This is a genomic window from Iningainema tapete BLCC-T55, from assembly GCF_014698965.1.
Lineage (GTDB): Bacteria > Cyanobacteriota > Cyanobacteriia > Cyanobacteriales > Nostocaceae > Iningainema > Iningainema tapete.
Window position 1 is genome coordinate 15784 of sequence record NZ_JACXAE010000034.1, and the last position, 57671, is coordinate 73454.

General features: G+C 41.4%; 55 protein-coding genes and 1 pseudogene (1 of these 56 running past the window's edge). 42 read left to right on the forward strand and 14 right to left on the reverse strand.

The genetic code is table 11. From position 1 onward, the window contains the following. Both ICL16_RS07890 and ICL16_RS07895 read right to left on the reverse strand, forming a co-directional pair. Window positions 1–2626, reverse strand: a 2626-nt coding sequence (locus ICL16_RS07890; protein WP_190826303.1) for a HEAT repeat domain-containing protein, incomplete at its 3' end; no start/stop codon positions are given. Window positions 2627–2779: 153 nt separating this feature from the next. Then, window positions 2780–3223 (reverse strand): hypothetical protein, encoded by a 444-nt coding sequence (locus ICL16_RS07895; protein ID WP_190826304.1) that lies wholly within the window; start codon window positions 3221–3223, stop codon window positions 2780–2782. 960 nt (window positions 3224–4183) lie between these two features. Between ICL16_RS07895 and ICL16_RS07900 the strand changes: the two genes are divergently transcribed. The 30 genes from ICL16_RS07900 (at window position 4184) to ICL16_RS46690 (ending at window position 29654) form a co-directional block, all read left to right on the forward strand. Next, a complete protein-coding gene (locus tag ICL16_RS07900; RefSeq protein WP_190826305.1) occupies window positions 4184–6910 on the forward strand; it encodes a DEAD/DEAH box helicase in 2727 nt (908 codons plus the stop codon). Between the two features lie 111 nt (window positions 6911–7021). Further along, complete coding sequence (locus ICL16_RS07905) at window positions 7022–7768, forward strand: hypothetical protein (RefSeq protein WP_190826306.1); 747 nt, start codon at window positions 7022–7024, stop codon at window positions 7766–7768. A gap of 379 nt (window positions 7769–8147) precedes the next feature. Further along, a complete protein-coding gene (locus ICL16_RS45435) occupies window positions 8148–8444 on the forward strand; it encodes a hypothetical protein (RefSeq protein WP_238360659.1) in 297 nt (98 codons plus the stop codon). A 104-nt stretch (window positions 8445–8548) separates the two neighbouring features. Then, on the forward strand, window positions 8549–8899 hold the full coding sequence (locus ICL16_RS45440; RefSeq protein ID WP_190826307.1) for a hypothetical protein: 351 nt from the start codon (window positions 8549–8551) through the stop codon (window positions 8897–8899). 756 nt (window positions 8900–9655) lie between these two features. Beyond that, window positions 9656–10231, forward strand: coding sequence for a hypothetical protein (locus ICL16_RS07925; protein WP_190826309.1), 576 nt, complete (start codon window positions 9656–9658; stop codon window positions 10229–10231). A gap of 257 nt (window positions 10232–10488) precedes the next feature. Continuing rightward, the gene (locus ICL16_RS07930) at window positions 10489–10707 is read left to right on the forward strand and encodes a hypothetical protein (RefSeq protein ID WP_190826310.1); all 219 of its coding nucleotides are present in this window, start codon (window positions 10489–10491) and stop codon (window positions 10705–10707) included. Window positions 10708–10769: 62 nt separating this feature from the next. Next, window positions 10770–11747 (forward strand): bifunctional DNA primase/polymerase, encoded by a 978-nt coding sequence (locus tag ICL16_RS07935; RefSeq protein WP_190826311.1) that lies wholly within the window; start codon window positions 10770–10772, stop codon window positions 11745–11747. Between the two features lie 2 nt (window positions 11748–11749). Beyond that, entirely contained in the window at window positions 11750–12235 is a 486-nt protein-coding gene (locus tag ICL16_RS07940; protein WP_190826312.1) for a hypothetical protein, read from the forward strand. 8 nt (window positions 12236–12243) lie between these two features. Next, window positions 12244–12681, forward strand: a complete 438-nt coding sequence (locus tag ICL16_RS07945; protein ID WP_190826313.1) for a hypothetical protein — start codon at window positions 12244–12246, stop codon at window positions 12679–12681. A gap of 176 nt (window positions 12682–12857) precedes the next feature. Further along, on the forward strand, window positions 12858–13448 hold the full coding sequence (locus tag ICL16_RS07950) for a hypothetical protein (protein ID WP_238360660.1): 591 nt from the start codon (window positions 12858–12860) through the stop codon (window positions 13446–13448). Further along, complete coding sequence (locus tag ICL16_RS07955) at window positions 13445–14215, forward strand: hypothetical protein (RefSeq protein WP_190826315.1); 771 nt, start codon at window positions 13445–13447, stop codon at window positions 14213–14215. The genes ICL16_RS07950 and ICL16_RS07955 overlap by 4 nt, the downstream gene beginning before the upstream one ends. Window positions 14216–14218: 3 nt before the next feature. Next, entirely contained in the window at window positions 14219–14815 is a 597-nt protein-coding gene (locus tag ICL16_RS07960; protein ID WP_190826316.1) for a Mov34/MPN/PAD-1 family protein, read from the forward strand. Next, window positions 14803–15642: a ThiF family adenylyltransferase gene (locus tag ICL16_RS07965; protein ID WP_190826317.1), complete on the forward strand. Its 840-nt coding sequence runs from the start codon at window positions 14803–14805 to the stop codon at window positions 15640–15642. Before ICL16_RS07960 ends, ICL16_RS07965 begins: the two co-directional genes overlap by 13 nt. Window positions 15643–15696: 54 nt before the next feature. Beyond that, a complete protein-coding gene (locus tag ICL16_RS07970; protein ID WP_190826318.1) occupies window positions 15697–16386 on the forward strand; it encodes a hypothetical protein in 690 nt (229 codons plus the stop codon). Next, window positions 16383–16724 carry a hypothetical protein gene (locus ICL16_RS07975; RefSeq protein WP_190826319.1) on the forward strand — a complete coding sequence of 114 codons (342 nt, stop codon included), beginning with the start codon at window positions 16383–16385 and terminating at the stop codon, window positions 16722–16724. Before ICL16_RS07970 ends, ICL16_RS07975 begins: the two co-directional genes overlap by 4 nt. Next, window positions 16687–17733 carry a DNA methyltransferase family protein gene (locus ICL16_RS07980; protein ID WP_238360661.1) on the forward strand — a complete coding sequence of 349 codons (1047 nt, stop codon included), beginning with the start codon at window positions 16687–16689 and terminating at the stop codon, window positions 17731–17733. Before ICL16_RS07975 ends, ICL16_RS07980 begins: the two co-directional genes overlap by 38 nt. A gap of 61 nt (window positions 17734–17794) precedes the next feature. Then, window positions 17795–18010, forward strand: coding sequence for a hypothetical protein (locus ICL16_RS07985; protein WP_190826320.1), 216 nt, complete (start codon window positions 17795–17797; stop codon window positions 18008–18010). A gap of 7 nt (window positions 18011–18017) precedes the next feature. After that, window positions 18018–18293 (forward strand): hypothetical protein, encoded by a 276-nt coding sequence (locus ICL16_RS07990; protein ID WP_190826321.1) that lies wholly within the window; start codon window positions 18018–18020, stop codon window positions 18291–18293. Between the two features lie 116 nt (window positions 18294–18409). Next, on the forward strand, window positions 18410–19426 hold the full coding sequence (locus ICL16_RS07995) for a DUF5895 domain-containing protein (protein ID WP_238360662.1): 1017 nt from the start codon (window positions 18410–18412) through the stop codon (window positions 19424–19426). Window positions 19427–19485: 59 nt separating this feature from the next. Continuing rightward, complete coding sequence (gene dnaN, locus ICL16_RS08000) at window positions 19486–20886, forward strand: DNA polymerase III subunit beta (RefSeq protein ID WP_190826322.1); 1401 nt, start codon at window positions 19486–19488, stop codon at window positions 20884–20886. Window positions 20887–20973: 87 nt separating this feature from the next. After that, on the forward strand, window positions 20974–22260 hold the full coding sequence (gene dnaX, locus ICL16_RS08005) for a DNA polymerase III subunit gamma/tau (RefSeq protein WP_190826323.1): 1287 nt from the start codon (window positions 20974–20976) through the stop codon (window positions 22258–22260). Between the two features lie 347 nt (window positions 22261–22607). Then, entirely contained in the window at window positions 22608–23528 is a 921-nt protein-coding gene (locus tag ICL16_RS08010; RefSeq protein ID WP_190826324.1) for a hypothetical protein, read from the forward strand. A gap of 21 nt (window positions 23529–23549) precedes the next feature. Next, window positions 23550–25367 (forward strand): 3'-5' exonuclease, encoded by a 1818-nt coding sequence (locus ICL16_RS08015; protein ID WP_190826325.1) that lies wholly within the window; start codon window positions 23550–23552, stop codon window positions 25365–25367. 72 nt (window positions 25368–25439) lie between these two features. Then, on the forward strand, window positions 25440–26195 hold the full coding sequence (locus ICL16_RS08020; RefSeq protein WP_190826326.1) for a hypothetical protein: 756 nt from the start codon (window positions 25440–25442) through the stop codon (window positions 26193–26195). A gap of 143 nt (window positions 26196–26338) precedes the next feature. Then, a complete protein-coding gene (locus ICL16_RS08025) occupies window positions 26339–26590 on the forward strand; it encodes a hypothetical protein (protein WP_190826327.1) in 252 nt (83 codons plus the stop codon). Between the two features lie 166 nt (window positions 26591–26756). Further along, window positions 26757–26885, forward strand: coding sequence for a hypothetical protein (locus ICL16_RS46685; RefSeq protein ID WP_273038526.1), 129 nt, complete (start codon window positions 26757–26759; stop codon window positions 26883–26885). Window positions 26886–26893: 8 nt separating this feature from the next. Next, window positions 26894–27931 carry a DNA polymerase III subunit delta gene (gene holA / locus ICL16_RS08030; protein ID WP_190826328.1) on the forward strand — a complete coding sequence of 346 codons (1038 nt, stop codon included), beginning with the start codon at window positions 26894–26896 and terminating at the stop codon, window positions 27929–27931. Between the two features lie 5 nt (window positions 27932–27936). After that, on the forward strand, window positions 27937–28779 hold the full coding sequence (locus ICL16_RS08035; protein WP_190826329.1) for a DNA polymerase III subunit delta': 843 nt from the start codon (window positions 27937–27939) through the stop codon (window positions 28777–28779). A gap of 70 nt (window positions 28780–28849) precedes the next feature. Further along, complete coding sequence (locus tag ICL16_RS08040; RefSeq protein WP_190826330.1) at window positions 28850–29536, forward strand: hypothetical protein; 687 nt, start codon at window positions 28850–28852, stop codon at window positions 29534–29536. After that, window positions 29529–29654: a hypothetical protein gene (locus ICL16_RS46690; RefSeq protein WP_273038528.1), complete on the forward strand. Its 126-nt coding sequence runs from the start codon at window positions 29529–29531 to the stop codon at window positions 29652–29654. The genes ICL16_RS08040 and ICL16_RS46690 overlap by 8 nt, the downstream gene beginning before the upstream one ends. 220 nt (window positions 29655–29874) lie before the next feature. Here the strand turns inward: ICL16_RS46690 and ICL16_RS08045 are convergent, their stop codons facing one another. Further along, the gene (locus tag ICL16_RS08045; RefSeq protein WP_190826331.1) at window positions 29875–31095 is read right to left on the reverse strand and encodes a hypothetical protein; all 1221 of its coding nucleotides are present in this window, start codon (window positions 31093–31095) and stop codon (window positions 29875–29877) included. A gap of 112 nt (window positions 31096–31207) precedes the next feature. On the opposite strand from ICL16_RS08045, the gene ICL16_RS08050 reads away from it, so the two are divergent. The 3 genes from ICL16_RS08050 to ICL16_RS08060 all read left to right on the forward strand — a co-directional run bounded on the left by ICL16_RS08050 (window position 31208) and on the right by ICL16_RS08060 (window position 32570). After that, window positions 31208–31543 (forward strand): hypothetical protein, encoded by a 336-nt coding sequence (locus ICL16_RS08050; RefSeq protein ID WP_190826332.1) that lies wholly within the window; start codon window positions 31208–31210, stop codon window positions 31541–31543. Between the two features lie 117 nt (window positions 31544–31660). Then, window positions 31661–32074 carry a single-stranded DNA-binding protein gene (ssb, locus tag ICL16_RS08055; protein WP_238360663.1) on the forward strand — a complete coding sequence of 138 codons (414 nt, stop codon included), beginning with the start codon at window positions 31661–31663 and terminating at the stop codon, window positions 32072–32074. A 70-nt stretch (window positions 32075–32144) separates the two neighbouring features. Beyond that, complete coding sequence (locus tag ICL16_RS08060) at window positions 32145–32570, forward strand: hypothetical protein (protein WP_190826333.1); 426 nt, start codon at window positions 32145–32147, stop codon at window positions 32568–32570. Window positions 32571–32841: 271 nt separating this feature from the next. Here the strand turns inward: ICL16_RS08060 and ICL16_RS08065 are convergent, their stop codons facing one another. Together ICL16_RS08065 and ICL16_RS08070 are read right to left on the reverse strand one after the other, a co-directional pair. Then, window positions 32842–34005, reverse strand: coding sequence for a ParB/RepB/Spo0J family partition protein (locus tag ICL16_RS08065; protein WP_190826334.1), 1164 nt, complete (start codon window positions 34003–34005; stop codon window positions 32842–32844). A 5-nt stretch (window positions 34006–34010) separates the two neighbouring features. Then, window positions 34011–34868 carry a ParA family protein gene (locus ICL16_RS08070; RefSeq protein WP_190826335.1) on the reverse strand — a complete coding sequence of 286 codons (858 nt, stop codon included), beginning with the start codon at window positions 34866–34868 and terminating at the stop codon, window positions 34011–34013. Window positions 34869–35448: 580 nt separating this feature from the next. On the opposite strand from ICL16_RS08070, the gene ICL16_RS46695 reads away from it, so the two are divergent. Further along, window positions 35449–35580, forward strand: coding sequence for a hypothetical protein (locus ICL16_RS46695; protein WP_273038532.1), 132 nt, complete (start codon window positions 35449–35451; stop codon window positions 35578–35580). 462 nt (window positions 35581–36042) lie between these two features. Here the strand turns inward: ICL16_RS46695 and ICL16_RS08075 are convergent. Further along, window positions 36043–36333 (reverse strand): annotated as a pseudogene (locus tag ICL16_RS08075) (glycosyltransferase family 4 protein); the annotation flags it as partial. Between the two features lie 496 nt (window positions 36334–36829). Between ICL16_RS08075 and ICL16_RS08080 the strand changes: the two are divergent. The 3 genes from ICL16_RS08080 to ICL16_RS08090 all read left to right on the forward strand — a co-directional run bounded on the left by ICL16_RS08080 (window position 36830) and on the right by ICL16_RS08090 (window position 39020). Further along, window positions 36830–37783, forward strand: coding sequence for a ParM/StbA family protein (locus ICL16_RS08080; RefSeq protein ID WP_190826336.1), 954 nt, complete (start codon window positions 36830–36832; stop codon window positions 37781–37783). Between the two features lie 28 nt (window positions 37784–37811). Next, window positions 37812–38114: a hypothetical protein gene (locus tag ICL16_RS08085; protein ID WP_190826337.1), complete on the forward strand. Its 303-nt coding sequence runs from the start codon at window positions 37812–37814 to the stop codon at window positions 38112–38114. A 375-nt stretch (window positions 38115–38489) separates the two neighbouring features. Further along, window positions 38490–39020, forward strand: a complete 531-nt coding sequence (locus ICL16_RS08090) for a hypothetical protein (RefSeq protein WP_190826338.1) — start codon at window positions 38490–38492, stop codon at window positions 39018–39020. Window positions 39021–39062: 42 nt separating this feature from the next. Here the strand turns inward: ICL16_RS08090 and ICL16_RS08095 are convergent, their stop codons facing one another. Beyond that, window positions 39063–40307, reverse strand: coding sequence for a ParM/StbA family protein (locus tag ICL16_RS08095; RefSeq protein ID WP_190826339.1), 1245 nt, complete (start codon window positions 40305–40307; stop codon window positions 39063–39065). Between the two features lie 132 nt (window positions 40308–40439). Here ICL16_RS08095 and ICL16_RS08100 point away from each other — a divergent pair, with 132 nt between their 5' ends. Next, the gene (locus tag ICL16_RS08100; RefSeq protein ID WP_190826340.1) at window positions 40440–40727 is read left to right on the forward strand and encodes a hypothetical protein; all 288 of its coding nucleotides are present in this window, start codon (window positions 40440–40442) and stop codon (window positions 40725–40727) included. A 108-nt stretch (window positions 40728–40835) separates the two neighbouring features. On the opposite strand, the gene ICL16_RS08105 is transcribed toward ICL16_RS08100, so the two are convergent. Further along, window positions 40836–41354: a hypothetical protein gene (locus tag ICL16_RS08105; RefSeq protein WP_190826341.1), complete on the reverse strand. Its 519-nt coding sequence runs from the start codon at window positions 41352–41354 to the stop codon at window positions 40836–40838. Window positions 41355–41638: 284 nt separating this feature from the next. Further along, window positions 41639–41785 carry a hypothetical protein gene (locus ICL16_RS08110; RefSeq protein ID WP_190826342.1) on the reverse strand — a complete coding sequence of 49 codons (147 nt, stop codon included), beginning with the start codon at window positions 41783–41785 and terminating at the stop codon, window positions 41639–41641. 846 nt (window positions 41786–42631) lie between these two features. Here ICL16_RS08110 and ICL16_RS08115 point away from each other — a divergent pair. The 3 genes from ICL16_RS08115 (at window position 42632) to ICL16_RS08125 (ending at window position 45712) form a co-directional block, all read left to right on the forward strand. Further along, the gene (locus tag ICL16_RS08115; RefSeq protein ID WP_190826343.1) at window positions 42632–42982 is read left to right on the forward strand and encodes a plasmid mobilization protein; all 351 of its coding nucleotides are present in this window, start codon (window positions 42632–42634) and stop codon (window positions 42980–42982) included. A gap of 86 nt (window positions 42983–43068) precedes the next feature. Further along, window positions 43069–44790 carry a relaxase/mobilization nuclease domain-containing protein gene (locus ICL16_RS08120; RefSeq protein ID WP_238360664.1) on the forward strand — a complete coding sequence of 574 codons (1722 nt, stop codon included), beginning with the start codon at window positions 43069–43071 and terminating at the stop codon, window positions 44788–44790. A 49-nt stretch (window positions 44791–44839) separates the two neighbouring features. Next, window positions 44840–45712 carry a hypothetical protein gene (locus ICL16_RS08125; protein ID WP_190826345.1) on the forward strand — a complete coding sequence of 291 codons (873 nt, stop codon included), beginning with the start codon at window positions 44840–44842 and terminating at the stop codon, window positions 45710–45712. 295 nt (window positions 45713–46007) lie between these two features. Here the strand turns inward: ICL16_RS08125 and ICL16_RS08130 are convergent, their stop codons facing one another. From ICL16_RS08130 to ICL16_RS08150, 5 genes are all read right to left on the reverse strand, one after another. After that, complete coding sequence (locus tag ICL16_RS08130) at window positions 46008–46259, reverse strand: hypothetical protein (protein ID WP_190826346.1); 252 nt, start codon at window positions 46257–46259, stop codon at window positions 46008–46010. Between the two features lie 451 nt (window positions 46260–46710). After that, on the reverse strand, window positions 46711–46905 hold the full coding sequence (locus ICL16_RS08135; protein WP_190826347.1) for a hypothetical protein: 195 nt from the start codon (window positions 46903–46905) through the stop codon (window positions 46711–46713). Beyond that, window positions 46898–47548, reverse strand: a complete 651-nt coding sequence (locus tag ICL16_RS08140) for a ribbon-helix-helix domain-containing protein (protein WP_190826348.1) — start codon at window positions 47546–47548, stop codon at window positions 46898–46900. Before ICL16_RS08140 ends, ICL16_RS08135 begins: the two co-directional genes overlap by 8 nt. 83 nt (window positions 47549–47631) lie before the next feature. Further along, the gene (locus ICL16_RS08145; protein ID WP_190826349.1) at window positions 47632–47892 is read right to left on the reverse strand and encodes a hypothetical protein; all 261 of its coding nucleotides are present in this window, start codon (window positions 47890–47892) and stop codon (window positions 47632–47634) included. Between the two features lie 95 nt (window positions 47893–47987). Beyond that, window positions 47988–48359 (reverse strand): hypothetical protein, encoded by a 372-nt coding sequence (locus ICL16_RS08150; protein ID WP_190826350.1) that lies wholly within the window; start codon window positions 48357–48359, stop codon window positions 47988–47990. A 319-nt stretch (window positions 48360–48678) separates the two neighbouring features. Here ICL16_RS08150 and ICL16_RS45445 point away from each other — a divergent pair, with 319 nt between their 5' ends. Further along, on the forward strand, window positions 48679–57671 hold the 5' portion of the coding sequence (locus ICL16_RS45445; protein ID WP_238360665.1) for a YpsA SLOG family protein. Its footprint extends 934 nt past the window's final position; only the first 8993 of its 9927 coding nucleotides appear in the window; it begins with the start codon at window positions 48679–48681; its stop codon lies off the right edge, out of view.

The following is a 57671-nucleotide window of genomic DNA, read 5'->3' on the forward strand; positions in this document are numbered from 1 at the left end:
CGTTCCAGCTTAACTCGACTAAGGCGTTGATAGCATCTTGGTTGCCTGGATCGATTTTATTTAAAGTTTCTGCCGCACATACACAAGTAAGTTCATTTTGAGCGTTCCAGCTTAACTCGACTAAGGCGTTGATAGCATCTTGGTTGCCTGGATCGATTTTATTTAAAGTTTCTGCCGCATATACGCGAGTATATCCATATTCAGCGTTCCGGCTTAAATCAAATAAAACACTGATAGCATCTTGGTTGCCTGGGTCAATTTTATTTAAAGATTCTGCTGCACGCGGACAGGTAAATTCATCGTCCGTGTTCCAGATTAACTCAACTAAAGCCTTGATAGCATCTTGGTTGCCTGGGTCAATTTTGCCTAAAGATTCTGCTGCACGCTGACGGGTATCTTCATCGTCCGTGTTCCAGATTAACTCAACTAAAGCCTTGATAGCATCTTGGTTGCCAACGCCCATTTTACTCAAAAATTCTAACGATAAATAATAGATAAGCTTATCGGAAAAATCATAACTTCCCGCGCTCGACCAGATTAACTCAACTAAAACGTTAATTATGGATTTGTTGCCAGAGTTGATTGTATACAAAGCGGATGCCGCATTCGCACAGTCAGATTCATCTTGCAAGTTGCTTATTAACTCAACTAAACAATCGATAATATCTAAGCTGAAATGATGATTTATAACCAAATATTCTGTACCATAATTAAACCTATATTTATTTGAATTGTCAAGTATAAAGTCAAATAAAGGATCGTCATATTCTTGGTGTAAATTATAAATTTCTTTTCGTGGTAATTTATAATAATATTCATTTATTTGGGTGCGTATTAAGTCTTTTGAATAGAAAGAATCTTCACTTATTTGGGTCCAACTTAAGTTGTACATCATGAAAAGGTAAATAATATTTATGCTAGTTTGGTCAAGTCTATACAAATAAGTTAATGCTTCAATAAGGTTATGTTTATCTTTCGAGTTCTGGATAAACTCGACTAAGGCGTTGATAGCATCTTGGTTGCCTGGATCGATTTCATACAAAAATTCGGCTGCCCACAAACAAACGTTTTGAGCAGAAAAATTCTCTTTATATTTTACGTGTGCGTTCCGCAATGATTCAACCAGTAGAGGGATTGCTTTTTGTCTATCCGTTTGCAATAATAATGCTCTAGCGTTATTTGTAATCTTGTCGCAAACTAAATCGCCCCACAACTCTTTTTCAAAATCATTAAAATCCCTCAGGCTCCACTTCACGATTTGTTTGACTATTTCCAAGGCTCTAGAACAATTTTTAAACTCTAAAATTCCTATACCTGCCAAAGAATAAGCTTGATATTGATAAAAGCAACCGCAACCATCTTTAAACCCTATCAATGCATTGATAAAATCATCTTTACATTTACTTTTTACATCCTCACGTCCCAGCCATAGTAAAAGCACTTGCCTCCATTGCCGTTCAAAAATTCGATATCGTTCTGTTTTTATAAATTTATTTTTATGAGCGCGGGGCAAGAAAAAGTTCCAATCATCAATTGCCAAAGCGGCGAAATACTCCTGAAAGGTAGCATGGTAGAAAGCATAAAAAGGTTTGCCAGATTTATCCCTATCTACTTGATTTAGCCAACCCAGCTTTAAGCCAAGGTTAAATAAATCCTCCCCCATTACCTCGAAGGCAAAATCTCGCCTAATACGATATCTAATTTCGGAATCATCTATAGCCTTTAGTGCCAACTGACTTAGAGCTTTATTCAACGCAACTTGTTGCGCGTCAGTCGTAGGAAATTCTCTTTGTTTCCACTCATAGTGGTTGAGAGTAAATCTCTCGTAAAGTGCGGCTTGAGTTTCTGGTAAATTAGCACTAGAGTTCAAGCCCCAAACTTGACACATCAAAGCTAATCTAAGAGGGTTTTTTACTAAATCTAGTAAGCGCTCCCTTCCGGGTTCAATCAGCTTCCGCCATAGTTTTTCCCCTTTATCAAAATCTCCTTTATCAAGAGAAGATGCACGTTCAAACCATTGGGTAATAAAATCGTGTACCTGCTCACGGCTAAAAACCTGAGTTTTGTAATTTTGAAAATCAAGTAGATTTTTAGTGCTAGCGTCCCAGACATTTAACCGACAAGTTAGGACTACCCGTGCGCCCGGTAGTTCGTTGATGAAATCACTAACTTTATTTAGCGCTTCGGATGCAGATGTGTTGGGTATCTCATCTACACCATCTAACAGCAGCCACACTCGTTGTGTCTGTAATAATTCCCGTAATTGTTCAGGTGCAACTGATTCAACTAAATTACTCAGCCAACGGGTAAGTAAATATTTTTTTAAGGTGTCACCTGATAAATTGCTCAAGGGAATATAAATAGGTAATGCGTTACGCTCAATTAAGTAGCTACCTATTTTTTCTAGCAATGTAGACTTTCCGACTCCCGGTTCCCCTATGATTGCTATTTTACCCTTAACGTTTGAACCATCTCCTATGACTTTTGTGAGAAATGTATCGTGGTCATATATCTTTTCGATGACTTCTAGAGGTAGTTGGTAGAATTCCGTTCCTCTTTCCGGCGTTAATTCACCTTTTGCAAAAAACTCCGCACTGCGGCTAGATTGACGCTTGCGCTCAACCAACCCCAAAGGTACGTAAATGTCAAGTTCAACAGCACTTTCGGTCGCGTGCCGTCGGCTGCGATTATTCTGAAGTTGCTCAGAGAATTTACGGTAACAAACTTCGCACCAGTTGATGGGATTTGGCTTTGCCCGTTCCCCTTCGGGCGTAGTCAGTCAAATAGTAAAATTACTACCTCTTTGGTCAATGTTTTGGGTTTGAGCTGCATTAATAGCTTTTTGAATATTTTGGATAAAAGTCGAAGGGTATAAGTGTTGAGAGTTCTTCACAGCTTCTTCTATCTCTCCAAGGATTTTAGCCAAATTCGGTGGTGGATTAGTTTCTGCTAATGCTACTAATCCCTGCATGACTTGATTGACTTCAGGATTTGCTTGAGCAGCAGATTCTACTTCCAACACTGCCTTACCGTAATCGAGTGGTTGTTCTGGCGCTTTCTCAATAGCAACTACAGTATGGGGAGACTGTTTTTTTAGTGTTACAAGGAACTTGCCAGTTTTGTCCCATAAAGCTTCTCCTACCTTTTCGCCCGTTTTTTCCAATGCTTTAGTGGCAATTACGGAGCCAACAGCTATTGCAGCAGTAGTTAATAATGGTTCCACGAGCTACCTCCCTCTCTGTATTATCCTAGTTTATTATTACAACAGTTACAGCAATTTTCAGGTAAATAGACGACAGTGATTAAACCAACTAAAGGTATTAAAATTTCCTAATTGATAAAATGACTATAAAATGTATCAGGGGTAAAACAACGCACAAGGAATGATCTCTTAAGAAACACATTCCGTAGGGTTAGAAATAGGGATGAGTTCTAAGCCTTGAGCTTGAGCTTTTTTTTGAAGCTTTTTCAGCATCCGATCTCGATACTGTTGAGAATCAGCATCAATACCAGGGTCGGTGTAGGCATCTCCAGAGGTTCAAAGCCGGTAAAAAATGTGGGCGCTCTTTATGGGCAGTAGCAGTGATTGCCTTTGGTGCGCCCATACGGGAAATGCCACTAATCAGATACTGAGGGTTTGTCATTGATTGGCACTTGGAAGTAATGCCCATTGTGGCATTCATATTTTTGCAGCATTTCCCCAGTGCGTTTGCGTACTCGAATTCCGTACTTTTTCTTGATTCCAGCACCGCACTTATCACAAACTCGCAGTACGGAACTTGGTGATAGTTCCGCTTCACCAATATTTTGATCATGAATCGCAGGATTCCCCTCATCAAGCTGCCTGGGAGGTTGAGGTTTTCCTCTCAGGCAAATAATTCCCCCCTTAGTTCTTCTATTTGTTGTTGAAGTTCAAGCCGAAAAGTGGTGATCGCACTTTGAATCAATTCGTCCACCCACTTCTTGTCACCAGAGTCAAATATAGCTATAGAAGCTATTTTTTACATCTTTAATCACTGCATAAAGCTACGCTTGCACTCCTGACGGCATAACCCATCAATCATCGTCTCCTATTTAGAGGACGATGATTTTTTTAATTCAATATTAGTACAAGCCGTCGTAGTAATAACCACAACACAAGAAGACTGCCTTTCTGATTAAACATAGAACAAGCATTATTCACATGAAACCAAATCAACCTGAGTGGTTACAACCAAACAAACAAGTTTATTCCAAACAACACGGTGTTATTCACATCGCAGCCATCATTGATGAAAACCTTTACTTCAAGAAAGGCAATGTTAGCCAAATTATCTTTAATTGGCAACAAGAAGTCCAAGATGGAAAACTCTTACCCATTAACGAAGCACCATGTGGTAAAAGTATCCTCTATCAAGAGATAGCAGCTATCCTTGATGGAGCAGGAAAACTGCAAAGCTGTGATATAATACCAGCAAAAGAAGCGCAACTTTATCCTATACCCGATGATATTCACCCTGCGGTTAAAGATGCTCTAGTTAAATCAGGAATCACTCAGTTATATTCCCATCAAATCGAAGCGTGGTCAGCTTACAAGCAATCTTCAGATATCATCCTCCAAACTCCTACAAGCAGTGGTAAAAGCATATCTTTCCTGATTCCAGTTATGCACGAATGCCTTAAAGGGAAATCGGCTTTGGTGTTCTTTAACCTCAAAGCGCTTGCCAAGGATCAGGAGGATAAAATCCGCTTGTTTGTTAGCTATTTAGATGAAGAAATTCGTCCGCAAGTTATTAACATCAATGGGGATATACCGCCTCAACAACGCAAACAACTTTACAGCAATAAACCGTCAATTGTATGCGTCACACCTGATGTTTGGAACCACGAGTTAAACAATTTCCAATACGAGTCAAATTGGGGATTTAGAGAAACAATCAGAAATATCTCAATTATTGTCTGTGACGAAATGCACTTTTATTCGGGCATCTTTGGGGCGCATTTTGCATTGCTTAATCGCCGCACCCAACTAATGATGGAAATTGCTGGAAATGAACTATCAAATTTGAAGTATATCTTTGCTTCAGCAACAATCAGTAACAGCAGGGAAATAGCCCAAAAGCTATCTAATCGAGTAGGACCTCACAATCTTACTATTATTGACCAAAGTGGGGCGAAACGCCCAGAAATCACCTTTCTTAGCCTCAAACCACGAAACAATACTGTATACCAAACTGCCCAGATAGCAGCATTGCTTGTAAGCAGAGGCATTGTTGGAATTTGCTTCTGCGATAACCGCGCTCTGGTCAAAGTTTTAACCAATAGCATCCGTAAAGCCCTAACCGAGATGCAACTAGCCCACCTTGGAGAAACCATTTCTGCATTTTATGGAAGTATGAAGCCAAACCAGAGGAACAAAATTGTTACAGATATACAGTTAGGAAAGGTGAAATTCATAGTCTCAACCTCCGCCCTTGAAGCTGGTTTGGATATCGGCTCCATTGACGCAACCGTCGTACACAGCTATCCCGGTTCAATTCTCGCCTTTCGGCAACGGGCAGGAAGATCTGGCAGGCAAAAAGAAGGATTGTTGATATTTATACCATCCAAAAGGTCAATTATGGATGGATATTATGCCTTGCACCCGGAAAGACTGTTATCTGACCCTCCAGAAATAATCAATTTCAACCACAACTACGAAACCATCCTCTCACAGCACATTCTCGCCTGCTGCAAGGAAAATAAACCGACACTAGCTCAAATTAGCCGTCATTTTGGTAGTCTTGGTGAAGCGATCGCAAAACAGTTGATTGGGGAAAACAAAATAAGTTTCAGCTATAACCAGAAAATAGCTACCAATCGCAGTCAGGGTTACGTACACTCAAATATCAAAGTTAGGGGTAATACTGACAGAAACGTCGGGTATGTGAACCTTGACAGTGGGGAAGAATTCGAGGTAAGCAGTACCTCTACAGCATTGCGAGAAGTCTATCCAGGCGCGATTTATCCTGCTCAAGACTTCGATGGGAACCCCGCATGGTACAAATCCATTGAACTAAACCTGAGCGAAGGGAAAGCTTGTCTCAAGCCAATTGGCACTACCAGCCAGTTTACCCGCGCTTTGGGTTTCCTGGAGTTTGAAGAAATCAAGCTTGCTCTTGAGAATAAAATTGTCAGGTTACCTCAAGGTGCGATTAGGTTTACGCCAGTTGTTGCCCTAATCAAGCAAGAGATTTACGGCTATAACTTGTACAGACGAGAACTAAAATGGAGTTGCATTAACAACAAATGCAAAAATTATAATTCAAACTTGCACGTACATTTACAAACTTGTCCTGCGTGTAATAATCAACTCTTTGAAAAAGAAACTATCGAACTTGTGGAGGAATATAAGTATAAGGAAATACTCGCTCTCAGCTACAATACTTTCTGCATCAGAGTAGAAGTTAATCCAGAAGCAAAGAAACACTTTGCAGATGTAGTTAGTAATTTTATCAAAGAAATTCTCAAAAAACAGAAATACATCCCTCAAGAAGAGAAAGAACTATTCGACAATAATGAAACCGACACCTGTATTCATACTCTGGCACATCAACTAATTCTGAGCTTACCACTTGTCGAACATGGCGCAAACAGTCGAGATTTAGATTTCATGTTAGTAAAAACAGCTAATAAACCCTATACTATAGGCTACTTCTTCGACACCTGTGAACATGGCACGGGAATGTGTGATACCCTCATCAAATACTTAGAAACAGCTTTTATGAAAGCTAAGTTTCTAGTGGAAAACTGTCCCTGTAAGTACGGATGTTCCTCTTGTACAACTATTCATCGCTGTCCTGAAGATAACAAAGCGTTGTTTAAATCGATTGGATTATTCCTACTTGATGAAATAACCAAGTCATCGGAAACAATCACCATTAATCAATAAAGTCTAAAAATAGTCCTACCTAGTAATGGTGGGACTATTTTTTATTAGTAGCAAGGGAAAAACCACGTACATTGCTCACGCACTAGTTTCCGCAGTTCGTAAATAGCAGCTATGTACATTGAATTATTAGCCGATTCAAGTCAAAGCCCTAGCAAGTTTCAAATTCTTCATGCACCGACATATCTCCTGCTAGAAACAAACCTAAAATTAGGTGATTTTGTTGAATATGGTCGCATCGATTATATCATCAATTATGCTACTAATCAGGGATATGAAATCAAAATATTATATAGAGAAAACCAGACTGACAAGAAATATCCCTTACCAGCTATCAGCGATGAACTTACTGATTTGATGATTGATTACCCGTCAGATTTAAAAATGCGGACTAACGGGATGGTTTTCGAGCAGCGGGCATATCTAATGGCAAAGGTTCATCATGAGGTATGTCAAAATATCGAATCAGAGAAACTTCTCAAAGAAGCTGAATATTGGTTAGTAAATTATGCACGAGAAGTTATCGCCACTCAATGCGAATATCTACCAGATATTCTTAGCAAACTTGACCATTCAACTATTAGGTCAATGGCATTAGATACGCTAATGGTTTGGCAACCAAATTGGAAAAAAGCTATTTCTCAATATGCAGGAGAAAGATTTGAAGCAGGTAACAATGAGTTTGAAATTATCAACTATTACTATGACTGCAATAAAAAGGGTAGAGAGGGAGTAATGGTGCTGTGCCGAGTAACCAAAACATTGGACAAATATTCTGAATTTCCCATCTTCCCCCTCAATCAAAATTGTACTCTTGGGACTTACCAAGTCGAAAATGCTCTAAATCAAAGATTAGCTTAATTGCGCCGACACCATTTAAGTTTAAAAATCCCAAATATTAGTTACTTATTTGGTGGAGATGTTCTTTACTGGAGTTTGGACTAAAAGCTCAGACAGAAGCAAAGCACTGATAGAATAAGAGATAAAAAACAGACAGCAATACTGAGGTGAAGACTGATTGTTTTAGAGAAAAGCAGTCAGTATCACTTCTGACTGCTGTAAAGTCAATGAATGTAAACAAAAGCTCATTGACTCAGATGATCCTGACACAATTAGAAGAATTTCGGCAAGCAATCTACGATTGTCAATGGTATTGCTAGAGACTCAGTATTTGAGTTGATGGATGCAGTGAAGACGGCGCCCAACCATTCAATCATTTGTAGCGACTACCCAAAATCCAATGTTTAGGCGGGAATGGTCGAGTATTTATGCCGCACTGCATGACAGTCGTCCCAATAGAAGAAAACTGATGAATTTGCTGGTAGAGAAAGTAAAAACTGAAGAACAACCATTTCTAGCAGGAGATCATACCTTTTGGCCCAGACCAGACGCAAAGACGCTCAAAGAAAGGACTTTTAGTGGGGGGAAAGGAGTTAGTGCCAGTGTGGGACAAAGTTATAGTACCTTGGCATGGATACCAGAGTCAAATGGGAGTTGGGCATTACCGTTAAGGCACGGGCATGATTACCAGCTTTGAAACCCCAACGAGTAAGGCAGCGTTTCAACTCAAGCTTGTGACTCGGCAGGCGCGGAACTAGACCACTTGTTGCTTATGATAGAGGCTATGGCAACGCCAAATTTGTGAAGGCTACCGCTGGTATAGAAGCTGACTTATTACTCAGGTTAGCATCCAATAGATGCCTTTGGGGTAAACCCGAGGTCAAAAAAGGTCGAGGCGCACCACGTAAGCATGGTCATAAGTTTAAGCTGAATGACCCCACAACAAAGCCAGAGGCAGATGAGACTTTGATTGTTGAGGACCCAAAGGTTGGTCAGGTCAAACTGATGCTAGGAAGCGGATATCATTTTTTGGAATCCCCCAACCGAGACATGGAGATCATCCGTGTCGAGGTGATTAAACCAGCAGGGCGAAATCGGAAATTCAAACCCTTATGGCTCGCGCTTGGCTTGGTCAGACGATGCCCCCATTAGAGGACTTCTGGCATAAATACTTACGTCGCTTTGCGCTCGAACATTGGTGAGACAGCGCTGCAGGAGGGTTTCCCTCCGTAGGCGACTGCGAACCCGAAGGGTATCGCTTTGCTTCGCAAAGGCTACATTGGACACAGCCTCAATTAAGTTCGACTCAGGCAGCAGAGCGATGGAGTGACAGAAGTGCCTCTGTTAACTTGGCAATTGTGGCGCTTCGTGGGAAGCTTGCATCGACTCCCCATTGCCTTGGCAATCAACTCAGGATACACTGTCTCGGCGTGCACAAGCGTTTCCCCTAATTTTAGCCTCTATTGGTACTCCGGCTAAACCACCAAAAACCCGTGGAAAATCACGCTTGTCGCGCTCCCGGACATCAACCACCCCCACGTCCAACTTATCCTACTGTTAAAAAACACGCATCTAAAAAAGCTAAACCCGAAGAATCACTGCAATATTGCCGACTCCACTGCTGCTTAGTTTCGGCTAAAAACCTGATGATTCAACTTGACTCAGTTTCAAACTTGAAGTTGAGCCGCTTTGTCCTGCCAATGAGTGTTAATTGCAGGTCGAAACCGGATTAGTCCAAACTCCAGTCTTTACTCTCGGCTACTTTTGAGTCCAAACCAAAATTTTTGTCATGAATAACAACAAACCAATTGCTTAATAACAGGAATAGCAACACTTCACAGTCAAACTGCCTTTTTCCATACCCCCTCCTCCTCCCCTTCAGTCAATAAAATCCAAGCCACCATAAATATGAACATTGTCAAGATAAATTCACTTGCAGAAATAGACAATATTATTGCACTCTTGTTAGGTTGGGTTGAATCGGAAATAGAAGAAGAATGCAGTCAGTTTACTCCAGGGGCAACATGGATTTATGGAGGAGATTATTATGCCATAAAAGTAAAATTACTTTTCCCCGAAGAGGTAGTAAATGCAGGCGGTGAGTCAGAATGGACTTATGAACACGAAGACTGGTACGAAAATGGAGGCGCACCCTATTTTAGTTCCCAATGGAGTGATACAAATATTCTACTTGAAGAATGCGATCGCATGGGATTGCTGCTGGAGTGGTTCAGAAATAAAGACAACATCGGATGTCAAATACGAAAATACGAATTTGAAAAACCAGAATTATTGATTCCAGTTGTTGCTTACACTGGCACTAATTTTAGCATTCCTAAATCAATGAGTCTTGCAACCTGTATGGCATGGCTGTTGTGGCACGGCATCAAAATTGAGTTTGAATTCGATAAGCTCACAGATAAATATTGTATAACTGGCTCAGAAATATCAAGCCAAGATATCGGCAGTCCAAATGATACATAAAGCGCACGACTCCGCCGGAACATCGTTCGAGAACTAGTAACAACTAACCAACTTTACTACCAATTACTTAAACATAAGTAGGTCGGTATGAAAAATTGTCGTTAAAGTAAGGCAGAAAGCAGAGGGCAGAGGGCATTCGGGAAGAGAGTTTTAAGCCTGTTTACGTTTTTGTACTTGCCTCTAAATTATGATGCCGACTTACTTATCGCCACAATAACTAACACACCAATTCTTGAAAAAATGTTGGAATTATCCCTATGGAACAAGAAGTCAAATATTTGCTAGAAGGCATCTGTACCTTCTATTGGAACGCAGACTTTTATAAATTCTGCGAAGTCTGTAACTTCGACCCTGAACATGGCTACTCACATGAAAAGTGGCAACAGTGGCAACAGCTAATATCGTGTATCAAAGCGTTTGACCAAAATACCCTTACCAAGCTAGTTGAAGCAGGTCACCTGCAGAAGTCGTTGTAAACCACCACAGGTACTTACGCAAACGGTGCATGAGTCACTTAAACACATAAATATATGAACTCATGCACGCACACGCTCAAATTCGACAGTTGGTATCTTCCCTAGACACTTTACCCGAAGAATGGCAAGTTGTCCCCACGTTCGGTAAACGTCCTTTGGGAAAAGAATGGGAGAAGAACACCTACTCTCCTAGAAAACTACAAGCCGAACTTAGCCGCCGCCGCTTTAAAGTCTGGATCAATGACAGATACATCGTCCCCACAGGCATCGCCTTGGTATGCGGACCCAATCACCCCCAAGGGTATCTGGTAGCTATCGACTGCGACGGGGAAACCTCATGGCGAAAAATCCTGGAAATAAACGGGTTAAAGCCAGAGAAACTTGAGCAAATAACACCCGCCGATTCACGGGAACGCGCTCAAAAATACCTTCCTCCCACAGTTGCATTTACCTCTGGCAGGAAATACCGAAGCCAGCATTTGTACCTTATTCCTGGTTTGAGAACTTGGGAGGTAAAATCTCGTAAAGTCAAAACCGGACGAGACGAACACCTAGAGTTTCGGGGCAAAAATCTTGCGTCAATTCTTCCTCCCTCCTTCCATCCAGAGGGCAGGATGTACAAATGGCTCCCCGGTTGCAGCCCGTGCGATCGCCAATTAGAGATAGCTCCCGATTGGGTAATTGCCCAGATGCTCGTCAAACAGGAGAAAGCAAGAAAGTTCAACCTACCCCAGGAAAAATACGACCGCCGTTCCGGGGTAGATATTTATGCTTGTTTATACCCGGAAATCGAGAAAAACATTCAAACCGCGCTTGCACTTCTCGAAGTGATCCACCCCCGATTTGCAGATGATTACCATTCCTGGATTCAAATAGGGATGGCACTCAAGAGCGTTAGCCCTATTTTACTTGAAGCATGGGACACCTGGAGCCAGCTATCACCTAAATACAAAATAGGCGAATGCGCTTATAAATGGCAGTCGTTTCGCCTTACTGGCATCACGATCCGTACCTTATTCAGATTCGCCAACCTTTCTTAGTCATGAACAGTCAAATACAACCCAACGAAAATGTAACTAACCCAGAGGCTAGTTACAGAGATTTTAATTCAGATGCCCAGGATACCAACAATAAAGATGAAGCCTCAGATGAATCTATAAATACTGAAGCCATAAATCAAGATTCATCTAACGAGATAAGTCTGGATAATCAGAACATAAATCCTGTCCTAATTACCATTCAGGTAATACCAAATTCGGAAATAGCAATTATTTCAATTGGAATTAAGAATGCGACTCCAATTATTAAGACAATTAACAAGACTGAGTTAACATCTCATCCTATCATAAATGACTGTTTAGTGGAATTAGAAAAATATCTCCCAAAAATGTTAGCTATATGCAAGCAGAAGGAAAATCAGAACATATATCACGAACATCAGCAGTCGTCTCCATCAGTACAAAAGCGCGAATTACCTGAAAGCAAAAATAAAGCATCTAACTCTAGTAACCAACTGTCACTGTTTTAACAACTATTATGAAATATATTGCACACATTGAAGGACAGCAAATCCTACTAGATGAAACAATTGCCTCTGACGATAATACACTTAAAACAGCTATTAGCGTCTACTTTCCAGAGTATGCTAATGCCGAAATCGAACGACAAACAACTGATGACACGGTTTCAATTCGGCTGGTAAAGAAAGCAGGTACTAAGGGTAATCTAATTCAAGAAGTAACAATACAGCAGTTGCGAGAATCCCCCTTTGAAGTAAATCCTGCACTAAAGTTAGCGTGGCAGTTAAAACTTCTAGAAATAAAAAATCAAATTACTCTCTCAGGTTTAATCGCAATACAGCCTGAAATAGACCTCGCAATAAAATCGGCTCAAAGCTGGGAAACTTACACAGAAAAAGTAACCCAAAGCCTTAAGCAGCAACCCGCAGCCACAAGTAAATATCCCGTACTGTAATAACATGTGCTAAGCCGCACGATAGCGGCTTACTATTTATGCTTACCAACATACACTCATTCAAAATACCAATTACTTGTTTAACAGCGACTATCTACCTTGAAAATCTCTCCCAACGAGTAAATATCTTAAGTCTGTACCAAAAAATATTCCCAGAACATTGGTTAGAATCATCCATGACTATTGATCAACACTCGCATCGAGAAAGTGCTTACATTGATAGAGAAATTGAGTTTATTCGACTGGTTAATGAACATCTATTTCCAATCGAGTACATCGACGATATAGAGTTTAGTCCCGATCGTAGTAATATCCCAATATCACCACAAAAACCTGAGTGGTGGTACGAAGATTTTGAGGATATAGAATACTTTGAAAAGTTCCTCCTCTCACTTATGGGACAAGGGTACAATCTCGACGAATGGGAAGTACATTTTGGTTTTACTCCTGAATGTATAACACCAGCAGAAGATATCTATCCCGACTCGCTTACTAAACTATGCCGTTGCTACAAAAGCCCACTTCAACATCTAGTTACAGCCATACGAATTATCGATTACTCAACTGAGAATATCTGGTTAGATGTTACGTATGAGACAAGCGACTGGCTAGAGTGGACTTACGAAAATGTTATGTTTCTCGCTCAAAAGTGGCTTGAAGCTGTATTGATGATGGAAAACTCAAATGCACTTGCCCATCTTATAGAAACATCTCTGACTGCCCGAAAAACAATAGTTAAACTCTGGAACCAAGCATCAGAACTATGAATACTGATATCAATATATTGCCAATAATCGACTTAGAAAATATCTCTCAAAGTCTTCTTGCAAGTATTCCCCAGTCCGAGTTAATCGCGCAATTAATTATTCTCAAGGGGCAATTTATCTTAGTCGAACACGAAGGTAAAAAATGCAGTTACAAATTCCTTTCCCCCGAAGCGGTAGAAAAAGCTTTCACGAGTAAAACTGCTACATCTGGATGGCTTCCTAGTAACACGGTTTGGTGGGGGAGAACTCCAGCAGGGGAAGCAATAATTCAGTTTTACCCTCCCCAAAAGTACCAAATCCAACTTGTAGGAGAGGACATTGCCGTGGGCGGGGAACCCGACTTGAGGCAAGTGTCCGTTGAGGAAATAAAGATAATTACTGTCCCAATGCCGGCATTCCTATTTGCAGGATGTGGTAGTAAATATTACCTGTGGGCTGTTAAAGGAAAGGTATTTAAACCAGACGCTCAATTGTACAAGCCACCCCTACCTAACGTCCGCGACGACTCTAGCATCTGCTTTGGAGAAAACTCTCCCGGTGCGTGCAGTGCTAACACCATCATCCAAACCTGGGAGTTGTTTTGGAAATCGCCCTTTAACAGGGACTTGGCTCAAGGAAAGTCAAAAACCCATCCCAACGATATCTGCTGTTCCCTAGTCAGCTTACACGAGTCAAAAGCCAAGTCTTACCCTTCAAGCGACTTAGTTCCCCTTCAAAGCTGGAAATTTAAAACCCCATTCGACATTATCAACCAACTGTTCAGTTAGCCCATGAATCCTTTTATCGGTTATCACCTCGCCACAAGTCACAATCTTCTTTCCTACAGCCAAAAACTCCAAGAATACTGGCTTGCATCAAACGGTCTTTTCGTGCGATCGCACCGCCGCGAGTTAGAGGTTTGTCTGCAAATTGCCCTGACTCAGATTGCTGGACTACAACCCATTGAACCGTACTTCCGCCTGATAGTCCCAAAAGTCAAGAGCCAGATAATCACGGACATCATTAACACTGCTACTATCAACCAAGAGCAGGAAATCCTTTTCTACCTGGGTGTGGCAAATAACCAATGGTGGTTCCATACCCCGTTGCAGACAGCTTCCTCAACCCAAGTCGCATCCCTAGAAAGTTCACTCTCACAAACCTATACAGAAGCGCTAGTAGAAATACACAGTCATGGAAATCTAGCAGCTTACCCTTCAAGTACTGATAATGAGGAGGAAAGAGGGAAATTTCGAGTGTTCGCCATCATCGGTACGCTTGATGCCACTCCCACAATCTATACCCGTATCGGGATCTACAATCACTTCTTTCCAATCGACTCCAATTTAATATTTGAAATCCCGGCTCACATTATATGCTTGAACTAACTGCTTACCAACAGGCTTTACCAGTTCTACCCCAGCGCCACACTCGTATCAACTTTATCCTAGTCGGAGCAGGAGGTACAGGAGGGTATCTTGCAGAAGACTTATGCAGGATTATCCTACAACTTCAACAAACCGGGAAAGAGGTAAGCTTTACCATCGTCGATGGCGATACCGTCTCAACCGAAAACACTATCCGTCAAAATTACCAACCAGCAGAGGTTGGACTATTCAAGGCAGATACACTTGCCTTAAAATGCAGCGCCAGGTATGGGATTGAAATTACAGCTATTTGCGACTGGTTTGAAGAAGAGATTGTCCACGCCACCAGTTCGTGGAACAGCCTAACAGTAATTATTGGTTGTGTCGATAACGCCGCCGCCAGGGACAAAATACATTCGGTTTTGAAACTAAACAACGCTAAAGAACCAGCATCACTATTTTGGCTAGATTGTGGTAATACCAGTCACTCCGGACAAATAGTAGTTGGAACCCACTCCGATTTTGATATTCTGCGGGCTTGTGATAATCCAGATAATCCTAAATTCTGGTTGCATCTTCCCCAACCGACGCTAGTTCATCCCGAATTGTTAGTCCCCTTACCAGAAGAACTTACCAGCAACAACCTTTCCTGTGCCGAAATCCAAGCACGAAACTACCAATCCCTATTCATCAACCGGATGACAAGCGCGATCGCTGCTCAATACCTGCTAGAGTTAACCCTAACTGGAGGACTGAAAAAGTTCGCCAGCTACTTTGACTTGAAAGCAATGTCAACCCGCAGTCTATACACCAGCATAGACAACCTTAAAAAATATCACGCTCCATAAAGAAACCACCACTCTAAGCTAACGCAAACTGTCCTAAAAGTTTGGACAGTTTGTATGAATCGGTTTAACCATCAACTATTGGAAATTCTTGAGGAAAACCCAGAGTTTGCCGAAGCTAAATACTCACATTATATCAGAGGAAATTCGGAAATAGCTGGAAGTCAATTTAATCTAATCATGCAGCAGATTGGATTAGGACTTCCAGTAGAACCTTTCTTAAAAGCATATCCTCAGATTGCTAACTGGGTAGATAAAGTCAAACCATTTCTCAATCTTCCTGGTAGCAAACAATGGAACGCAGAATTACAATACTACTACCAGTCTAACATAATTTACAGTCAATATGACCTAGTAATTTACGCAGAAAATCAGGTAATTGGATTCGACTGGACTATCCAAAAACCTACAAAATTTGAAATGCTAGAGTCTAGATACCAAACGCAACTTAGGTTATTCCTCCTACAGCAGAAAACAACTTTGAACTACGATGCAATCTCACTCATCTACCTATTTGTAAATAGCGATGACTTTCCTATTTATCAGTTCACTTACTCTAAAGCCAGACATACTGCTTTTAAAGAAAGATTAGAAAGAACTCTTGCCCCATTTACAGAACAGGCAGGGAAAGAAACCGTAAGTGATAAAACACTCCTAGAAAAACATAATGAAAACCTCCAGAAACTATTCAGGCAAGAAATAACTGGTGAAGAATATCTTGCCACTATCCCAGAAGTTGAAATATGAACAAAGCATTAGAAATTACCAAAATAGAACTAACACCCGACGGTTGGACATTCAATCTCCTCTCCCGTCGGGTAGGAACAATCACTAATCCTTTAGGCGTTCGCAAAACCACTTATTTTGGTTTTGATGATGAAAATCAAGCGCAAAAGTTTCAACAATGGCTGAAGAGGAAAAATAAATGCAGCGATGCCGTTATTCGCCAGTCAGAACGCCTCAAAACTTTATTTGAGGTAAAAGCCTGGAATGTACCAACTGAACTAATTATTGAGTGCGCCCTCAAAGATTTAAAGGAACAGACTAATGCAACTATCCTTATTCAGTCTACCACAACAAGATAGTTTCGGCTTCGACATTTTCAACATTCCCGACACCAAAAAAGCCGAAAAGCTACGGGAACTTGCAGCCCAGATGCAATCAATTATTGATCAAAAGAAAAACCCAGCTATCGGGAATCAAAGGGCGACACACCGCCGGAAAACCATTGCCCAAGGAATTATCCAAGAAGGCATCGAACTAGAGACTATCCAATCTTGGATAAAGGCGATCGCACAAATGTGGGAAGCTGGAAATACCCCACCTGTGCTGCGCGGCTTCTACCAAAAATCACAGGTAGAAGCACTGTATAGAATTTCTCAGAGAAAAAACACAACCCAGGAAATACAAGCAATTTTCAATGAAGAGAATTATCAGAGTTGGCTAAAATCACTCAGTCGTGCAGGTTTACACACAGCAAGCGAAATTGTATCTGCAATAGAAGAGATTCAGCAGATAGTAAAACCTGAAGAAATCGATACCACCAAACAACAACTTAACAAGCTTGAGTTGGAAATCATTGGAATGAAATCTGGAGATTTCTTCCCTACTCCTGAATCAGTTTGTCAGCGGCTTATTGAACTTGCGGATATTCAACCAAACTGGCGCATTTTGGAACCGAGTGCTGGTAGCGGAAGCATAGCTTATTGTATTACTAATTACCCAAATGTTCAACTAGAAGTAGTTGAAATTAACCCGACATTGCGACAAATTCTTGAACTCAAAGGGTTTAATCTGGTAGGAAAAAACTTTCTAGAGTTTAACCCTAACCATTTATACAATGCCTGCATCATGAATCCCCCATTTTGTGAAATTGAAGAACACATCTATCACGCTTGGAAGTTGATATGTCGTAAAGGGATTCTCATCTCAATCGTACCAGAATCAGTCTTCTTTAACCGAAAGTATAAAGCTTTTAAGGAGTGGTTATATTCAAGAAACACTTACGATGAGAAATTGGAGAAAGAAGCATTTCTCCAGTCAAATAATCCAACTGGTGTAGCTACTAGAATCATCAAAATTATCAAGCCATAAAAGAAAAAAAGGCAGTCAGAATAATCTAACTGCCTTTTGTTATATAACTGAGGCATCAAACATGTACTACAAACGCATGGCATATTGCCAATTAGAAGACAAGTTCGTTACATATATATTTCCTGTATCGGGAGGGCATATTAGGTACAAAATTCTCAACCAATCGGAGATGAAAACAGCTATTTTTCAATGCAATAAAGCCGGATGGAAAGTCATCAATGCTACTAATTTAGTAAATAAAATGCTAGAACCAGTACTATTTAAATCTAGAAGATAAGGAAAATATGGCTATTCAAATAATCACTTCGTATAGGTTTATCCCTGGAAAAGAAAGCAAAATTACTACTTACGGTAGTCCAGATGAACAGACAGTTGCTATTCATAATAGTAGCAGTACTTCTGTATCTCTAACATTTACAACTGAAAGTACCTCGGTAGTCAAGCAACTGATTAAAAACTTAGCAGAAGTATACCAGACACTCGCCTATACCACTCCCGAAATTATTCAAGAGGAATGCAGTGAAGAATTTGAAAAATTACTAACAGATAGTGAAGATTGACTATTAAAGTTTATCAACACGTAAGTCGCCTAAAAACACTTGGCGACTTTAGTTTTTTACCACGGCTCAATGCTAAACGCAATTTCTGCATTGACGTTAAATCAATCGTGTAAGTTATGGCTATCAGAAACCAAGGTAAAACAACTGCCCTTCAAGAACAAACACAAGAAACTCAAAATCAGAGTCAAGATAACAGCGAACAAACACAAGAAATGCAAAATCCCAGTCAAGATAACAGCGAACAAAGAAAATCTGCACTCTCTAAATTCGCCAGCCCTGAATATAACGCCCCCATCAGCAATATCTGCATTTGTCAAATAATTAACCACATGGAGGCTGAAAAGGTTGGCTTATTTATCAAAGACAAGCAGTTAATAGGAATAGATTGGAAAGGAAGCGAACCTACCCACAAGCATACTTTCTCTTCAGGCACACCAGAAATGGGAGTACTGCTGCAATCTCCTCGCCTGCACATCCTTGACATATCTCCAAGATATATTGAGACACGAGATGAAGGAGAAATCATTGGCATCTACGAATCGCCTAACGGGTACGACATGTACCAAACCCTGGGTAAGGACAAAGTAGTGTTAAGACGGTTTTACTTCATCTATCTAGTTGATGAGAAGAATCAAAACCTGCACGCAAAGCCTATCGTCCTTTCTATCAAAGGAATCGCTTCTAGCAAATTCGGCGAAGCATACAAACAATTCCAGCGCGAGTTAGAAGTTGCATTTGCCAAATACATGGGATCGTCTGTTGCGGAGAAATGTACAGAATTTCACCGCTTGGGAATCTTCCAACCAACATTTATTCCATCCCACGAACCAAAGGATGCACCTAATCCAAAGGACAAATCCTGGGTTGCTGTAGTCGATTCTTACAAGTCACCAAAACCAGATGGTAGCGATTTTCTAGAATTCTTCTCAGAGGAGAAGGAAGCCGAGTTCGAGACGCTTATACAGGCTAATCCTGAATTCTCTCACAGAATTGGCAAAACCTCTGCTGTCGTCGCCGAACACCACCGCTTAGTAGGGGTTAGTCACGAGATGAATGCATTACCAAGCGCACCTGTACATCATACTGCTGCACTAGTTACCACCAACAGCAAGATGGAAAATTTGCCTTACTAAAAAACAGCTAGGGTGCTGAATATTAGCACCCTTTCAACCATTCATACTCACATTTGCATATGAAACTGACAGTCGAACAAAGCACGTTACAAGAACTAATCGAAACCACCAAGAATGCCGTTGCTGCCAAACCAACTGATGTAATTCTTGGCAACCTATTAATAACAGCATCCGCTGAAAGGAAGCTAACGGCGATTGGCACTAACCTTAATCTTTCGATAGAATCTACAATTGAAGCAAGCATTGAAAATGCCGGCAGTGCAGCCCTTCCCGCAAAATTACTAGTCGATACGGTTAGCAACCTTAAAGGGCAACTTACCATTGAAGTAAACAACCGCACCTGCGTAATACATCACTCTACGGGTAAATGTAGAATTCAAGGTGGCAATCCAGAGGAATTTCCCTCGCTACCAGAAAGTAGTAACGCAATAATAATTACCATTCCTTGTAAGAAATTACAAGCAGCAATGGATGCTACTCTCTACTGTAGTAGTAGCGACGAAACAAAACTGGTTTTGACTGGTGTCAACTTCCAGTTTCACAATACCTCTTGGCAGGCTGCGACTACCGATGGACACAGACTAGCGCTAGTATCAGGATCGTTAGATACCGGGTATCCAACTCCAATTGAATTTACCGTACCAGCCAAGAGTTTGGTAGAGTTAAATAAAATACTTGCCCAAACAGCAGAAAATAGTACTTGCGATATCCTGATAGAGGAGAAAACCGTCAGATTTGTCCTAGCTAATGCCAAAATCACTTCCCGACTGCTCGAAGGTGACTATCCTCACATCAATAATTTAATCCCCAAATCATTCGCACACAAATTTACCCTAGAACGCAAAGCATTTGAAATGTCCCTCAAACGCATTGCTCACTTCACCGAAAGAAAACAGAAAATAGTCAAAATCGTTTGGGAAGTCAGCAACGGGCAAGCAACCTTATTTACCGAAGCTAGTGATATTGGCGATGCGGTAGATTCACTGCTAATGAAGCCATACTCCAGTAGCACTGTTGATATCAATATCGGGTTGAATATTCAGTACTTGCAAGAGGCGTTACGACACATCCTTACCGATGAGGTAATTATTCAGTGCAACAATTCCCTTCAGCCAGTAGTTATTTGTCCCGTAGGAGGATTACTCAACCAGCTATCACTAATTATGCCTGTAGAAATCAAACAGGAATTCAGTTCAATTCCTACGAATAGCAAACAAACCCAAGAAAATGACACAGACAAGTTTTCTGAATCGTCAGAACCAAAGGGCATTCAGGAAAAGGAAGAACACCGCGCACAGTCTCCTGAACTACCTGATTTAACAAATGCTCAAGAAATAGAAGAACAATCGCCACCTGGGGAGGAAGCTCTAAATGATACTGCAACAGAACCAGAAACACCGACGCTAAATACCAGTTCTAAGTCACGCAAGCGTAATCAAAAACCAGTAGCAGCCGTTTAGAAATCTGCTGAGGGAGGAAGTAACCCTCCCTTACAAAAAACCCGTGGAAAAATCACTTTGCTCAAAAACTACCACCCACATCAACATATGTATCAACCCATACACCTAAAATACCGTCCTGAAACCCTAGCAGATCTCATCGGACAAGAACACATCGTCCGTACCCTACACAATGCGATCGCTCAAAATAAAATTGCTCCTGCATACCTATTTGCCGGAGCTAGAGGTACTGGCAAAACCAGCACTGCCCGCATCCTCGCCAAATCTCTCAATTGCCATTCCGCAAATTCTCCCACTACCCAACCTTGCGGTAAATGCAACTCTTGCCGCGCGATCGCACTCTCAAATTCACTTGATGTAACCGAACTAGACGCCGCCAGTAAGTCTGGTGTGGACTCGACGAGGGACATCATTGAAAAACTAGGGTTTGCGACTGTCGAAAGCAGGTACAAAATTGTCATAATCGACGAATGCCATGCTCTATCATCTGCTGCGTGGCAAAGCTTGCTCAAAACAATCGAACAACCCCCAGCACACGTAGTATTCATACTTTGCACTACGGAGGCGCACAAAGTTCCAGATACAATTAGTTCTCGCAGTCACTGGTTCGATTTTCACACACCCAGTATCCAAACTATTGTCTCCCATCTGGCACTAATTGCCGAAAAAGAAGAAATCAAGGTTACAGAAAGCGCCCTCCGTACTATTGCACAAAGTAAAAACAAACATATGCGTGACTGTCAAACCCTACTCGATCAGCTTAGTAACCTCGACACTGAAATTACCGCCAACTGGGTTTGGGAAATTACAGGTTTAATTCCCGAATACGATTTATTAACAATTCTAGAAAACCTTAGTCAAGGTAACGCAATCAACAGTATCAAAATCCTTAAAAGCAATTATGAATTTGGAAAAAGCCCCTTCAATATCTACACTGACTTAGTTAGGATATTCAAAGATTTACTAATTGCCAAAGCTAGTGGGGGCGAAAACCTCACTGAAAGAGAAGATGATACTTGGAAAGAACTAGTAAATATTGCTTGCACTTGGGAGATTAAACACATCCAGTCAGCAATCAGCTTAGTTAGTTCAAAATATACGCTTATGCGAGATAACCTCGCTCACTTGTGGCTAGAAACTACACTGATAGAACTTGCTCAAATCATGGAAACAAAGACAAAAGAACAACCCTGGGCTAATTGGAAAACAATCCAAGACGCGATAAATTGGAGTAAAGAAAAACTCCCACATTTATCCCAATCTGAACTCGAAGTACACTGGAACAATCTTACTCCAATTAATGGGAAAAAAGCACCAGCATGGGTACAAATGGTACAAAAGCTTCAGATAGAATCTCGATTAGAAACAGCCTAATTCAAATGTTCATCACTTTATAAAGACACTGACTTTCCCCAAAAAAACTTTGGGGAAAATTTTTTATTAAATATAAAAAATATTAGTCAATGTATAAGATTACATATAAACAACGTGAGTTCGAGGGGGTAGTTGACTGTGGTAGCAGGTGTTGGCTTCAATTGCTGGAAGTAGGCGATCGCCTACTAGCATAACCACCAACTTGGGCTAAATACTAAAAGGTGTAATTTTCCGCACGTCAACTTAATATTCTCATAATCACTATTGGGTAGCGGTAACTGCGCTGAAATCAAGCAAGACCACAACAAAATTTAACAACTGGATTCTGGAAGTATCTGATTAAAATTATGCCAGTTGAAGCAATTAGCCTTCGTACAGGACTTTTATTGCCAGCAGCAATCGCTGACTTCGATACGTATATTGATGAATTACCACGATGCTCCAAATGTTTCGGCGAGTTATGCCTCGCGAAGGGTGAAAAAATGCCACCTTACTGGAGGCATTTTCCAGGCGTAGGAGATGAATGTCCCGATAAATCAGAAATTAGGGTCGTTATTTATCACAAACCTAAAACCTTAGACCGTAAACAAACTCTTGCACTTTTTAAAAAACGTTTTCTCGAAATTTTAGATATAGCCATCAATGGCACACTGACTATCGATGGACAATTCGCCACTAGACAACTATCAGAACAGGTTAAGGGAAGTTCAGTTCAATGCAGTAATGGAATAGCGCATTTTAACGACTGCCTGCTTGAAATTGACAGACTTAGAAAAAACCTTGACTGTATTCTAGTAGTTGCCTCTAGCTGTGCCAAAAATTTATACAGCAATGACTCAATTAACGAATGGGTTGTACCAGAAGCAGAAAAAATCCAAATGCTAGAAATAACAATTGCTTACAAACAAACTCATGAGCGTTGTGTAGATGAAGCGTGCAAATATATATTCAGTAATGGTAGGCAAGACCTCCTCAAAGAATTAGTAGCCTTTGCGTGGCTGGAATACAATTCAAATCTTAAAAACACTTACAATCAATTAAAAGTACGCGAATTTCCCGTATGGCTGCTTACAGCAACAATATCAATATTAGCAGCAGTACCCTGGTACAGGATTATGACTGCACTATTAGAAGAAAAAGAACCGTTAGTTCAGCCGCTTTCAATCTTCGCACTTCCTAATAATCTGGACATCATTTTTGAGGTATTTTTACCAACAAAAAAACCCCATACTAAACCACAAGGATTCATGCCAAAGAAAAGTAAGTAATTCTGTAAAGTTTAGTAAATTATGAATTACAACCACCGAGATTTTATTACCAAATCTGGTAATAAAATCATCGTTAATGAAGAAAAACTTGACATATTCTGGTCAGATACTACCCCAATACCTGAGTGGCATCCCACGGTAAATATTGCCCCGTACTCTAGTCTCAAAACTCTGGTAGTCGATATTGAAACGGCAGGGATAAACCCAAGAGAAAATCGGATCTATGCAATTGGCTGCATGAGCGAGATAGGGGAGATTGCCATCTTTATGGATCAAGCCGAAAGTAAAATCCTCCAGGAGTTTCTCTTCCATCTAGAAGCAAGCAAACCAGAAGTAATTTACACCTACAATGGAACAGAATTTGACCTACCGTTTATTATCACCCGCTGCGAGTTACACGGCATTCCTCATCCGTTGAGAATTGCATCTAAGACACGAATCATCCAAACTGCCCAAATACGCGGCGAACCACTGGAGATTCGAGAGGTATTCATCCGCAACTGCCAGCACGTAGATATCTTTATTTGCGTTCTCAGGTGGGATTTTGTTGCTAAAGAACTGACCAACGGGCGATCGCTTAAACAAGTGGTGCTAGAAATGAGATTGCGCTCCCTTGGGCGACTGGTTCTCCCCTACGAGGAAATTCTAGCTTGCTGGAAAGCTGGTTCTGGTAATCAGGGATGGCAGAAAATTAAGGAGTATCTCACCTACGACTTGGAAGATACTCAACTTATAGCCAACAGGCTTGTGCCCTCATATTACTATGAAACACTAGTTGTACCGGGGATGAACCTCCAGCAGTTAGCACTCGCTGGTAACGGTACAAAGTGGGAAAGAATTTTTGAGCATTACTATCCTGGATACAAACCCAAACCCGATCGCAAGTACAAATTTCAAGGAGGTTGTGCCTACTCCATTCCAGGACTATACAAAAAAGTTGGATACATCGATATCAGTTCCATGTACCCCAGAACCATATTGTCAAAGGGAATTGTCTCTCGCAAGGATACAAAGCGAATCGGGTTGAGCATCTTGCAATATTTGGTAAATGAGAAATCAAGACTGGAACAACTTGCTGCAGCCGGAGACATTGTTGCCAAGGAAAAAAGAGAATCCACTAAAGTTTTGGCTAATTCTCAGTTTGGATTCTTCGGAACATCTGAACTTGCCTTCAACGATATGGAAGCAGCAGCCCTGGTAACAGCCTACGGTAGGCGCATTCTACAGTTCATGATTGAGGTAATCAACAACAGTGGCGCAACTCCCATAGAAGTTGATACCGATGGTGTGTTCTTTACCCACCCCAACCCAGAAGAAGTGTATGCCACACTTCAATCTCAATTACCCAGAGGGATAATTGTCAAATTAGAGTTTATTGCAGAAGCGATGTTCATTCCCCAGAGGGGAACTAAGAACTATCTGTTATGGCTGAAAGATAACAGGATTATCCACAAAGGTAGCTGGAGAAGTCGCTCCCGCTCGAAGTTAGAAAAGGAATTCCCGGTTGAATACTTAACTTACTTAATCCAAAACCAATTCACAGCAGAGTCATATTTCAAAGAAGTAAAAACACAGATTTTATCGGGAAAATACCCAGTAGAAAAACTCGCCATCACTCGTAAGATTCGTGAGGGTGAAAAGGAACTTCTCAAACTAGGAAAACCCGGAGATGTCGTAACTTACTATTACGGAGTTAGAGGTTTAACAAATATCAGCAGTAATGAGAAATATTCACCTCTACACTATCTTAACCTGATCGAACACTCGCGGTCAGAAATCCTCAAGATAGCTGCTCCCGAAATACTAGAAACCAACCTGCGTCAATTATCTCTGTTCTAAAGAACCAAATCCCTATCAATCATTAATTAACTGATTGGTGTGGGGATCACTCATTAATGTAAAGACAATTAAATGAAAAATAAATCATCAGATCGTAAGCCCAGGCTCAACAAAAAACAGCGAGCTTGGGTAAACTCGTTCGTTTCGTCCCATCCAAACGCTAGAGTTAGAAATATCTACGACAGTTTGGATGGCGATCGCTTCGTTGAAATCGAGTGGTGGGAAAACACAAACCCGGTGATACTAGATGAACACACCCACATACGAGGAAGAATATCCTATCAAATACGAGTCAAACTACGAAAGTTTGGAGACGTCAGGAAAACGGCAGAATTCTCGTACCGTATTACCCCACCGGAGAAACAAACGGTATCTTACCGCTTAACTGGTCAACTCTGCTTGGAACTTCCTCAATTTTACAGGGTTGTGGAGCCGACTAACCCTGTCATTGTCAAACCCAAACAAAAAGCCAAAACCGCTAAAAAAGTTAAGAAGTTTGTCCAGCAAACTCTTCCTTTATCGGGAATTACCGCCCAACTCAACGCCATAAACCTTCAAGAGGGAGGAGTAGCCCTATCAGAACAGGAACTGCTGCTAGAGACAATCTCACATCTGGAGTTGAACACAGTTCAAAAGGTTAAACTTCCAGCAGCCATCATCAAAATCCTCAAAGAGAAGAAAGCAAGCCTAAAAGAATCTGAGACTGCCATATCACTCTATCAAGTAGCGGGAGCAACTTGCGTTTTAGAGTATCTACAACAGCTAGACTCTTGGCGCAAATATATAGGCATTCTACCAGTAGAAAGCCAGACTATCAAAAATAAATAAAATGGATTGCCACCGACTATTTTTTAGTTTGTGGCAGTCTCTCTAGCACTAAAAAAAGCCATTCAAAATGGTTACAAAAGCGCCCAAAGGCTATATTACCGACGCTACGCGCAACTCCTAGAAATAATAGGGGAACAGGTGTTATGCCTTCACAAATCAAAAATTTAAATAAACTAGAGCGCATTCTAAGAAGCTTCGGCATAGACATAAGACCGAGGCAAACAGCTAGAGGAGAAATATTACTACCTCTAATTTACCAGGGAAATGGCTTCAGTTGTATGTTAACCTGCGTCGGAGGCGAAAAAACTGCATCGTGGCGCGGCAGTTGCAGCCAAAGAATTAAAAACAGAATTGAAGAACATTTTCAAGCTTTTCTAGCAGTAGATAGTTTGTAATGTCAAAAGAACAGTACCCTGATTTGTCAAGGTATTGTTTTTTTATCCCACCCTTTTGGCTTACACCTTATAATTAAGAAAAGAAAGACTACCAATATTGTTCCTACCCGCCCTTTCAAAGTTTAACCAAAGCATAACACCACTTGCTCAAAACTATATCCTGTGGATGGAACGCAAAGAATGGCAAATCATAATTAAACTAGATAACCAATTAGAAGTTATCAATCCAAAAGGAGAAATAGTATTCCGAATGCTACTAGATTGCACTCGCTCTCATTTACCAGTTACCACATAAACTGGTAAGTGGATAATCGTCCTAATTTAAATCACCACTTATCGCTAACACAACTTCAAATCGAAGTTGTGTTAATTAAACAAGCGATGCTAATACATATACTAAGTGGCGAGGATACCGTATCCTTAAACAATAGAATCAACCAAATCGTCGAGGAACATACTCATCCTCAATGGCGCACATTCAACTATATCAAACTAAATTCTACTAATCAAGATACTATTGCAGACGCCATCACTGAAATCCGCACTATCCCTTTTGGAGAGGGAGCAAAAGTAGTTCACATAAACCAAGCGTCAATATTCAACAACTGTGCAGATGAAATCATTCAGTTTCTGTCAGAAAATTTAAAAGCTATTAGTACTACAAATGGAAACGTCCTATTAGTCACTTCTACTAAAATAGACTGTAGAGGCAAAGCAATAAAACTACTTTCCAAATACGGAAATATAGAGGAATTTCCTCTCATTCCCAGTTGGAATAAAAAGGAAATTAGGAATCTCATCAATCACAGTGTTTCTAAATACAATCTATCACTTACGGAAGATGCAATAGATTATTTAGTTGACGCTATTGTCAACAATACAACACGACTTGATAGCGAGTTGAAAAAGCTATCAATTTATGCTGCCGGAGAAATTTTAAATAAGGAAACAATAATCCCTCTTGTTAACAACAGCACCTCTAAATGCATAGAACTTGCTCATGCTTGTCTTACAGGAAAGGTAAAAGTTGCCCTGGAGTTACTCAGCAATTCAATGTTGAGCAACGAACATCCCCTTATAATCGCAGCTACACTGTACAGTTGCTTCCGCACTTGGCTAATTGTCAAAGCAGGGATGATAGAAAAACTCAAGGATGAAGAAATAGTTAGGCTGGCTAACTTAAAAAATCCCAAAAGACTATATTTCCTCAAAGCAGAAATACAGTTTGCTAACGTTGAAAAACTCAAGCAAAGCCTAGAGTTTATTTGCTCTCTAGAACATGAACTCAAGCAAGGAATAAATAACCTTGAAGCACAAATTATCAAACTTTGCAGCATTTAAGAATTATGAAAAACCCCAATTTTGATAGCATCATTGGACAGCATACTGCCAAAGTCATCTTAAAAAATGCAATTTCCAGTAACAAAATTGCTCCAGTATACCTCTTTTGGAGCAATATTGATGGTATAGGAAAAGCAAAAACAGCTTTTGCCTTTACCGCTGCATTAGTAGAGGACGAAAATATTACCAATCATCCAGATGTATTGGTGATAAAACCAAGTTATCCCCCAGAAGGAAAAGCCTTCCATACGCCAGCATCTATTCGTATTGAAGAAGTACGAACTATCATCAAATTTACCAGCACTACTGCTGTCGCCGCCAAACGCAAGGTGGTAATCCTCCATGAAGCAGAAACACTACAAGAAAAAAGCTCAAACGCACTACTTAAAACCCTAGAAGAATCGCCTAATTGCGTCTTCATTCTCATTTCGTCTCATCCAGATAAGATAAGCGCCACTATTACAAGCCGCTCGTTTGTTGTCCCATTTACACGTCTAACACCAGATGAAGTAGCAAAAGTTCTGGATTCATTGCCAGAGTACAAACAAGTCAGCCAGGAGATAATAGCACTCGTCAATGGTAGCCCAGGTGTAGCAATAAAGCATATCAAATATCTGCAATCTATACCTTCTATTGTCAACCGTCTCCAAACACCGCCCAGAAGCATTACCACAGCCATCAGCCTCAGTAATGAAATCTCTTCTCTAGAATTTCCTACCCAGCTATGGCTAATTGAGTATTTGCAGTACCTTTGGCAAGAAAAAAGAGCAAAACTGCATTTATCAAAGCAAAAGCTACTACAGCAAGTGCAAACTCGTGCTGTTTGGGATACAGCGCTGATACCTTAATCATGCATTGGGTTTTTAGGATAAACAATTCCTAAAAACCTACAATCTAAACTATTTTAAGTGACGGAAGATGACAAAAAGAAAAAAAGGTTATTCAGATTCAAATAAAAATCTTACTCTATTTGAGGTTGAAAAAATTTGCGGTAATAAATCAACTTTACTCAGTCAATCAACTCAGAAGCTATTAAGACTAATGGTAGCTGAATTAGAAATAAATTCAGCAGCTACTGCCAGTTTATTAGAAATAGCCGAAGTCGATAAACAGCTAGTTCAATATATCGCCGGTCCTGTAATTACTTCAACTAACTGCTGGCAATCATGCATTCCCCAGTGGGTATATAAAGCAGTTACCATTGATAGGCTAGACACAGTACTAGAGGAAATAGAAAAAGGCAGTATTGGAGAACTTGCAACACCCAGCGAGGTACTTACCGTCATGATGCCTATTAGTCTTGAAGCACCTTTGCATTCTGATTGGGTAAATGTCTATCTTTGGGCATCTCACACAACACTAGTCAAGCACAAACCATTCCCCAATTACGATTATGAAAACCTCTGGGCGAAGATAGGTACGTCGCCTATCAATTATAAACAAATCCAGCATAACTATAAGTCTCTAGCAGCCGATATTCGGTTTCGTGTAGTCAGCTATGCCGCTAAACAAGGATGGGGAAAAAGGCATAAATCACCTGAAAAGTTAACTACAAACGAATCTCAGACCACAAATATTGCACGGCAATTAACATTGTTTGAGTAACAAAGAACAAGCAAAGCAAATAGTTGCCTTTAAGCTTTATTCAATGCAGCCAGTGCTTAATTCCCAAGCGATCGCGTCTCACAAGCAAACTCTACCACATCCGGCAATAGAGAACTGACCTAATAGACAGTTTTCAAAAGGATGGGCTTTAATCAACTCTCCACCAAACCCATTCGATGGAGAGTTGATTAAATCATCACGCCCAGGATACTGTCAATAATGGATTTCGTAAGCAATGGGTGCAAAATAACAAAGCTTATTGCAAGTTTTTTTTCAAAAAAAGACTAAACCCTTTTTTATCTTCTAGTAGCAGGTTAGCCTCTTAACCTGCTATATAATTAGTGGTTGTGGCAATCCTGACAACCACGTTCGTAGTAGGAACGTAAAGAGGAAAAAGTTTTCAACAGCCAATTGCTACCAACCTCCCACTCTTCAATACAATTAAGCGTCATGTAATACCCACTTTTATAAGCAGCAACACTCATGTTAACTGGGAAGCCAGTAGAAATCCTAGTAACTTGCATCGGAACACTCATCAAAGCCTCTAAGTGACTATTGTTATTTTTTCCAGTAAGGAAGTAAAATACAATCATCTGTACTAAAGAAGGAAGTAACAACAAGCGGTCTGACCATTTAGTAAAATGTAGCTTAATACGAAAATAGCCAGTGGGAATACCCTCATCTTCATAGATATTACTCGATTCCATATCCAGTAATTCTGTTTCAGATAAAGTTAAATCACTATCCAAAATAGTAAATAAAGTATTTGCTCCCAACTCTCTTCTTAAATAAACAAGCGTCATTCCCCAACGTTTGCCATCTTTTTCCAATATATCGACTGCTACCTCTGAATGATGCCGACCGTACTTTTGCTGTAGCGCCGCCACAGCTTCTGAATTTAAGTTATCTTTCCAAGTAGATTTTTCAAAAAAATCTTTAAAGTAGTATCCCGGACAATCAGTTTTTCCCGCTGCTATTAGTTCCGCTAAATCCGGTTCAGCTGCAATATATTCCTGTAAGGAAATCTCTAGTTCATCTTTGATATGAGGTGGCAACAAACACCTTACCTCATCCAAACTCAAGGGATAGTCTAAATAGGGATGTCCCATCAATATATAAGGGTCTGCCAAGTCCTGTAAACATTCAAGTACAAGCTGACGGGCAAAATACTCGTTACCCTTATTTATCGGTTGCCCACTTAGTTCTTTTTCAACCGCAATGAGGGCGATCGCACTTAAAGAAAAATAAGCCGCATCATGCACGCAAGTAGGTAATTGCCCAAAAGGTTGAGTAAGCAATAAATCGAGGACTTCTCGTAGCACACCAATTCTCTGGGTATTAGATATATCTCCAAAATGACGAATCCCAATTCCATCGGTATTTTCTAACCAAGCCTCATTTGTTACTTCTAGATGGCTACTATAATCAGCGGCTAGTAAGGGCATCTCACCCTGAGATCGCAGATAACTGTCTTCATCCTGCTGCAACCACATAAGAGCAAGCAAGGTTAGCTTACAGACAGCCATATTCCGCCGCAACCGACGTTCCAGTTTAGTCATAAACTTCTCCAATAATCACTATTTAGGCATAGATATCATCAAGATGCCCATAGAAATACAAACCACATCAAGTGCCAAGCACTTGAAACAAAAAGTCACAAATATTACACACATGAATACTATCTCTATACAGTTTAATCAACTAGACAAAATTTCTAGCCTGCTTAGGCAACATGGTGCAATAGTAATTGTAAAAAAAGGAACAAACAATCAACGAATAATTATCCTTAAGCGTCAACCAACAGTCGATATAGCAACAATCATAGGTGGTACACCACCTCAAGAAGTACCAAGACTGCTTACAAAAGAAGATTTAGATAATTTAGAAATCGAGCAATTACAACATCTGGGGGAAATCCACAAAATACGCAACTATAAAAGGATGGGGAAACAAAAGTTAGCAGCAAAACTAGAAGGAAAGGCAACCAGGGAAGAAATACCATCCTAATTAAGTAAACACTTCGGTTTGAGAGTCCGCATCTGCACACCAAACTCCCCTACAGATGCGGCTTACGTCAAAGTAAAAATTACACATAATCAGTTAATAACCACAGAAGGAAGACTCATGCTTACGCAAATAAGAGCGGAAACATTAACAAGTACTCCTATGAGCAACTTCCTCAACATAATCATGCTAGTTGGCAGATGCGGACAAGATCCCGAACTGAAGTATTTCGAGTCGGGCGCGGTAAAAGCAAGCATTAGCCTTGCTGTCAGACCTCCCTATAGAAGCGAACAAGCCCTCTGGTTCGATTTAGTCGCATGGGGTAATCAAGCAGAAATTATTGGAAATTACGTTCGCAAAGGAACTCAAATTGCGATTACAGGCGAGTTTGGGTTCGACCGCTGGGCTGATAGAAATTCCGGCGTGACAAGACAACGACCGGTAATTACAGTCAATGCCATTGAACTACTGGGAGGACGCAAAGAAGAACAACCCAGCAACACCGAAACAGCGATCGCTAACGCCAATTTTTAAGAAAAGCAACCCCCAAGCGACCACATTCGCCTGGGGCAACAAACATCATTTATCTACATAGGTCAAAATTATGATTAACAGCATTTGCACCACAACCATCAAGACAATCAACCAAACTCACGACTCCTCTGGAAGTTTAATAGTGTTTGGAGTCATGGAATTCCACTATCGGTCTAAAGAAGGATCTACAGCAGACGAAATCCCTTATCGCAGTAAAGGTGCACCTGCTGTTATCATCAACGAACTTGGAGAAGCTACTCTGGGAACGGCAATAGGATTTATAGATTTACAAACAGACGACAGAGGAACATACAAGGAAAAAATTGCCACATTCGTCATAAGACAATTTGCTCCTTCTTCAGCTAATCCATCCGAACAAGGTCTCAACTCTAAGGTTCAAAAGCCTGAAACTCCTGATTTCGCCAAGGAGTTAGTAGAAGCAAATGACAGTGTAGCAGACGAAAACAAAGACCAAGCTGATGATATCCCGTTCTAGCAGACGTACCTTCTGTTAGTGTTCAATTTGAAAACAGTAGTTATACCATTTCTCCAAAAGCTGGCTACACACGCTCCCTTCTTGCCCCCCTTCCCAAGGGGGGTTGGGGGGTAAAGATGTGTCGCAACTACAAGGAGAATTGGTATTAGCTGAAAATCAGAAAATAATGCCAGTATGGACGCACAAATTCATACTGGCATTATTTTTTTAAGCAGCAAAAGTTTTCCTGACAATACTTATTGATGTCAACTCCTCTTACTCGACTGCTGCTCTAAATCAGGGTTTCAACCTCCTGTAGCTTTTCTTGAAGGGCTTGGCGCAGTTCGGCAAGTCGGGTTCGCCCCAATTCATTGAGATCAATCGATTGGACGGTTTTGATGGTTTTGTCCATCTGTTTGTCCTGCTTGGTTTTGGAATCTGGGGTATCGTACTGCAAAAGCTTTTGCTTGACTAGTGTTCTAGTCTGCGAGAGTGATAGTTTCTCTTGAATAACTTGCTGAGTTACCTGAGTGCGGATTGCCACAGCTTCAGTTTCATCAACATTCAGTGCGAGAGAGGAGAGTTTGTTAAGTTCTCTCGCTTTGCTGCTTTCCAGCCCGAGAGAGCGAATGACACACTTGAGATCTTCTGCCAGTTTAAGTAGGGGAAAGATATTGTTGTTGATGGATACTGGATTTAGTTGTAGCCCCAGCAAAACTGAGACAATATCTTGTTCCTCAAGGTCTTTGAAGTCAGCCGTTTCTAGCCACTGCTGTTGAGTTGTCAGGTCGGCATCCTTAATCAGTGCAAGCTCCTCAAGGGTTTTGCTACGAATTCGTCTGTTAATGAAAGCATTAAGAAACTTTGGAATCTCGTCTTCTCGGTCTTTGAAGTTGGGGTATTTATGAATGGTTAATCGAATCAGAGCAGTTGCTAAGTCAAGGTCATGAAGTTTTTCGGAGTGAATACTGGTTACTAGTTGGCCCTCAAACACTGCTGCTTCGTCCTGAGCATCCTCTTTGAGCAGAAACACAGCTTTTAGGGTTGTCATTCCAGCTAATGGAGCCGATCGCCACCTAAGTTCTCCGTCAAATAATTTGTACCGTCCATCAAGTTGTGGAATTAGCACAATTGGGTTTTTCTGCCCCTGCCGACGTAGACTCTCCACTCGTTCTTGAATTATCAATTCTGGGAAAGTTTGTCTAGGTTGAGTAGGGTCGGGATCGATGAGGTCGATCGCAATGTCGTGTATTCCGCCTTGGTTAGCTAGTTGATTGGTGAGTGACTCAATTTGTTGCTCTAATACAGTTTTTTCTTCAGAACTGAATGCATTTGCTCGCAGTTGTGTAATTTCCGCTTCGAGTTCCTCTACCTGACTTTTAAGTTGGTGGATTTGCTGTGTTTGCCCTGCTTGCCCGAATAATTGACTCATCTCCACGGGTTTTTTGCTTGCCATTAAAATTACTCCGTCATTAACTTGATTAGGCGCTCAACTATTGGGTTAAAGTCTTCACTTGCATCACATCCTGGTCGGTACAAGTGTAGAGGTAGTCCTGCTCCACTAGCTTTGAGGTGGTAATTAGATTCTCTAATGTAAGGGAAGCAATGAATACCCATCTGTTGAATCAGGAAAGGAAGAGTTTTGGCTGGGTCAATGTCAGTTCTTGGTTTCCCTTTTTTGTCTAACCCCAGAATATCCCGGTGTGCCCCTACGTCGTATAAGTCCACCCGTGTAGGTACAAACCCCAAAATTTCGGGTTTGGGTTTGAGTCTTAGGTCATCCACTTTGCTGTAGAACCAATCCAAAAAGCCCGCGAAAGCTCCCGTATCTTTGTATTCTGGTTTGATGGGAACCAGTACATGCGTGCTTGCTGCTAGTGCCATTAACCCCATTGGCTCTAAAGAGGCAGGAGTATCAAAGATAATCAAGTCGCTCTTTAAGGGGAAGTCTTCCAATTTATCTTTGAAAGTGTAGTGACGGCGACTGTAATTGTATATTTCTCCGATGCTTTCTTCTAAAAATTTACCACCTTGTATAGCCGTTACGGTAGAAAGATGTTCAGTCCAAAGTGGAACAAGGGGGTAATCACCTTTGAATGTTTTTTTAAGGACAGTAGCAAGAGATTGCTCCATAGACGCAGGTGCAAGTCTTGCAAAAATGCACAATGACCCATTTTGGTCGAGTTCTATCAGGGTAACTTTATACCCTTTGGCACCAACAGCATACGCTAAATGAGTTGCCATTGTGGTTTTCCCCGATCCGCCCGCATTGCTGGCGATTGTTAATCGAACCTGGGTTCGAGCAGGTTTCTTTTTCATGGAAATACCTTCTAAAGGGGAAGCAATTATTAAAATGCTCAACAGTATTCAGTTATCGAAATGGCTCCTGGAGTATTCGTTGTGTCGCTAACTGCCTTTTGGGTAGAAGGCAACATCTGGGCATTTTTCAGGTCGATGCCTAAGACTCATGGATTTATTGGCTTTAGCCAATGGCGATGGTAAGTCGCGAGTGAACCTGAGTGGAAAATTGTTAGAGCAGAAATTTTTCTGACCTACTTAAAAACCCCACTGCTCCTAATGAATCGGAGTTTCATAAGTTATTTAAGCAGAAGTCAACGGCAAAATGTTCCACTTAGTCGTCAGATTTTTGAGTTAATTTTCGGGTTTTAGGAGACTTTGCCACTCTCCCCCGTCAATCGGAACCTATAACCCAAAGTTGAGGTTGCTCCATTTTGAGCAAGGTTTAGCCCAAAATGTTGTGTTTTACTACTAATAGTAGTAAAACTAACGTTAGTTTCATGCTCTAGAGCAAAACTAACGTTAGTTTATTCTACACTGATTGGTTGTCTACCACTTGTATTAACCGAAAAAAGTTATGACTAATTCTTAGGGGTTAATTGTGTTACCTTGTTGTCAGAAGGCAGAAGTACGTTCGTGCAGCGACGACCTTCGCGATCTTCGACGACCTTCGCGCCGCGTCTCTGAAGGACAAGGAGAAGGAGAAGGCACGCAAGCAAGGGCAATTGGATGAATTACACTTGTAAAACAAATTTCCTACTCGGAAAAATTTATTAAGCACAAGTGTAGATGCGTCCATAGCCTTAAAACAATCTTGAGAGATGCACTTATCATATCCAGTTCGGTAATATTACGCATCTAATTGGAATTAGATAAAGAAGTAAACAATTTTCCCAATCTGTTGTAGCGGAATTTTTCAAGTTGTTGAACGCCAGTTCTGCAACGTCTCATACATCTAAAGCATTTTCATTTATAACACCAGCATTTTGGCAATATTTATAGCAAATGCACAGTCAGCTTAATGATTTTTAGGTAGGTGCATACAAGAGTGCGATTGCCCTTTGGGCACTGCGCTCTGCGCAATCGCGTAACGCACCCTACGTCTCAAACCTCAACAACTACCCGATTTTCCGAGAGTTGTACGTGTTACAACTCTTATCGATTGCGCATTGTAGCCTCTTTGTCATCCCGCAATCTCACCATCAATATGTGGGGCAACCTCTTGTTCAAAGAACTCAGAGTCTATTGCTTTAATTTTTCCTGCCATTTTTAGATGCCAACCAGCTTTTTTTGCAATGGCGATCGCCTGCTGCGATCCCTTGTCTGGCGCTAAGCGTCCTAAGAATGCCAAGTATGGTGGTTCTTGATGTTGGGCAACAAAAGGATAATTTTATAAATCAATTCCGTGGTAGATTGTGCCTACGTAGTTCAGGTTTATTTGACGTTGCGCGTTACTAATACTGACGTATGCTTGCTGCTTATGGTGGGATGATTCCTAAGCGGGAAAACCTGAGTGCGATTAATCCGTCTCCCTCTGCATCCACGCCGAAGCATCAAACGGTAAGACATCTTTTCTTTCACTCCTGCAATAGCTGTACCTTGCTTGGAGATGAACCCCATTAAAACCAGATGCGACATAAACTTCTAAAGTTATCTCTTAAATCCGTTTCTATACCCGTAGGGTTAGAAACGGTAGTTCAAAAATTGAGTCGCCGCAACTAAATTTATTGTGTCAGATGATAAGCACCAATGCAGTTCTTCTACTTTTCTTTTAACCTGAAGGTTATCAAAATCTACCACCAAAGTTATGTTAATTTATGAGAACAACCGTAGATTGAGTTGTTCAATAGCATATGGGGTACAAGTGGGGGCTATGCGTACCCTAATCGCTTTTTTTTTAAATTAACCCCTATACAGGGTATATATAGGTTATTCTTAGGGTATATTTAATATATAAAGTTGTTATACCCCATTTGACCCCTATGAAGAACATTCACGCGAATCAAAAAATTTTTTGTGCAGGTTTTGATAATGGCTATGGAAGCGTCAAACTGTTGGTCGATGGTTTTGATGTGGTGAGAATTCCCAGTTACATCTCACGAGAAGACATGGAGGATGTACCCGGTCGGGTGGTTTATAACGGCAACGCCTACACTATTGGTGAGTCGGCTTTCCGCACTGGATACTACTTTGAACGGAATACGGACAACAACATTAACAAAGTAAATAACGCCCTCATCACTTTATTGGGTGCGTTAGCTCACTTGCCATATCGTAAGGCTTGGCACTTAAAGCTCGTTGTTAGCTTGCATGACGTGGCTCTAACTGATGACTTGCTGAAAGTGCTTAATGGTGAATATCAACCTTTATTGGCTGGCAAGCTATCTGATATCAAAGTAGAAGTTCTCAAAGTCGTACCTGAAGGTATGGGTGCTCTGGTGGGTAGAAAACTCCCCAAAAAGTTAACTGTTGTAGATTTTGGGAATGGGACAACACTTTATTCTCGTTACAACCAAGGTAAAAGAGAAGTCCATACCCCCTACGCTGCAGGAGTGGAAGTTCTCATTGGTGAGATTGCCAAGAAGATGAAACCTCTCAACGGTGGTAAGCTTGGGGACTTATCGAAAATTCGCTTTTGTTTAGAAATGGGACACACCAAATACAGCCGCGATATTGATATCAAAGATGTTTACAGTGTTTGCTTAAAGGAATGGTATGAAAGCTATTTGAAAAAACCAGTCAATCTCGCTCTTGATGCCAAACACCAAGGGGATGACATTTGGGCGATCGGTGGCGGTTGCTTGCTTCCTGGTTTTAAAAAACTGCTCGTGCAGAACGGGTTTGAAATTCTAGACAACCCAGTAGAGGCCAATTCTTGTGGACTATTTCAAATGGCTAAAACCATTGTCAACTCTTCTTCTACCAACGAAGCTTAGCAATTACGAATTACGAATTATATTTATTATGGTTTCTCAGCAAGATAAAACTCCAGAAAAAGTCCGAATCAAAGACAGCTATCGCGATCGCATCAAAGCAGAATCGCAACGATTGGGTAAAAGTTACCTTGAGACGCTATACTTTATTGTTGATTGCTACTTTGCGTTTAAGCAGGGCGTGTTACCAATACAGTCTGCGGTAGTTAACACCCAGACAACCCCCATAGAACAAAATCAGCCTACTGTAGATGAGTCAACTCATACCCCAATTGACCCCCAAGTTGAATCCGTTGATGATGAGGAAACTTTTACGCTTGATTGGGAATTGTGAATGACTATAGATTACCAAACTACTGAGCGCTGCACCGACTGTGACAAGTTCCGGCTCCGTGGTAGGAAGAATTGCGGCGTTGCACATTTGCGGACTGGACATTTCATAGCTATATTATACAATTCATCCCACAATTATACAACGCCGAAATTTTTTGTCTAACTGCCAGACATCTGAGCAAGTATAGCCGTCGTCACATAGGTTAGGACATTATTGATTGCAAGTGATTTCATTCTGGAACATCTTCAACAAAAGGTGGGCTTGAATGCACATGCTCAACTTTCTGTCAATGCGTAAGTTCTAACGCTATCTAGTATCACCTCCAAACCCACTTGCTACGCACTATTTAACGATTAAATATAGGGAAATAGGAACATGAATTGCTCTACATGTAGTTTCTTTACAGTCAACCAAAATTTAAGTTGTACAGTTAACCCGACACACTGTAAAGGAGGATGGACTCAGGCGTGCAAGGAATACGAACACGATTTTAGTAAAGAAATACGCTGCGGAAATTGTGCTACTTTTTCAATACGGCATTGTAGCCTTTTGCATCTATCAGTTGATGCAAGTGAAAAAGGATGCATAAATTTCTTATCCAATAATGAAGTTGAGGAAGAATTAGCCCGTTGGGAGCAGTACCAACCACAAGTTATAGCTTCTTTTGAAGAAAGGGAGCTAATCTTTAAACTCATTAAAGAACTATTTTGGCAACAAGATAAACGCAACATAATGTTATATACATGCACTCTTAGTATGGAGGAATTGTACTATTGGGTAAGTAACTATATTGACAAAGGTATCCTTGCGCATGAAGAAGATGGGCAGTTAAAAACCATCACATGGAAACAAAATGAAATCAATGAATACGACCTCGTATTCAAAAAGGAATATACCTTCTTCTAACAAATTCGTAACCAGCCTTTCAAGATGGCTGGTTGATTTTTCCTAGACATTATCATCTATAGTCAAAAAACCTTCAGGAGCTTGACGGGGAGTATAATCTGGAACGAATTTCCGAGACTTATGCAGCAATCTAACATTATCAGGCTGCGAAGGTCGAGCTTGTTCCTCCTGAATACGCACATAGCCAGTGATCTTATCAAGCTGAGTAATCATATGTTGGTGCAATGCGTAAACATCCGCCATTCGATTACCCATGCCAGAAGATATCTCATCGGGTATAAAAATATCAGCGTGCCAAGACACTTTAATCCCCTCTTTTTGGAAGTAAGCGTCTATCTCCGGGCGAATGTAATCGGCAGTCCCTCCGCAAAATACTAGTTCTTCAATATCTTCATCCATCTTTGAGCGCAGCCACCGAACAATAGCACGCCAATACTCATCTCTGGCAAGCAATAGTGCCTTCGACATCAGCTCGCCATCAAGTTTAATTTCCTCGCGTTTGCGCTTGCGCGAGAGTTTTTGCATCACCAGGGGGTCGCAACTAGCGCCAGCTTCGACCAATACCTCGACAATGTTGGGATTATCAGAGCTTAGTCCCGATGCCTTGGAGACAAAATTATCTACCAACCAGGACATCCCAAAATTACTGGTTATTCCCGCACCACTTGAGCCACCTCGAACAGTGAAAATACTTGCATTGCGATAACCAAGCATCACGTACATCTCAGCCAGCATATTCTCGCCAAACACTCTCTTGCGTTGGAAAAACACACCACTTCCTTCTGAAGCTATGTTACAATGCAGCGTTTTTACCCGCATCCTACCCGTTGGCGTATCGAAAGAGCGAAATGCATCCTTCAAGCGGGTTTGTAGTTGTTCTTTATCTTGCACTTCCCCAGGCGGCAGCAGGATACTCAAGTAAGCTGCAACATCGTTATCAAGGTTCAACTTCTGCTTTGCCAGCCAAATTGCACCGCACACCTTAGGAACCGCTAGTTCGTACTTAAGCTCTCTTAGCTGCAATATACCCCCAAACCGACGACGTGCTAACTCTCCCAGCGCGTAGTATTCTCCGCCTATTCCTACCCAAGCACGAGATTCGGGTAGCCCTTCTGCTTCAACAGTCTCAACCGAGGGCTTACTCACGTCTGCCACCTCTGAATCCACGAGCAAGACAAAAGGCTCCCCTTCTGGATACTCTTGAACAATAGCTTTTGTCTTGCTGCCACCCATATCGATCGTTAACGCAATTTTCTTTAAGTCTGCTTTCTCTTTAGTTTTTGCCATATCTTTAGTTTTATTAATCTTTCCTATTGTTCCCAATTTAACCGAACCGAAATAAATACACCGTTATTAAACAGTTTCTTTACAGCAGCTAACGCTGTTTTTACAGGAAACACATATGGAGAGAAAAATCCTATGGCTATATTCTTCGACGGCGCAACCGACTCCCTCGTATCATCAGTACTCAATTCAATCGAGTGGCGTATCCGCTACAACTTGCTAGAAGGCAGGTGTCCCGACAGTCCTGCATTCCGGCAAGTCATACCCAATGCTGTAGACAGTCGGGGTGTTTGGTTGGAATCTGGTTGCTTCCAAATCGAGTCAGCCCCCATTACTGGCTCGCAAAAGACTACGATAAGCTGGCATTCTGATGAGGGCGAAATCCGGTTCCGAATCGTTGAAATATCCCCACCACAAGACTAAATCCACAATCTAAAGCACAAACTCTACTTCAACGGTAGGGTTTGTTTTTTATTAAAGAGTGCGATCGCATTCCCTACCTCCAGAGCCAAAGCGCATCAAACCTCTTTCCTACAACCGAAATCCCGCATCCCCATTAATCATCCCTTCAGGTATCACATCTGAATCATCATCAAAAAAGCTATCGTCATCCAAATTTTGCTCTTGAGGCAATTCTTCCTTAAGGGAAACTTGCTTTGATTGTTCGTCCCTCTTCGCCTCAACACTCACCCCACCTTCACCAAAAGATGATGAAGCTGGATTTACAGCAGCAATACCCCCCGATACCACACCCTGTGGCTGTACTAACATTACTTGGGGAAATTCTCTCATCCCAAAATTATGCTTTAGCTTCAATATCTGTGCTTCTAACTGCGCGATCGCATCCACAACTGCCCGTTGCAGTTCAATTCCCCTCACCCCCGAATCATACAAACAATATGGCAGGTAGTACGACATTATCGCCGCAATCGCCAAATCACTCCCCTCTTCTGTCTCCTTCAAATAATCAAGCACCTTCCCGGAGCGAAAACTTTTCTTCCTTATTAGTCTCAATACTACTGGTGAGTCAGTATCCTGCTGTTGATTCATAAATTCTCCCAGACACTCAACTACGGTTCATAGCTCGATAAAGTCAAGTTTGCCTGTAGTAGGCTTGTAAGCAACACTACTTTAACCTACTGATACAAGTAAAGTACACCCAAGTTGTACTTAACTTACACGGAACTTAAACACAACTGTCAAAAATTCCACCAACTTACAGTTAATTCTATGTTTTAATTTACTTCTCCCTCGGAAATCATGTTGGCTAGCAGTAAAGAGGGTGACACTACAGTTAAACTGTAGTAGTACTCAAGTTGCACCTAACTTATCACCTAACCAATAAGTGCATTCATCTCACTCCAAGCGCTACAACTACCTTGTGGTAAGCTTTTGCGCTTCTCACCGCCCCATCGACGCAATCGACTGCATCTAGTAGTATTTATCCTCATCGACAAGGTATGGCTTGTAGGGTCACTCACATCAATTCCTATTCTTAATAAGCACTAGCTATTGACAATAAATAAGTAGTTTATTATAATACATTATGTACTATAAACAGAAGCGGTTAGTTGTCAGATAATGTGGGTTCGTTGAAAGGTGGCAGAATGGAAGGAGCTTTGCCAAGGCTTGCGCGATGCCGCGAAGCGGCCTGCCCGAAGGGCATCGCACACAATAAGTTTGTAGGCAATAACATTCCACAAAACGTTAATTTACTCACCAAAACTAGGTGTAGAGAAAAACTACACTCGGCAACGCTCGCCCGCCGTGACAGTGGGAAACCCGTCCGAACTCGCGCTGGCTCCCCCATACCCTACACCCTTTTTAAAAAGGGAACTACAACAGCTACAGTTAGATTTGATTTAAAGTACAGAACAAGAGGAAAAAGCGATAGCCACCGTCGATTTGTACCCGAAGGAGTGACAATACCTGCTAATTCAGTTAGATTCGACCTAATCAATTAATGAAGCTGTCCTCAATTTACGAAGTGTTCAAATTTGAATACTTCGTACCCAAATCTAGAAGGTCACAAACTTTACACTTTTATCACCAAATCTTGATAATTCTCTCCTGACAAGAAAAGCTGATACTAGGTTATATTAGGGGTTTAAAGATATATAAGTAGTTACAAGGATGCTGGTTAAAAGTATTAATCTTAATCAAAAAGAATTAACCATACTAGTGGGGCTGGATTCGATTGAATGGGTAGTATTGCCATTGATGAGGGCATTTTCACCACAGGTGCAGTCTAACCCCCTGCAGAGTACTTCCTACCTCTAGTGCAGTACAAAGATAGCTGATTAGTTCCCAACTTACATGGACAACGTATGGTAAACGATCTTATCAAGAGAACCAAATCAATAAAGGTATACCTTTTTGAGTTGGAAAAAGCCACCATTGAGGAGAAAGCCGCCGCGACGGGACAAACAGCATCAGAGTACCTGCGCTCGTGTGGGTTGAGGCGGGTGCTAGTAGCCAAGCCATCCGCCGATTTGATAACCGTGCGTGCGACGGCAGGAACCCTCAAAAGCGAACTGATGCTGCTAATGCACCTCGGTGTTGAGACAAACAACCAGCAAATTATCAACACTGTCGAGAATGCGATCGCGCTCGTAGATAAAACCATCGCTGCTGCGTTTAACCTAGACATTCCCTACCCCCTACCCCCTACTCCTTGATTCCCGTCATCTACAAAAAACCGAACTTTCTCGACACGCTCAAGTATGTCTTGGGGAAGGAGGATGCTGCGATCATCGATACCAACATGATGGGAACAAGTCCGCACTCCTTTAACGAACAGTTCCTCAGTACTAAATACACCAACAAAGCAGTCAAACGGCAGTGCGCCCACCTTATTATTGCGATCGCACACCGTCCTGACTACCACGAGCATTTGTCCAATAGTCAGTATAGTTATGTGGCGAGGGAATTCCTTAGAGACATGGGGTATTTGCTCAAGGACAAAGCATCCCATGCTACGAGTCAATTTGTAGCAGTGCGCCACCATGACCGATCCCACGAACACTTGCACATAATCGCTTCCCGGATTCGGTTAGATGGTAGCTTAGTTAATGACTCTTACGACTATTTCAACTCCCAGGTTTCAACTAGACGAATAGCAGCAGAATTGGGATTGGAGGTAACACCAACGACAAATGAAGCCGTCGCCTCTAGGTTAAAACAAGAGTACGAGATTACCGTCCCCACCAGTCCCAACCGCTCGAAAAGTATAAGGGCAATCAACAGCTTGCACAAAACCCCGACGAGTAAGGAGATTATTCGTGAAGCGATAGGGGAAGCTATTAAAGATAGCCCTACCATCTCTACTTTTATCCAAAGACTGGAGGAAAACAACATTGGGGTATTACCCAAAATGAGGGGAGATGAGCTACTCGGCTTTACCTACATCCACAATGATGTCAAAATTGCAGGTTATCAAGTATACAAACCATACAGTTGGAACAAACTGCAATCTAAATATGGGCTATCTTACGACCAAAGCCGGGATAGTGGCATACTGCAATCATGCACCAAGCAAGCGATCGCCTATATTAATAATTTGTCATCGCGTGAACCAGAATATACTGCCCACAAACCAACCAATAGCAATACAAGCGGCAGCAGTGGTGATACAGATAGTAACACAACACATCTACCTTCCTTGAGTATTAATAGTGCGGCTTCAAATCAAGATTTAATAATTACACTAGTTGTAGAAGAAGGCATAAGGCAGGAGACACGAGGTAAAAGGAAGAAACCACAACCCTCGGTACAATCACCAAAACCGGAAGAACTGCCTCAATTGGAGCCGATAGTAAACCAAAATCCTCCCACACCAGTTGAAGTTGAAGCGATTGTAGAACAACTGCCGACGGGGTTACAACAGGAAGAAGTGGTACAGCCAACCCCAGTCAGAGAACTTTTTAAAGTTGAGACTCAACAGAAACATAAGAAATTTGCCCAAAGGGAGGAGCCTATTAAAGCTTCCCAAACCCTTGTACCCTCTCACTCGCTAGAAGAACAACCAATAATTAGTCTTGATGAACTAGCACTGGCACATTCTTACGTTTCAGAAGAGGGCATCACGACCGAAAGTGAAGTGTCCAAAGAAACAGAAGAATATCCCCCCACACAGTTGCAACAACCGCACGACGCTTCCCTTACCCTTGCTTCTACTGGGTTGCTTCCTAAAGAAGAAAAGATCGCTTCTACCTTATCTTCAGTCATCACTGAGTACATGCTTGCAGCAAATAGTCCCCGAATTAGAGGTAAGGAGTTGAGTGCAAGCCAGGATGGGGATATCCTAACTGTTTGGCGACACTCTGATGATACGCCTGTGATGCGAACCCGAAAAAGTGATGGCAAGTGGTATGAAGAAATACCCACCCGACTTACTGAGAGTGAAATCAAGCAGATTGAAAGCCTTAAGAGATATATCCAACAAGCGCAAGTCAAGTCACAATCCCAAGCAAGGATGGAACTTTGAGTGAACTATAGCATAGAATAAAGTTCTAGTAAACCTTACTAGAATAATTATGCTTGACTACAAGCAGTCACTGCCGGGTGGGATTAATCCGTTTGAGTTGCCATCTATTGATTTGAGCGAACGTGCCACATTGTCGCCCATCGCCGCTGTGTATTACTGCATTGGAGAAGACGACAGGATACTGTTTATAGACTGCACCCGCAACCTGAATCAAAAGTGGATTGCCAACAAACAGTACACACATTTGGCGACGATAGCAGGTGTTCGCATTGCGTGGTTAGAGGTGGATGAGCCAGATGAACTGGAAGGCATCAAACAAGCCATGATTGAGTATTGGGAACCCATGCTTAATGATTGGCGCTACAAGTTACAGCAGATCCGAGATTTAACCATAGATGGCTGGCATGACTTTCAAAAGGTAAATCTGGAAATTTGGGCGACATACCGTGATGCCGTGATGCCGACCCCAGTGCCAGAAGAAATTGCCACTGTCTACCGAAAGGCAATTAAGGATGCAGCAGATGAATTCAAAAAAGTCAAATCCCAAGAACGTCGCCAACAACTTGAGCGACTGCGAACCGAAATACGCGAGCTGGAGCGCAACGGGTTTGTCCCCCCAGCAGGATGCTACCTCAGCACTTATAAAGTCAAAAAACCTTATGGCACCTACGAGTACTGGAAGCTATGGAGTAAGTATCCCGTGTTCCCTGCCAGGATGAACAGTCTTCAGGCTGCATACTGGCAAAGTCAGGGTAAGGACTACATGAAAGAAGGGAAGGTCAAAACCATGCATCTGGGTAGGACCGACAGTATCACCTATAACTTGGCAGTGCAGGGACTTCAGACTCGCAAGCGCATCGAAGGATTGCAACGGGAGATTGAGGTGCTGCTGTGGAGTCTGGATGATGAAGAGGAGGAATAAGAGCGAGTAATATTCTAGCAATATTTACTAGAACAATGTTAAAAGCGATCGCTTTTAACGCGGTTTCCACAGGGAGCGGTTGCCGCGATGCTCCCACGCTTGAGTGTCGCAGTTTGTAAATGCTGACTTATCATTATTTCTTGTTAAACTTGTACAACCTACCGTATTGTCTCGTAGTCTTGTTCAAAAATAAAATAGGACTCCTATAGTTGATTTGAAAACATATTGGTAGAGTTCCGTTCCGGAGCGAAGAAAGTTGACAGTAACAAATAAGCTAATGGCAATTTGCTGTCTCTCATAAATCGAAATAGCTCCATCTCACACTAGCTGGATTACGCAACGAATAAACTTTGATATAATCAGGGATTCGAGCGCGGTAAGTTATTTCTTCCCGCCAGTTGAGCCGCTCAAGAGCAGAAATAATGTGATAGGACTTTACGTCACTAATCGCGGCAATTATATCGCCAGCAGTACATTCTTTGATCTTTAATTCTGCTTTAATTCGTAGGTCAAGTTTGTGTTTTTGTTCTTCACTAAGTGTTTTCATTATTATCACCTTGGTGGTCATCCTGTAAATGTTCCATTGCGGCGGCTAACGTCTCGTAGGGCGACTCTTAGCAGCCCCAGGAATAGATTGCTGTTGGAGCAATGGGGACAGGGTTTATTTTGGGTCTATCAAAGATTGATAGGGTGTAATAATATTTGTTTTTGAGAGTGGGGTGGGGATAGATATTTATCTTTTTAGCCCCTCGGTTTAAAGTTTTTGTGGTGATTGGGTTCGTCATGTTTCTGTACATCCAAAGTTTGTTGATTTCAATTAATAATGGCAATTTATATCGTAATACGTAGCCCGTACAGTAATATCAACATCTCTCTCCTGACACCGAATACTAAATTCCTCAAAGCTGGATAATTGAAGAATAGGAGGCATTCCGCTCCAAGTTTATCCTAAGTAATTTATGAAAATTAAAATTGTTTTATAATCATTCGACATTTTATTAATTAGGTTTTTCTGCATTTAATTTCAATTTGATATACAACCTTTTAAACTTTGAATCGCCTCGATTATTATAATAGTTAGACTTTTCATAAATAGTGATTAGCTGGCGCTTCTCCATTTCCTCCAAAAACCACACCCATTTATCAAGATCCTCTGGCGGAGCAGATATCCGAAATTCGTTGATTTCACTCATCGTCTTCTCCCCTCTCATACCAATTCCAAAAGTCGGTTTCGGTGGTTTCGTCAAGGAACTCTGTAAATCTTTGCTGCCAGTAAGGGGTGTCTGTTACATCCTGCTGGATCTGCTTGCTCTCAGGTGTATCAGAAAAGGGTAAGGGTAATTCATCAAAGCGGGATTCGAGATTCGCGATCACGCTTGCCAACACCCCAAACTGCTGCTGCACCTCCTGAAACTGTTGCGCTAATTGGTCATCCCGCAAGCAGATTTCCCCCATCAAAGCGATGCCTTGATCGTTGAGCCGCTGCTTGAGGTGTTGCTCTTCAGCCAGCTTGACTGGTGACTGTGGCACGGGTGCTGGAGGAGCGGACAACTTATCTACCTGCTGTTGCAGCTGCTGAAACATTTTGATCAAAGTCCCAAACCGCTCATCAAATCTTTGTTCTAATGCTTGCAGGTCATCTTTCGACACCAAGTTAGTGTCGAAAGGCACTGGTGTAGCCGCTTCTGCTGTCAATTCACCGCGACGTTCCAAGAATTCCTGGAGCGCTTGGCGCAAGACTTCGGCTTCTGTCCGGTTTGTTTGTTTGGCGATCGCTTTTACTTTTTCCGCCCACTCAGGGGGAACCCGCGCTGCCAGCATTGGAGACGTTGCCATAATGGGGGTAGTGATATCACGTCCTTTTATAAAATAGCGGAAAGCAATGCTACAAAGCGATATCACTGTTATCAAAATATAAGCTAATTAATCAGTCGTAACTCAATAAAAAAGAAAAACTCCTCCCCCTTCTCAACGTGAAAACAACCACTTTCGATCAATGCGTGCCAACAAGGATTAAAGTTGGCAGTCAATTTCTGCACGATATTTTCATGAACATACCAGCGTTGCGGCTCGTCGATATCCACCCCATAATGCGCAAGTTCTTCATAGCCAAGAGTTTCCAGGTGAGCGAAGAAAGTTGATAAAAGCGAATAAGCAAGTGGTAATCTGCTGTCCCTCATAAATCAAAATATAATTAGCATCACAATAACTAGAAATTGCCCCAGGAATTAGACCTTGCCTTATAACAACTTCCCTAGTCTCAGTATTTACAAATCTAAGCTGATGAACTGAAAAAATACAATAAGTAAATTTGAGTACAAATTATAGATTTCAGATAATTTAAGGAAATAGAAGTTACTACTTCATCAAAGCTATATAACCAAAGAAGTAATAGCTGTGCTGTATCCAAAATCATGTAGCGCCGCAACCAAACACGCAGCGCATTATTAGTAAAATAATAATCATAGCATAAAACACCACTAGTGTGTCTATAAACACGGGTTTTACGCATCTTAGTCGATAAAACCTGAATCTTTCGCAAACTAGAATCCAAGGGCTGCTGTGGAAAAACAAAACGCAACACGCCCGATACTAACCAAAATAAACCCTCTTGGTCGGCAAAAGCCTGCCGCACCGCAACAGTCAAACTCTTGTATATCCATTAGTATTCGCACGTCAAACAACTTGAAAAAAATAATGCTTCAGCCCAAACTAAGTCCTTTGCCAAAGCAGGTGTATATTTTTACTTTATTCCAGAAATAGTCAAGACGTAAATCTGCTCTTTTTAGCGTTTATACTAATTTAAAATGTATTTATTATTACAAGAATTTTAAATACATAAATCAGAAAATTATTAGATGTATTTTGAGAATGTAAGAAGTAAAATCATGCTAATAGATTTTTATTTAAATTAACTAATAATTTTCCTAATAAATTTTTACTTAAATTAACTGATAATTTCAAAAATGACTATTCAAGCTAAACATTTTGATACTAGATTAAATCAATGGATTCATACCGATGGTAATACTAATAACCCAAATTCACTCTTAAAAGAAGAACTTAACAATACCCTACTAGAACATTTCTTTCCTGGGGTAAACTTTTCGTTCGGACATATGGACGAAAAGTCTACTGCTCGTCAGCTAGAACAGCACCCTGAAGGACACAAATTATTACTATCATCAAAAACTCGGTTATTATATGGACCGTCCGAATGTCTAGACACAATTAGACAATTATGCCCAGACAATAAAGATAGAGGTGCTTATGGTTCTATTTTTCTTGGGTCATGTGAAAATGCCGTCAACCGAGAGTTAAACATCTTGATTGTTGATGACAGTAATGGTGAAAATGGCGGCATCATTAACAATGACCAGGCATATCGACTAACTGGCGACTGTTACGGGCAAATCTCCACAGAATTATATCACGAACTTACCAACCACTTTGAAGGTGATAAATACCGCGTCATCCAGCACCGCTTCGGTTGGACTGACCAGGACGGGGATGACACAAAATACCGCTTCGGCAAAGGTACACTGCGCCCTGCAAACCTCGACCAAATCCTCGACCATCAAGACCCCAATAACCAAACTAAAGTTGACTTAATTCTTCCTATATCTGCTTTCAAAGGAACCGATAAAGATAACCCCAATGGCCCAACCAAACCTCAAATTCAACCAGGGCTATATCAGCAAAATATTTGGTTAGGGGAAAAATCCCAGTCTGAACTCGGAAAAACAGCTATCTCGCAGCTGCTTGCCTCCTTCCCAAATGGAGTAAAAGACTTTACCGAACAGTTAGAACTTGAAGCTAAAAAACTTAAAGAAGCACAGGACGATCCCCGACAACTTGCCCAACTTTATTGCGAAAAGTACGAGTTACGGAAAGCCTTTCTAGAGGAACAAGCTACTACACTTGAGGAACAAGCCGAAAGCGATTCAACAGTAGCATCCGAGTTAGAGACACTGCGCGATCGCCTTACTACTGACTCGTTCATTTACAAACTCATCAAAGCTGATCTGCTTGGAGTTGGACAGCTGCTGGAAACCGAGAAGGTACAGCGAGAACTCGCCCGGTTCGTCCAAAACGAGTGGAAGGAAATTGCCATCGGTAAAACACTCACGTTTGAGCGGGCAATGGTCATTCCCTCCAAAGACCTGCAAAATGGCGAAATCTCCATCCCCCATTACCAAGATGGAGAACAAGTCCTTAACTTTCGCTCCCCCTTCCTCAACTCAAATGGTTTGTGCGTCTCAACTAACAAAGTAGTTAATGACATACTTGGACCCGATGGCAAACCCCTCGCAGGTGTTATCGCTGTCTCGGATGTTTCAAGCGATCGCATTTACAATCGCTTAAACTCACAAATTAAATCTATTCTTCCCGAAGCCCAAGGGAAAAGTCTTCAACTAAAAGGTATTGAAAATTACTTAGACCAAAATATCGGTAAGCTCGAAACCAAAGATAAAATAGAATTTACCTACAAGTTTAACGAGTATATTAAAAAACTTCAATCTGCAGGTTACGAACTAGAAATTCTTCCCCAAGAGTCCGAACAAGAGCGACAAGCCCGCGATTACGATGGTGACTGCATCGGATTCAAGCAAGCTTGCAAGTATCCCAACCTCACAGCCGAGGCTCTTGAGCGTAACCTACCCGAAAACGCTTACGACCCAACTGTTAAACTCAAAAAACAATCTTTCTATCAGGAAGACGGTAGCCAGCCTGAGTTTGAAGAAATCGCTATCCACATGAGCGATGGCATGAGCGTAGGTGTTATCAACAATCACCTTACCTCAATCGAAGCGCTAGAGTCAGAAATTACCATATTGAAAAACTTTGGTAGTGAGAAAGACCAAATTGACTACGTACAGCTTGTAGCCAAACACTACGAAGATTTATTCAAAACAGAAGCTTGGGCAAAATCTAAGGGAATCGAAGGTAAGGAGGTTCCCGACAAGTATCGCGCTTCCTTGTCCGAGTTTGTCCAAAAAGCCCTAAAGGAACCCCTCACTCAGGACAATGCCTTGAAGGCAATGAGCGTCAACACGAAAATGTACCGCGAAATGATTGCCGAAGCAGCATTTCAAAACCAAATTGCGGTTGACCTCTTCAAAAGTGCCAAAAAACCCGAAATGGAGATTATCCGCAGTAACAGTCGGATTCTCCACCGGGAGGTCAACTACATTAAAGATAAAAAAAAAGATGTCTATATCGATGAAACCATCAAACCAACTGGATACTCACCTGTTGAATTACTAATTGCTAAAACTAATCAATATTTTGAGAAAGCTCGGCTCGAATCACGGGAACTCGTCCAATTTCAAGATTTATTTAAAGGGGTTGAATTTTCAAATTCACAGCGCTTACAATGCACCATAGCAAAGAAAGAATTTGACGAATCATTCAACCTAGCTAATCAAATATCTAGACAAAAAGAAACAGAAAAGGGACCATTGGCAAAAATTACCCTTGCTAATGGCAACCAAGTAAGTGTAACTAACCTTCTACAGTATGATAGCGAGTTCATCTGGAAGGCTAAAAAAATTACGTTCAAGCTATCAGAAACACCAGAAGAAAAGCGCAATAGCAACCGCCCGCATAAATATGTTGTCTATGCTCAAATCAATGATGAAACTGAGAACGGTAAACCTAAGTTTAGAGCATTAGGAACGCTTGCTAAAGAGCAGGAAAACAAACTGGAAGAAATAGGAATTACTCCTAGACAAGAAGTAACCTCTAACAAAATATCCTTCCAACCTGAACTAAGTGAAGGACAGATTAAACTTCTCTACCAAAAAGCTTATCAAGCAGCAGAAGAGTTTTATAATTCGATTCCCTCAGATCAGAAACTAGCAATGGCGGCTGCCACATGGGCAGTATCAACTACGAGGGAAACTAGCAATAATGATACCACTCAGAAAAAAGTATCAAACTTTGCTTTTGCTACTTTCCCTAAAGAAATTATTAATCAACTTGATAACTTACAATTTACTGAAGTTAAAATTACCGGATTTGAACGGAATAGTAAAGTATTTTATGAAGAAAATCAAAATCAAACGCTAGAAATTCGCTTCAACATTACAGAAGCTGGAAAAAGCGTTGTGGAAATCAAGAATGAGGACGGGGAGTACCAGACTTTTGGAAATATAGAAGGTAATAGCGGAAGATTACCTATCGATACCACTGCTAGCGCCATTATAGAGAAGGGAGAAATATACACTAATTCTGTCACTACCAAAATCCCTGGATTACCTGAATTTACATTTAAAGTAGGAGAAGCCAACCGATTTGAACTCAAAGATAGGAGATTTCATAATGAAGTTGCTGCTTTAACTATTGAACGAGTCAACTTAACTCGTGAAGATTATACTATATATATTCAAGAAGGAAATAAGCAGGAAAAACTAGGAAACATCGATAAAGATTCCCTGAAAGAAGCTATTAATCAAGGGTGGTTAAAGGAAAAACCAGGCGAAGGTCAACAATTACAACTTAAAATTCAATCTATTACTACAGGTCAAAACGCATACGCTATCGGCAAAACACCTGAAGGAAAACTGCTACGAATAAATATTACCAATCAAAAGTATAAGAAAAAAGAGATTAACGATCAAGAATATAGAAATATATCCGTTAAAGCTTTTGATAAAAAATACGTTTATATTGCTAAAATCGGAGAACAACCTCTGGGAATTATCGGGCAGCATAAGGAACGTTTAGAACGCGCTTTTAATAATAACTCACGCTACAGCCAATACAATCGCCAGGATTCATCTAGCAGCGTTATACAACAGCTAATTGATAGAGGATATCTTAGAGAAGACCAGACGAAAGTAACTATTCCCGTACAGATTACTAGCAATGAAAGTACCTGTAAGATAACTATCAATCCGGAAAAAGTACAGTATCCTGACCAGTGGATTAAGCGCAGTCAGCTTATAAGTAACGAGCGACCTATCAGAAGCGAACAGCAGGATAAAAGTAATCAAATACTTGCTAAAATTAACGAACGTCCTACAATAATGTTCCAAGATGAAGAACAAAAATTAGTAGGATTAGTAGGACTAGTAGTTGATGAAAACATAGCCGAAAGAACAAAAAAGTATTTAGAAAAAGTAGGAGTATCATACGAACAGCTTCCCACGTCACAAGCTCGGTTAGAAACCAAAAAAGGCATGACTGTATTCATACTTGATGAAAGTACTATTAGTGATGAGTTAAAACAAACATTTATTGACCGCGCAGGTGGTAATATCAAAAGTGCAGTTACTCCCTCACAACCCACCCCAATTATTCCCGAACAAACTGTATATTTCTACAACCAAAACCAACAGTATAGTTCCGCAAATGGGTTACAAGTAGAGACTAAAGAGGCTATAGGAATAGTCGTACCCGCACAAGATGCGATTGCTGTAGCTAATTGGTTAGAATCCAAAAGTGTTGAAAATAATTACTTTGTTGAAAATAATACAGCTACATTTATTATCACTAAAACTGAAACTAATGAAGAACTAAGCCAAGAATTAAATGCTTTAATTGGGGAAGTTATTAACATTGGCGAAATTGATGGCTTTGACCGTTACGAACAACTAAGTGCAGAACTCAATCAGAAACTTGAAACTCAAGACAGTCTCCTTCCATCAAACCAAACTTCACCAGGCAGCAAATACAAACAAGCGCTCAAAGCACTACCTAACCGTCCAAAAGAACTCAGTCAGTCAGAAACACCAATACCAATTGTTCCTGCAAAACCAATTGAAGAAGAAGTCAAATCAACTCAACCTGATATTGCTGTACAAGCTAGCAGCGCAACGAAAAAACTTGCGGAGAATAGTGCATCCCAAGCCAAAGCAGCAGAAACTAGAAAGCAGGTTGAAACAGTACTTCAAAATAGCACTGGCTCACTTAACTCAGGACAAAAAGCAGCGCTTGTAAAAATGGTTGCGTTTTCTCAGCAACCTGTTAGCGGTCATGTCAAAGACAATGAGTTCCTGTTAACAGGTTACGCCGGAACCGGAAAAACCTACGTAATTCAACAGCTGCTCAAAACACTCGAACAAAGCGGACACCAGACAAGAATTTGCTTCACCGCACCTACCAACAGCGCGGTAAAAGTATTGCGTGAAATGGCTGAATCTCAAGGAATTCAAGCCGAAACCAAAACTACGCACTCGCTCCTTGGACTCAAGGAAAAATACAACGAACTCACAGGCGAAGTATACTACGATTGTGATAAAAAAGAAAGAAGTAACCAGCACCTCAAGTATGACATCATCGTCGTTGATGAGGGGTCGATGGTCAATAAAGCGCTGTACGAAAAACTTGAAGAAGTCGCAAAACAGGGCGTAAAGGTTATTTACATGGGCGACAAAGCCCAGCTTCCTCCAGTCGGCGAACCTGAAAGCCCAATATTCCAAATCGAAAACTGTGCTGACTTAACTGAAGTTATGCGCTACGGTGGCGATATCGGTAAAACCGCCGAAACAATCCGCAACAACCTCGATACCGACAATCCCGAACCCATTCGCACTTGTAGCGACGGTACTATTGTTGCTGTTTCTAAAGAAGAATTCAAAAATAAAGTTACCGAGCTATTCTCCTCTGAAGAGTTTAAACAAGATAACAGCAGCATCAAAGTTATCGCCTACACCAACAATCGTGTAGATCAAATTAACACTTTAGTCAAAGAACAATTATTTGGTAAAGATAGCCCGGAATATGTATCAGGAATGCGGATTATTGCCCGTGAATCAGCGACCAAAGACAATGGGGAAACTGTAGAAGTTCTCCTACATAACTCGGAAGAAATGACAATCACTGAAGCCGAACAAATTCAGGAAGGAAAATATAAAGTATGGAAGCTCCAGGGTAATAACGAAGAAAACCTTGTTGTAGAATTTAAGGTGATTGCCCAAGAAAGTAAAGAAGATTTTAAGAAAGATGCAGACCGTTTATGGAAGCAAGAATTTGCAAAACCCGTAAGCGATAGAAATTTCAGCATTCCAGTCAGTTTTCAAAAACAATATAGCGATATTCGTCCAGCCTACGCAATAACAGTTCACAACTCTCAAGGTAAAACTATCAAAAAAGGACTAGTTGATGAAACTAACATCAACTACCGCCTAAAACTAGCTCTCCAAGAACAAGACCCAGAAGAGCGCACACGAGGTATCAAAGAACACAACCAACTGCGCTATGTCGCAATGACCCGGTTTAAAGAGCAAGTGTTCGTTCTTAATGCTGAACGCGAACGGGAAGTTGAAGCGTTAAAACTTCAACAAGCTAAGGCTACACTGAAAGCGCCTACTTCCCGGAATCTCAGTTTCGGTGAGCAACCCCAGGGACAAACTAACAGTAAACCACTAGGTAATACTATAGAAACACCAGGAAACGGAAATCAATTAATAAGCTTGCCTTCTTCAAACCAAGCTGATCAAACGAAAGCTATCGAAATCCTGGGTAAAATTAGTCCAGAAAAAGTCGAAACACTCAAATACCACCTGGAAAGCCACCTCAAACCCTTACTTGAGGAAGATAAATCGAACTACGCGCCCGGACGACAGGTTGCATGGGTAGGCGCAAAGTGGGATTTAAAAGACAAAAACTTTAAACCAGGAGTACAAGACGATGCGCTAATGCAGCTCGTCAAGCAGGTATACCCTGATGCCAACATCGTACTCGTCACCTACTCACAACAACCAGGAACTGGGATCAGCTACCACCGCGATGACTCCTACGCCGCCGTCGAAGCGCGCAGCATTAATATTGGAAATTCAGAGTGGGGGTATCGCGCTGCTAAGGAACAAATGGCATGGACTAAGGAGGAAAATACAGCCGCGACTTACCAAGAATTTAAACTCGAATCGGGTACAGTAACACGGTTTAACTGCAAAAACGAACACGCTGCTATCAACACCGAAGCCGGGAGATGGTCAATCAACATATGGTCAATTAAAAACGACCATAGCAAAGAAAATAGCGTTCGCGCCAAATTTGAAAACTTCCTCGCCTCCAACCAACCTCCCCGTGCAGTAGTCGTAAGGTACAATGACCTCACTATCAAGGGTAACGAATGGACACCAGGGGGAGTGATTAAAGTAGAACGTAGTTATAACTCCCTAAAAGAAGCGACTCAAAACACACCCGCATCCTCTGCAAAGCAGCCGAGTGTAGAAGAACTTATCGCCATTGGGAATCAAACTACAGCGCGCGCTGCCAATCCTCAGATTCCAGAAAACCCCACTATATCTGGAAAACCAGTACCAATGGTTTACTCGTTACACATGCACGGCGAACCTGATAAAGTACCAGTAAGCACGACCATCGATGCCATGCGCGGACAGGGTAGAATACACACGACTAGGGGGGTAGACTACCAAAAAACTTATGGCATCAAAGAGGGAGATATTGCGATCGCACGGGGTAAGGATGGCGAACAAGTAGCTTTCCGGGTGGGCAAGCAGTACGAAATTACCCCCCAGATGATTCAAAATCCCGACTACCAACAAGCTTGGGCAAATTGGGAGAAGCATTCAGCAAAAGAACTTACCCAAACCCAGGCAAGCAAGAGTAAGGTATATGGGTTATTTATGGAACCGCTAGGGGATTATGTCAACGGCAAGATTGTGCCGTTCCCATCCGTACAACAGCAAACTGCCTCTCCCGCAAATATCAGCCCCAACTCCAACGATGGACTCTTAGCAGCACTCGCCAATGCCACTGCACTCGCCAAAGAACAAGGTACACTACAAAACGATTACCAGGTTTCAATCAATAACAACCCAGAAGCTGCAGCCGGACGCTATGGGGTAGAAACCCACTTGCAGAAGCCGTTATGTGTAGCATACGCATCTGCCGAACACGCATTCAATCACCAGAAGCAGTTAAATCCCTCAGCTGATGAGTACAAACTGATGGTAGAGGTACTCCAGGCTAAACTCTCTCAACACCCCCGGCTAATTGATGCGATCGCCAAAAGGGGTGGAGTCGAATGGCTAGAAAACTGCACCAATATTACCAACGCCCAAGACAAACAGTGGGAAGGCAAGGGAAAAGAATCAGCATTCATCCGTGCCCTCACCGAAGCGTACAGCAATGTAGTTGAAGCAAAACAAGAAGCCGACGTAACCTTTCAACAACACAACCCCAAGAGTTTGACGACGCAAGTGCAACCTTCAGAGTCGGAAACAGTTACACCTACCGAACAACAAAAAGCGGAGCGAAAAGAAATTTCATCTAGCAATATTGCTTTTAGGCAAATTACAGTTATTAGTGGTGGACAAACCGGGGCAGACATGGGAGGACTTATTGGTGCAGCTTCTTTAGGACTGCCCACTGGAGGCACCGCTGCTGCTGGTTACATAACTGAAGCTGGTTCTAAAAAAGAAGAACTGCAAAAATATGGTCTAAAAGAAGGAGAACCAGGAAATACCGCAGCCGAAACATACGATAAGCGTACCATCGAAAATATTAGAAATTCGGATGGTACAGCCATCTTTGGAGATGTCAACAGCCCAGGCTCCCGGCTTACGGCGAAAGTTGCTCAGTCCACGGGCAAGCCAATACTACACGTCACCCTCCAAACCACTCTCTATCAACCACAACAAGCCGCAGAACAACTCCGTAACTTTGTTGAGTTCAATAATATCCAAGTCCTCAATGTTGCCGGAAACCGAGAAAGCAAAGCACCAGGGCTGCAAGTCGCCGTCGCCCAAATCGTAGAAATGGGACTTGCATACGAACGTGAGCGTTCGGCACAAACAAATAACCAAAGTGCAAGTTCTTCTGTAACCAATAAGACAAAACGCTCAACTGAAGTAGCCCCCGGAATCAACCTCAACTCTCGCAGTCAAGATCCACTAGGGGCTGCGCTTACCAGCACAACTGTCAAATCCAAACAAGTAAACGCCATTGTCAACGATTACCCTGTTTCGTTCCGCGACAATAAAGA

Excerpts from the sequence above, each read along its gene's own strand:
- ICL16_RS08145 (WP_190826349.1), bottom strand. The coding sequence starts at position 47,892 with ATGAGGGACAGCAGATTACCACTTGCTTATTCGCTTTTATCAACTTTC.
- ICL16_RS08050 (WP_190826332.1), top strand. The coding sequence starts at position 31,208 with ATGAATACTATCTCTATACAGTTTAATCAACTAGACAAAATTTCTAGC.
- ICL16_RS08100 (WP_190826340.1), top strand. The coding sequence starts at position 40,440 with ATGGCTATATTCTTCGACGGCGCAACCGACTCCCTCGTATCATCAGTA.
- ICL16_RS07975 (WP_190826319.1), top strand. The coding sequence starts at position 16,383 with ATGAACAAAGCATTAGAAATTACCAAAATAGAACTAACACCCGACGGT.
- ICL16_RS07905 (WP_190826306.1), top strand. The coding sequence starts at position 7,022 with ATGTACATTGAATTATTAGCCGATTCAAGTCAAAGCCCTAGCAAGTTT.
- ICL16_RS07950 (WP_238360660.1), top strand. The coding sequence starts at position 12,858 with ATGACTATTGATCAACACTCGCATCGAGAAAGTGCTTACATTGATAGA.
- ICL16_RS07955 (WP_190826315.1), top strand. The coding sequence starts at position 13,445 with ATGAATACTGATATCAATATATTGCCAATAATCGACTTAGAAAATATC.
- ICL16_RS07945 (WP_190826313.1), top strand. The coding sequence starts at position 12,244 with ATGAAATATATTGCACACATTGAAGGACAGCAAATCCTACTAGATGAA.
- ICL16_RS08130 (WP_190826346.1), bottom strand. The coding sequence starts at position 46,259 with ATGAAAACACTTAGTGAAGAACAAAAACACAAACTTGACCTACGAATT.
- ICL16_RS08065 (WP_190826334.1), bottom strand. The coding sequence starts at position 34,005 with ATGGCAAGCAAAAAACCCGTGGAGATGAGTCAATTATTCGGGCAAGCA.
- ICL16_RS07960 (WP_190826316.1), top strand. The coding sequence starts at position 14,219 with ATGAATCCTTTTATCGGTTATCACCTCGCCACAAGTCACAATCTTCTT.
- ICL16_RS08020 (WP_190826326.1), top strand. The coding sequence starts at position 25,440 with ATGAAAAATAAATCATCAGATCGTAAGCCCAGGCTCAACAAAAAACAG.
- ICL16_RS08045 (WP_190826331.1), bottom strand. The coding sequence starts at position 31,095 with ATGACTAAACTGGAACGTCGGTTGCGGCGGAATATGGCTGTCTGTAAG.
- ICL16_RS07965 (WP_190826317.1), top strand. The coding sequence starts at position 14,803 with ATGCTTGAACTAACTGCTTACCAACAGGCTTTACCAGTTCTACCCCAG.
- ICL16_RS07970 (WP_190826318.1), top strand. The coding sequence starts at position 15,697 with ATGAATCGGTTTAACCATCAACTATTGGAAATTCTTGAGGAAAACCCA.
- ICL16_RS08080 (WP_190826336.1), top strand. The coding sequence starts at position 36,830 with ATGAAGAACATTCACGCGAATCAAAAAATTTTTTGTGCAGGTTTTGAT.
- ICL16_RS08125 (WP_190826345.1), top strand. The coding sequence starts at position 44,840 with ATGCTTGACTACAAGCAGTCACTGCCGGGTGGGATTAATCCGTTTGAG.
- ICL16_RS08095 (WP_190826339.1), bottom strand. The coding sequence starts at position 40,307 with ATGGCAAAAACTAAAGAGAAAGCAGACTTAAAGAAAATTGCGTTAACG.
- ICL16_RS07935 (WP_190826311.1), top strand. The coding sequence starts at position 10,770 with ATGCACGCACACGCTCAAATTCGACAGTTGGTATCTTCCCTAGACACT.
- ICL16_RS46685 (WP_273038526.1), top strand. The coding sequence starts at position 26,757 with ATGGAACGCAAAGAATGGCAAATCATAATTAAACTAGATAACCAATTA.
- ICL16_RS08040 (WP_190826330.1), top strand. The coding sequence starts at position 28,850 with ATGACAAAAAGAAAAAAAGGTTATTCAGATTCAAATAAAAATCTTACT.
- ICL16_RS07930 (WP_190826310.1), top strand. The coding sequence starts at position 10,489 with ATGGAACAAGAAGTCAAATATTTGCTAGAAGGCATCTGTACCTTCTAT.
- ICL16_RS08060 (WP_190826333.1), top strand. The coding sequence starts at position 32,145 with ATGATTAACAGCATTTGCACCACAACCATCAAGACAATCAACCAAACT.
- ICL16_RS07990 (WP_190826321.1), top strand. The coding sequence starts at position 18,018 with ATGGCTATTCAAATAATCACTTCGTATAGGTTTATCCCTGGAAAAGAA.
- ICL16_RS08140 (WP_190826348.1), bottom strand. The coding sequence starts at position 47,548 with ATGGCAACGTCTCCAATGCTGGCAGCGCGGGTTCCCCCTGAGTGGGCG.
- ICL16_RS08085 (WP_190826337.1), top strand. The coding sequence starts at position 37,812 with ATGGTTTCTCAGCAAGATAAAACTCCAGAAAAAGTCCGAATCAAAGAC.
- ICL16_RS45435 (WP_238360659.1), top strand. The coding sequence starts at position 8,148 with ATGTTTAGGCGGGAATGGTCGAGTATTTATGCCGCACTGCATGACAGT.
- ICL16_RS07925 (WP_190826309.1), top strand. The coding sequence starts at position 9,656 with ATGAACATTGTCAAGATAAATTCACTTGCAGAAATAGACAATATTATT.
- ICL16_RS08090 (WP_190826338.1), top strand. The coding sequence starts at position 38,490 with ATGAATTGCTCTACATGTAGTTTCTTTACAGTCAACCAAAATTTAAGT.
- ICL16_RS07900 (WP_190826305.1), top strand. The coding sequence starts at position 4,184 with ATGAAACCAAATCAACCTGAGTGGTTACAACCAAACAAACAAGTTTAT.
- dnaN (WP_190826322.1), top strand. The coding sequence starts at position 19,486 with ATGAAACTGACAGTCGAACAAAGCACGTTACAAGAACTAATCGAAACC.
- ICL16_RS08025 (WP_190826327.1), top strand. The coding sequence starts at position 26,339 with ATGCCTTCACAAATCAAAAATTTAAATAAACTAGAGCGCATTCTAAGA.
- ICL16_RS08015 (WP_190826325.1), top strand. The coding sequence starts at position 23,550 with ATGAATTACAACCACCGAGATTTTATTACCAAATCTGGTAATAAAATC.
- ICL16_RS08035 (WP_190826329.1), top strand. The coding sequence starts at position 27,937 with ATGAAAAACCCCAATTTTGATAGCATCATTGGACAGCATACTGCCAAA.
- ssb (WP_238360663.1), top strand. The coding sequence starts at position 31,661 with ATGCTTACGCAAATAAGAGCGGAAACATTAACAAGTACTCCTATGAGC.
- ICL16_RS07995 (WP_238360662.1), top strand. The coding sequence starts at position 18,410 with ATGGCTATCAGAAACCAAGGTAAAACAACTGCCCTTCAAGAACAAACA.
- ICL16_RS08135 (WP_190826347.1), bottom strand. The coding sequence starts at position 46,905 with ATGAGTGAAATCAACGAATTTCGGATATCTGCTCCGCCAGAGGATCTT.
- ICL16_RS08070 (WP_190826335.1), bottom strand. The coding sequence starts at position 34,868 with ATGAAAAAGAAACCTGCTCGAACCCAGGTTCGATTAACAATCGCCAGC.
- ICL16_RS08105 (WP_190826341.1), bottom strand. The coding sequence starts at position 41,354 with ATGAATCAACAGCAGGATACTGACTCACCAGTAGTATTGAGACTAATA.
- ICL16_RS08115 (WP_190826343.1), top strand. The coding sequence starts at position 42,632 with ATGGTAAACGATCTTATCAAGAGAACCAAATCAATAAAGGTATACCTT.
- ICL16_RS07940 (WP_190826312.1), top strand. The coding sequence starts at position 11,750 with ATGAACAGTCAAATACAACCCAACGAAAATGTAACTAACCCAGAGGCT.
- ICL16_RS08010 (WP_190826324.1), top strand. The coding sequence starts at position 22,608 with ATGCCAGTTGAAGCAATTAGCCTTCGTACAGGACTTTTATTGCCAGCA.
- ICL16_RS07980 (WP_238360661.1), top strand. The coding sequence starts at position 16,687 with ATGCAACTATCCTTATTCAGTCTACCACAACAAGATAGTTTCGGCTTC.
- dnaX (WP_190826323.1), top strand. The coding sequence starts at position 20,974 with ATGTATCAACCCATACACCTAAAATACCGTCCTGAAACCCTAGCAGAT.
- ICL16_RS07985 (WP_190826320.1), top strand. The coding sequence starts at position 17,795 with ATGTACTACAAACGCATGGCATATTGCCAATTAGAAGACAAGTTCGTT.
- ICL16_RS08120 (WP_238360664.1), top strand. The coding sequence starts at position 43,069 with ATGATGGGAACAAGTCCGCACTCCTTTAACGAACAGTTCCTCAGTACT.